The organism is Rhodococcus aetherivorans, from assembly GCF_025722975.1.
Classification (GTDB): domain Bacteria; phylum Actinomycetota; class Actinomycetes; order Mycobacteriales; family Mycobacteriaceae; genus Rhodococcus; species Rhodococcus aetherivorans.
On record NZ_CP106982.1, the window covers coordinates 910,898 to 967,676 of the forward strand.

57 protein-coding genes (2 of these 57 cut by a window edge) are annotated in these 56,779 nt (G+C 69.5%); 43 read left to right on the forward strand and 14 right to left on the reverse strand.

Annotated elements, in window-relative coordinates:
- Together OCS65_RS04295 and OCS65_RS04300 are read right to left on the reverse strand one after the other, a co-directional pair.
- Positions 1-35: the 5' portion of a YeiH family protein gene (locus tag OCS65_RS04295; protein WP_029546435.1), read on the reverse strand. Its footprint begins 1,009 nt before the window's first position; 35 of the gene's 1,044 nt are visible here — the first part of the coding sequence; it begins with the start codon at positions 33-35; its stop codon lies off the left edge, out of view.
- 56 nt (positions 36-91) lie between these two features.
- A complete protein-coding gene (locus tag OCS65_RS04300) occupies positions 92-1,129 on the reverse strand; it encodes an AraC family transcriptional regulator (protein WP_102800138.1) in 1,038 nt (345 codons plus the stop codon).
- Between the two features lie 389 nt (positions 1,130-1,518).
- Here OCS65_RS04300 and OCS65_RS04305 point away from each other — a divergent pair, with 389 nt between their 5' ends.
- The 4 genes from OCS65_RS04305 to OCS65_RS04320 are packed head-to-tail and all read left to right on the forward strand — an operon-like array spanning position 1,519 to position 3,938.
- Entirely contained in the window at positions 1,519-2,016 is a 498-nt protein-coding gene (locus tag OCS65_RS04305; RefSeq protein ID WP_006939898.1) for a methylated-DNA--[protein]-cysteine S-methyltransferase, read from the forward strand.
- Complete coding sequence (locus OCS65_RS04310) at positions 2,003-2,494, forward strand: RNA polymerase sigma factor (protein ID WP_006939896.1); 492 nt, start codon at positions 2,003-2,005, stop codon at positions 2,492-2,494. The genes OCS65_RS04305 and OCS65_RS04310 overlap by 14 nt, the downstream gene beginning before the upstream one ends.
- Positions 2,491-3,078 carry a methylated-DNA--[protein]-cysteine S-methyltransferase gene (locus OCS65_RS04315; RefSeq protein ID WP_263508947.1) on the forward strand — a complete coding sequence of 196 codons (588 nt, stop codon included), beginning with the start codon at positions 2,491-2,493 and terminating at the stop codon, positions 3,076-3,078. Before OCS65_RS04310 ends, OCS65_RS04315 begins: the two co-directional genes overlap by 4 nt.
- Positions 3,075-3,938 carry a DNA-3-methyladenine glycosylase family protein gene (locus OCS65_RS04320; RefSeq protein WP_029546431.1) on the forward strand — a complete coding sequence of 288 codons (864 nt, stop codon included), beginning with the start codon at positions 3,075-3,077 and terminating at the stop codon, positions 3,936-3,938. The genes OCS65_RS04315 and OCS65_RS04320 overlap by 4 nt, the downstream gene beginning before the upstream one ends.
- Here OCS65_RS04320 and OCS65_RS04325 read toward each other — a convergent pair.
- The 4 genes from OCS65_RS04325 to OCS65_RS04340 form a co-directional block, all read right to left on the reverse strand.
- The gene (locus OCS65_RS04325) at positions 3,917-5,464 is read right to left on the reverse strand and encodes a bifunctional 3'-5' exonuclease/DNA polymerase (protein WP_373566452.1); all 1,548 of its coding nucleotides are present in this window, start codon (positions 5,462-5,464) and stop codon (positions 3,917-3,919) included. The genes OCS65_RS04320 and OCS65_RS04325 overlap by 22 nt on opposite strands.
- 274 nt (positions 5,465-5,738) lie before the next feature.
- Entirely contained in the window at positions 5,739-6,605 is an 867-nt protein-coding gene (locus OCS65_RS04330; protein ID WP_102800134.1) for a 3-hydroxyacyl-CoA dehydrogenase, read from the reverse strand.
- Positions 6,602-7,267 carry a TetR/AcrR family transcriptional regulator gene (locus OCS65_RS04335; protein WP_065921991.1) on the reverse strand — a complete coding sequence of 222 codons (666 nt, stop codon included), beginning with the start codon at positions 7,265-7,267 and terminating at the stop codon, positions 6,602-6,604. The genes OCS65_RS04330 and OCS65_RS04335 overlap by 4 nt, the downstream gene beginning before the upstream one ends.
- Before the next feature lie 260 nt (positions 7,268-7,527).
- The gene (locus OCS65_RS04340; RefSeq protein WP_102800133.1) at positions 7,528-8,853 is read right to left on the reverse strand and encodes a YhgE/Pip domain-containing protein; all 1,326 of its coding nucleotides are present in this window, start codon (positions 8,851-8,853) and stop codon (positions 7,528-7,530) included.
- 211 nt (positions 8,854-9,064) lie between these two features.
- Here OCS65_RS04340 and OCS65_RS04345 point away from each other — a divergent pair, with 211 nt between their 5' ends.
- From OCS65_RS04345 to OCS65_RS04410, 14 genes are all read left to right on the forward strand, one after another.
- Positions 9,065-9,262 carry a hypothetical protein gene (locus OCS65_RS04345; RefSeq protein WP_263508950.1) on the forward strand — a complete coding sequence of 66 codons (198 nt, stop codon included), beginning with the start codon at positions 9,065-9,067 and terminating at the stop codon, positions 9,260-9,262.
- Between the two features lie 274 nt (positions 9,263-9,536).
- Complete coding sequence (locus OCS65_RS04350) at positions 9,537-11,024, forward strand: class I adenylate-forming enzyme family protein (protein ID WP_263508952.1); 1,488 nt, start codon at positions 9,537-9,539, stop codon at positions 11,022-11,024.
- 61 nt (positions 11,025-11,085) lie between these two features.
- A complete protein-coding gene (locus OCS65_RS04355; protein WP_006939879.1) occupies positions 11,086-12,156 on the forward strand; it encodes an NADP-dependent oxidoreductase in 1,071 nt (356 codons plus the stop codon).
- Between the two features lie 125 nt (positions 12,157-12,281).
- Complete coding sequence (locus tag OCS65_RS04360) at positions 12,282-13,046, forward strand: SDR family NAD(P)-dependent oxidoreductase (RefSeq protein WP_263508954.1); 765 nt, start codon at positions 12,282-12,284, stop codon at positions 13,044-13,046.
- Positions 13,047-13,140: 94 nt separating this feature from the next.
- A complete protein-coding gene (locus tag OCS65_RS04365) occupies positions 13,141-14,259 on the forward strand; it encodes an extracellular solute-binding protein (protein ID WP_263508956.1) in 1,119 nt (372 codons plus the stop codon).
- Between the two features lie 84 nt (positions 14,260-14,343).
- Positions 14,344-15,171 (forward strand): mycofactocin-coupled SDR family oxidoreductase, encoded by an 828-nt coding sequence (locus OCS65_RS04370; RefSeq protein WP_006939872.1) that lies wholly within the window; start codon positions 14,344-14,346, stop codon positions 15,169-15,171.
- A complete protein-coding gene (locus OCS65_RS04375; RefSeq protein ID WP_050036000.1) occupies positions 15,168-15,980 on the forward strand; it encodes an SDR family NAD(P)-dependent oxidoreductase in 813 nt (270 codons plus the stop codon). The genes OCS65_RS04370 and OCS65_RS04375 overlap by 4 nt, the downstream gene beginning before the upstream one ends.
- Positions 15,981-16,080: 100 nt before the next feature.
- Positions 16,081-17,268, forward strand: coding sequence for a thiolase C-terminal domain-containing protein (locus tag OCS65_RS04380; RefSeq protein ID WP_029546422.1), 1,188 nt, complete (start codon positions 16,081-16,083; stop codon positions 17,266-17,268).
- The gene (locus tag OCS65_RS04385; protein WP_029546421.1) at positions 17,265-17,753 is read left to right on the forward strand and encodes a Zn-ribbon domain-containing OB-fold protein; all 489 of its coding nucleotides are present in this window, start codon (positions 17,265-17,267) and stop codon (positions 17,751-17,753) included. The genes OCS65_RS04380 and OCS65_RS04385 overlap by 4 nt, the downstream gene beginning before the upstream one ends.
- Complete coding sequence (locus tag OCS65_RS04390; protein ID WP_168580205.1) at positions 17,750-18,187, forward strand: Zn-ribbon domain-containing OB-fold protein; 438 nt, start codon at positions 17,750-17,752, stop codon at positions 18,185-18,187. The genes OCS65_RS04385 and OCS65_RS04390 overlap by 4 nt, the downstream gene beginning before the upstream one ends.
- Positions 18,184-19,326: a thiolase family protein gene (locus OCS65_RS04395; RefSeq protein ID WP_263508959.1), complete on the forward strand. Its 1,143-nt coding sequence runs from the start codon at positions 18,184-18,186 to the stop codon at positions 19,324-19,326. Before OCS65_RS04390 ends, OCS65_RS04395 begins: the two co-directional genes overlap by 4 nt.
- A 43-nt stretch (positions 19,327-19,369) precedes the next feature.
- Complete coding sequence (locus OCS65_RS04400; RefSeq protein WP_263508961.1) at positions 19,370-20,659, forward strand: acyl-CoA dehydrogenase family protein; 1,290 nt, start codon at positions 19,370-19,372, stop codon at positions 20,657-20,659.
- Complete coding sequence (locus OCS65_RS04405; protein WP_263508963.1) at positions 20,659-21,780, forward strand: phosphotransferase family protein; 1,122 nt, start codon at positions 20,659-20,661, stop codon at positions 21,778-21,780. The genes OCS65_RS04400 and OCS65_RS04405 overlap by 1 nt, the downstream gene beginning before the upstream one ends.
- Positions 21,781-21,868: 88 nt before the next feature.
- Positions 21,869-22,747: a TIGR03619 family F420-dependent LLM class oxidoreductase gene (locus OCS65_RS04410; protein WP_029546416.1), complete on the forward strand. Its 879-nt coding sequence runs from the start codon at positions 21,869-21,871 to the stop codon at positions 22,745-22,747.
- A gap of 3 nt (positions 22,748-22,750) precedes the next feature.
- Here the strand turns inward: OCS65_RS04410 and OCS65_RS04415 are convergent, their stop codons facing one another.
- The 4 genes from OCS65_RS04415 to OCS65_RS04430 all read right to left on the reverse strand — a co-directional run bounded on the left by OCS65_RS04415 (position 22,751) and on the right by OCS65_RS04430 (position 26,763).
- Entirely contained in the window at positions 22,751-23,467 is a 717-nt protein-coding gene (locus OCS65_RS04415) for an SDR family NAD(P)-dependent oxidoreductase (protein ID WP_029546415.1), read from the reverse strand.
- A 51-nt stretch (positions 23,468-23,518) separates the two neighbouring features.
- Entirely contained in the window at positions 23,519-24,415 is an 897-nt protein-coding gene (locus tag OCS65_RS04420; protein WP_029546414.1) for an enoyl-CoA hydratase, read from the reverse strand.
- A gap of 141 nt (positions 24,416-24,556) precedes the next feature.
- Positions 24,557-25,672, reverse strand: a complete 1,116-nt coding sequence (locus OCS65_RS04425; protein ID WP_006939852.1) for an MFS transporter — start codon at positions 25,670-25,672, stop codon at positions 24,557-24,559.
- A 302-nt stretch (positions 25,673-25,974) separates the two neighbouring features.
- Positions 25,975-26,763: a FadR/GntR family transcriptional regulator gene (locus OCS65_RS04430; protein WP_006939847.1), complete on the reverse strand. Its 789-nt coding sequence runs from the start codon at positions 26,761-26,763 to the stop codon at positions 25,975-25,977.
- Between the two features lie 126 nt (positions 26,764-26,889).
- Here OCS65_RS04430 and OCS65_RS04435 point away from each other — a divergent pair, with 126 nt between their 5' ends.
- From OCS65_RS04435 to fahA, 14 genes are all read left to right on the forward strand, one after another.
- Complete coding sequence (locus OCS65_RS04435; protein WP_065921998.1) at positions 26,890-27,696, forward strand: SDR family NAD(P)-dependent oxidoreductase; 807 nt, start codon at positions 26,890-26,892, stop codon at positions 27,694-27,696.
- A gap of 257 nt (positions 27,697-27,953) precedes the next feature.
- Positions 27,954-29,171, forward strand: coding sequence for a CaiB/BaiF CoA transferase family protein (locus tag OCS65_RS04440; RefSeq protein WP_263508965.1), 1,218 nt, complete (start codon positions 27,954-27,956; stop codon positions 29,169-29,171).
- Positions 29,168-30,229 (forward strand): LLM class flavin-dependent oxidoreductase, encoded by a 1,062-nt coding sequence (locus OCS65_RS04445; protein WP_263508967.1) that lies wholly within the window; start codon positions 29,168-29,170, stop codon positions 30,227-30,229. Before OCS65_RS04440 ends, OCS65_RS04445 begins: the two co-directional genes overlap by 4 nt.
- A gap of 144 nt (positions 30,230-30,373) precedes the next feature.
- Complete coding sequence (locus OCS65_RS04450) at positions 30,374-31,549, forward strand: amidohydrolase family protein (protein WP_029546410.1); 1,176 nt, start codon at positions 30,374-30,376, stop codon at positions 31,547-31,549.
- 64 nt (positions 31,550-31,613) lie between these two features.
- Complete coding sequence (locus tag OCS65_RS04455; protein WP_263508969.1) at positions 31,614-32,858, forward strand: acyl-CoA dehydrogenase family protein; 1,245 nt, start codon at positions 31,614-31,616, stop codon at positions 32,856-32,858.
- 81 nt (positions 32,859-32,939) lie between these two features.
- A complete protein-coding gene (locus OCS65_RS04460; protein WP_043797983.1) occupies positions 32,940-34,001 on the forward strand; it encodes an ABC transporter substrate-binding protein in 1,062 nt (353 codons plus the stop codon).
- A 43-nt stretch (positions 34,002-34,044) separates the two neighbouring features.
- Complete coding sequence (locus tag OCS65_RS04465) at positions 34,045-34,326, forward strand: hypothetical protein (protein ID WP_006939834.1); 282 nt, start codon at positions 34,045-34,047, stop codon at positions 34,324-34,326.
- A 40-nt stretch (positions 34,327-34,366) separates the two neighbouring features.
- Positions 34,367-35,539, forward strand: coding sequence for an acyl-CoA dehydrogenase family protein (locus OCS65_RS04470; RefSeq protein WP_263508972.1), 1,173 nt, complete (start codon positions 34,367-34,369; stop codon positions 35,537-35,539).
- A 29-nt stretch (positions 35,540-35,568) separates the two neighbouring features.
- Positions 35,569-36,735, forward strand: a complete 1,167-nt coding sequence (locus tag OCS65_RS04475) for an ABC transporter ATP-binding protein (RefSeq protein ID WP_161994766.1) — start codon at positions 35,569-35,571, stop codon at positions 36,733-36,735.
- Positions 36,736-36,740: 5 nt separating this feature from the next.
- Complete coding sequence (locus OCS65_RS04480) at positions 36,741-38,474, forward strand: ABC transporter permease (protein WP_043798053.1); 1,734 nt, start codon at positions 36,741-36,743, stop codon at positions 38,472-38,474.
- A 160-nt stretch (positions 38,475-38,634) separates the two neighbouring features.
- On the forward strand, positions 38,635-39,168 hold the full coding sequence (locus OCS65_RS04485) for a MarR family winged helix-turn-helix transcriptional regulator (RefSeq protein WP_006939823.1): 534 nt from the start codon (positions 38,635-38,637) through the stop codon (positions 39,166-39,168).
- 114 nt (positions 39,169-39,282) lie between these two features.
- The gene (locus OCS65_RS04490; RefSeq protein WP_006939821.1) at positions 39,283-40,479 is read left to right on the forward strand and encodes a homogentisate 1,2-dioxygenase; all 1,197 of its coding nucleotides are present in this window, start codon (positions 39,283-39,285) and stop codon (positions 40,477-40,479) included.
- Positions 40,476-41,360, forward strand: a complete 885-nt coding sequence (locus OCS65_RS04495) for a hypothetical protein (protein WP_006939819.1) — start codon at positions 40,476-40,478, stop codon at positions 41,358-41,360. The genes OCS65_RS04490 and OCS65_RS04495 overlap by 4 nt, the downstream gene beginning before the upstream one ends.
- Complete coding sequence (gene fahA, locus OCS65_RS04500) at positions 41,357-42,544, forward strand: fumarylacetoacetase (RefSeq protein ID WP_231772391.1); 1,188 nt, start codon at positions 41,357-41,359, stop codon at positions 42,542-42,544. The genes OCS65_RS04495 and fahA overlap by 4 nt, the downstream gene beginning before the upstream one ends.
- An 86-nt stretch (positions 42,545-42,630) precedes the next feature.
- Here fahA and OCS65_RS04505 read toward each other — a convergent pair whose 3' ends face one another.
- Positions 42,631-43,356, reverse strand: a complete 726-nt coding sequence (locus tag OCS65_RS04505; protein ID WP_263508977.1) for an MOSC domain-containing protein — start codon at positions 43,354-43,356, stop codon at positions 42,631-42,633.
- Positions 43,357-43,440: 84 nt separating this feature from the next.
- Here OCS65_RS04505 and OCS65_RS04510 point away from each other — a divergent pair, with 84 nt between their 5' ends.
- The 5 genes from OCS65_RS04510 (at position 43,441) to OCS65_RS04530 (ending at position 49,118) form a co-directional block, all read left to right on the forward strand.
- Positions 43,441-44,415 (forward strand): LLM class F420-dependent oxidoreductase, encoded by a 975-nt coding sequence (locus OCS65_RS04510; RefSeq protein ID WP_006939812.1) that lies wholly within the window; start codon positions 43,441-43,443, stop codon positions 44,413-44,415.
- A gap of 201 nt (positions 44,416-44,616) precedes the next feature.
- Positions 44,617-45,504, forward strand: a complete 888-nt coding sequence (locus tag OCS65_RS04515) for an alpha/beta fold hydrolase (RefSeq protein WP_006939810.1) — start codon at positions 44,617-44,619, stop codon at positions 45,502-45,504.
- Positions 45,505-45,514: 10 nt separating this feature from the next.
- Positions 45,515-46,315 (forward strand): enoyl-CoA hydratase, encoded by an 801-nt coding sequence (locus OCS65_RS04520; protein ID WP_065922005.1) that lies wholly within the window; start codon positions 45,515-45,517, stop codon positions 46,313-46,315.
- 56 nt (positions 46,316-46,371) lie between these two features.
- Positions 46,372-47,889: an acyl-CoA synthetase gene (locus OCS65_RS04525; RefSeq protein ID WP_065922006.1), complete on the forward strand. Its 1,518-nt coding sequence runs from the start codon at positions 46,372-46,374 to the stop codon at positions 47,887-47,889.
- Positions 47,890-47,966: 77 nt separating this feature from the next.
- On the forward strand, positions 47,967-49,118 hold the full coding sequence (locus OCS65_RS04530) for an acyl-CoA dehydrogenase family protein (protein ID WP_006939807.1): 1,152 nt from the start codon (positions 47,967-47,969) through the stop codon (positions 49,116-49,118).
- A gap of 36 nt (positions 49,119-49,154) precedes the next feature.
- Here OCS65_RS04530 and OCS65_RS04535 read toward each other — a convergent pair whose 3' ends face one another.
- Both OCS65_RS04535 and OCS65_RS04540 read right to left on the reverse strand, forming a co-directional pair.
- A complete protein-coding gene (locus OCS65_RS04535; protein ID WP_006939806.1) occupies positions 49,155-49,619 on the reverse strand; it encodes a MarR family winged helix-turn-helix transcriptional regulator in 465 nt (154 codons plus the stop codon).
- Positions 49,620-49,744: 125 nt separating this feature from the next.
- Positions 49,745-50,683, reverse strand: a complete 939-nt coding sequence (locus tag OCS65_RS04540) for a DNA-3-methyladenine glycosylase family protein (protein ID WP_006939802.1) — start codon at positions 50,681-50,683, stop codon at positions 49,745-49,747.
- Between the two features lie 179 nt (positions 50,684-50,862).
- On the opposite strand from OCS65_RS04540, the gene OCS65_RS04545 reads away from it, so the two are divergent.
- Positions 50,863-51,435 carry a ribonuclease H family protein gene (locus OCS65_RS04545; RefSeq protein ID WP_065923376.1) on the forward strand — a complete coding sequence of 191 codons (573 nt, stop codon included), beginning with the start codon at positions 50,863-50,865 and terminating at the stop codon, positions 51,433-51,435.
- A gap of 7 nt (positions 51,436-51,442) precedes the next feature.
- Here OCS65_RS04545 and OCS65_RS04550 read toward each other — a convergent pair whose 3' ends face one another.
- Positions 51,443-52,447, reverse strand: a complete 1,005-nt coding sequence (locus OCS65_RS04550) for an acrylyl-CoA reductase family protein (RefSeq protein WP_006935722.1) — start codon at positions 52,445-52,447, stop codon at positions 51,443-51,445.
- 170 nt (positions 52,448-52,617) lie between these two features.
- On the opposite strand from OCS65_RS04550, the gene OCS65_RS04555 reads away from it, so the two are divergent.
- The 5 genes from OCS65_RS04555 to OCS65_RS04575 all read left to right on the forward strand — a co-directional run.
- Positions 52,618-53,586, forward strand: a complete 969-nt coding sequence (locus OCS65_RS04555; RefSeq protein ID WP_006935723.1) for a siderophore ABC transporter substrate-binding protein — start codon at positions 52,618-52,620, stop codon at positions 53,584-53,586.
- A 13-nt stretch (positions 53,587-53,599) separates the two neighbouring features.
- The gene (locus OCS65_RS04560; RefSeq protein WP_029546397.1) at positions 53,600-54,628 is read left to right on the forward strand and encodes an ABC transporter permease; all 1,029 of its coding nucleotides are present in this window, start codon (positions 53,600-53,602) and stop codon (positions 54,626-54,628) included.
- Complete coding sequence (locus OCS65_RS04565) at positions 54,625-55,611, forward strand: iron chelate uptake ABC transporter family permease subunit (protein WP_006935732.1); 987 nt, start codon at positions 54,625-54,627, stop codon at positions 55,609-55,611. The genes OCS65_RS04560 and OCS65_RS04565 overlap by 4 nt, the downstream gene beginning before the upstream one ends.
- Positions 55,608-56,363 (forward strand): iron ABC transporter ATP-binding protein, encoded by a 756-nt coding sequence (locus OCS65_RS04570; RefSeq protein ID WP_231772395.1) that lies wholly within the window; start codon positions 55,608-55,610, stop codon positions 56,361-56,363. The genes OCS65_RS04565 and OCS65_RS04570 overlap by 4 nt, the downstream gene beginning before the upstream one ends.
- 83 nt (positions 56,364-56,446) lie before the next feature.
- Positions 56,447-56,779, forward strand: the beginning of a protein-coding gene (locus OCS65_RS04575) for an amidohydrolase family protein (RefSeq protein ID WP_044475904.1). 543 nt of this gene lie beyond the right edge of the window; 333 of the gene's 876 nt are visible here — the first part of the coding sequence; it begins with the start codon at positions 56,447-56,449; the stop codon falls past the right edge of the window.

The following is a 56,779-nucleotide window of genomic DNA, read 5'->3' on the forward strand; positions in this document are numbered from 1 at the left end:
ACCGGCGGTGCGGGCGTGGTGGGGGATACGGCCATGGTGCCCAGCCTGACGGCTCCCGGGTCGGGCGGATAGACCGTGTTTCCGCATCACGTCATATCGATTCGATATGACGCACCCGGTGCTGATCCGACGACGATTCTCCGGCGCGCCACCGGCTGGGGGTGCACCCGAAGCGCTTCCGGAACCAGCGCGAGAAGCTGCTGGGCGAGGAGAATCCGAGCAGGTCGGAGACTTCGGTCAGGGAGTAGCGCCGGTTGCCGACCATGTGCCCGGCCAGTTCGGCGCGGACCGAATCCAGGAGCGACGAGAAGGTGTGGCCTTCCTCGGCGAGTCTGCGGTGCACCGTCCTGCGGTCCACCCCCAGGCTGCGAGCGACCTGCTCGATCGAGCAACGACCGGTGGGAAGCAGGAGTTCGATCAGTTCGCGGACACGATTGAGCGTCGTCGCCTCGCGTGTGGCGTGCATCGAGTCCAGGAGTTGTTGGGTGTACGGCCGCAACAGCGGATCGGACATCGTATTGGGGGCGTCGAGATCTTTGGCATAGAGGGTGATTCCGTCGAAGTCCTGCTCGAATTCGACGACGGGTCCGAAGAGTCGGAGGTGAGTGCGCATGCTGCGCGGAGCCGGATGGGCGAACGACACGGTGACGGGCTGCCAGGCCGGCCCGAGAAAGCCTTGCAGCAACCGGTGCAGAACTCCGACGGCGAGTTCGACAGACTGGCGGAAGGTCCCCGGCTGCCCCAGGTCGAGGGTGAGCCGGAGGGTTGCGACACCGCCGTGCTCGTTCAGGCGGATGCGCAGGGCTTCGTTGTACATGTGCTCGTGGCGCATGAGGACCTTCAGGGCGCTGCGGACGTCCGGTTCCTCCCGGATGACCAGGCTCAGCGGGCCGAGGTTGGAGAATCGCCGGCGCTCGGCGAGGGCGAGGCCGAAGTCGTCCCGGCCGGACTCGGCGGCGGAGCGTTCGAGCAACTCGGCGATCGCCGCCGCCGGCACCCAGCGGTCCTGCAGGCTCAGGCTGGCCGGGTCCAGGCCCGCGCTCCTGGCGAGAGAGGCGGGATTCAAGCCCAGCGAGTGGGCGAGCTCGACGTAGTTGTTCAGTGAGGCATAGCGTGCGAGAGGCTTCAACTGCCGCTTCCTGTCCCGAATCGATAAGCCACGCGACGAGTGATGACGACTATATCGGCGTCGACCGGGAGGCTCGACGCCGCGACCGCGGTTCGCCCGGCCCCGGGACGGGGCCACGCCCGCCGAGACGGGAAGAAAGAAAAAGGACCGGCACGTCCGGTCGCCTCACGGCGACAGGCGCAATGCAGCTCCAGCCGGACGGAACTCTGCAAAGGCAAAACAACTGAGCCCGGGGGACACGGAGCGTGCCGATCCGAACTCTTCAACACCGCCCCTGTCCCCGATATTCCATCCCCGCCCGGGTGAACTGCATCTCGGATCGCTGGTTTCTCACATTTCTCTCCGCCGATGCGTCTACCTCGTATACGCCGGATGGAAGGATCAACCCCGTGAACGCGACGCGAACCCACACGGTCGTCGACTCACCGATCGGACCGCTGACCCTGGTGCGGACGGACGGAGCACTCAGTGGCCTGTACCTCGCCGAACACCGGCACCGGCCCGGCCCGCGCACCTTCGGAGACGTCGCGGCGACCGGTTTCGAGGAGGTCACCGAGCAGCTCGCCGAGTACTTCGCCGGGCAGCGCACCGAGTTCACCGTGGCCCTGGCACTGCACGGCACCGCCTTCCAGCTCCGCGTCTGGCAGGCGCTGCGGACCGTCGCATACGGCACGGTGTGCACGTACACGGACCTGGCCGCCGCCGTCGGGCACCCCACGGCCGTGCGGGCGGTAGCCGCCGCGAACGGCCGCAACCCCGTCAGCATCGTCGTGCCGTGTCACCGCGTGATCGGCCGCGACGGCAGCCTCACCGGATATGCCGGGGGTCTCGCCCGCAAGCGCTACCTGCTCGACCGGGAGGCGCAGGTGACCCATGCCGTCCCCTGACCCGCTGCCGCCGTTCGAGCGGGTCGTCGCCGAGCACGGCGCCACCGTCCTGCGGGTGTGCCGCGCGCTGCTCGGTCCGGTCGACGCCGACGACGCGTGGTCCGAGACGTTCCTCGCCGCGCTGCGCGCCTACCCGGCGCTGCGTCCGGGCAGCAACGTCGAGGCGTGGCTCGTCACGATCGCGCACCGCAAGGCCGTCGACGTCCACCGTGCCCGGGCGCGGACCCCGGTGCCCGTCGCCGCCCTGCCGGAACGCCCCCTCGCCTCCGGGATGCCCGAGCCCGACGACGACCTGTGGTCGGCGGTGGCCGCGCTGCCGTTCACTCAGCGCGCCGCCGTCGTCTACCACCACGTCGTCGGCCTGCCCTACGCCGAGATAGCCGCGATCCTCGGCAACTCCACCGACGCCGCGCGCCGCGCCGCCGCCGACGGCCGGGCCGCGTTGCGCCGCCGCTACCCGACGGAGGAACCGTCATGACGCTCGAATCGTCGCCTGTCGATGCTGCCGGCCTGACGCGCCTGCACGCGCGGCTGATCCTCGACGCCGAGGCCGCCGACCTGCTCGACGTCGCCTACCGGATCGTCGACACCCCCGTGGGACCGCTGCTGCTCGCCGCCACCCCCGCCGGCCTCGTGCGTGTCGCCTACGCCGCCGAGGATCACGAGGCGGTCCTCGCCCGGCTCGCCGCCGACATCAGCCCGCGCATCCTCGCCGCGCCCGCCCGGCTCGACGACGCCGCCCGCCAGCTCGACGAGTACTTCCGCGGCGCCCGCACCGCGTTCGACCTGCCGCTCGACCTGCGCCTGGCCCGGGGCTTCCGCCGCCAGGTCATCACGCACCTGCCGCGCATCGGCTACGGCCGTACCGCCAGCTACGCCGAGGTGGCGGCCGTGGCCGGCAGCCCGCGTGCCGTCCGGGCGGTGGGTACGGCGTGCGCGCGGAATCCGTTACCCGTCGTCCTGCCGTGCCACCGGGTGGTGCGCAGCGACGGAGACCTCGGCAGGTACGTGGGCGGCGTGGACGCCAAGCGCGCCCTGTTGCGGCTCGAGGCCGCGGCGTGAGCGTCGCCCTGCGGTTGGCGGTGACGCCGCCGCTGGCCACCGCCCCGATGCTGGCGGCCCTGCGCAGCCACACCGTCGCCGGTCTCGAACGACACGACGCGGCCACCGGCACGCACGTGCGGTCGGTGCGGGGCCGGCACGGCCCGGCGGTGGTCGCGATCCGGCCCCGGCCGGCCGCCGAGCACGTGCCCATCCGGATCGACGCGGACCGCCGCGACCTGCCCGAGGTCGAGCAGTTGGTCCGGCGGTGGCTGGACCTCGACGCCGAGCCTGCCGTGATCGACGCGGCGCTCGGCGCCGATCCGCAGCTCGCCCGGATGGTGGCTGCCCGGCCGGGACTGCGCGTGCTCGGGACGACGGACTGGTTCGACACCGCCGTGCAGACCGTGCTGGGCCAGCAGGTCAGCGTCGCCGCCGCCGCCACGTTCGCCGGCCGGCTCGTCGCCCGCTACGGCGATCCGGGATCCGGTGCTATGCGCTGCTTTCCGGCCCCGGAGCGGCTCGCCGCCGCGGATGCCGACGAGATGCAGGGGGCGGTGGGGCTCACCCGGGCACGGGTGCGGACCGTGCTGGCGCTCGCTCGCGCCGCGGCCGACGGGCTCGATCCGGCCGAACCGGTGCGGTTCCGCACCGATCTGGCGGCACTGCCCGGCATCGGGCCGTGGAGCGTGGACTACCTCGCCGTCCGCGTCCTCGGGGACCGTGACGCGTATCCCGCCGGAGATCTGGTGCTGCGCAGGGCCCTCGGCGTGGGTTCTGCCCGCGAGGCGACGGCCCGGGCCCGGCAGTGGAGTCCGTGGCGGGCCTACGCCGCGTTCCACCTGTGGACGCACGCCGCCTACGGCTCGTCCTCGCCGTAACGGTCCCGTATCGAGACATGCATGGGGAAAAGAACTTTCGTGTCACCGAACAACAGCCGGGTCGCCGACTCCACCGCGGCGGACAGGTGCGCCGTCGCGGCCTCCGGGGTGCGGGTGTGGACCACGATCTCGTCGTGCTGGAAGAAGACGAGTTCGCCGGTGTCGTCGGCGGCCAGGCGCAGGCGCAGATCGGCCAGCACGCACAGCGCCCATTCGGCGGCCGTCGCCTGAACGACGAAGTTGCGGGTGAACCGCCCCCGCGCCCGCGCGTCGCCGTGCGCGAAGAAGTCGGCACCCGGCGGCGGGCACGCGCGGCCGAGCCACGAATGCACCACCTCACCGCGCTCGCCGGCACGTGCGGCGCGTTCCACGAACTCCACCGCCTCGGGAAAGCTCCTGCGCAGCAGGGTGAGCAGCGCACGTGACTCGCCGGCCGTCGCACCGTAGAGCACGCCGAGCACGGCCACCTTCGCCTTCGCCCGGTCACCGCCGAACGCGGCCGCAGCCACCGGTGCGTACAGGTCGTCGCCGCCCGCCGCCGCCGTCATCCGCGGGTCGCCGGACATCGCGGCCAGGATGCGCGGTTCGAGCTGGCCGGCGTCGGCGATCACGAAGACGTGCCCGGGCTCGGCGATCACGCTCGACCGCAGCGCCTTCGGGATCTGCAGGGCCCCGCCGCCGCGGCTCGCCCAGCGCCCGGACACCACGGCACCGGGCACATAGACCGGATGGAACCGCCCGCCGCGCACCCAGGTGTCGAGCCACTGCCACCCGTTGGTGCTGTGCAGCTTCGACAGATCCCGGTGCTGCAAGAGCAGCGGCACCGCCGGATGGTCGAGTTCGCGCAGCACCCATTTGCGGGTGGACGACAGGTCGATGCCTTCGCGTCGGAACGCCTCGAGAATTTCGGTGTGCGAGGCCGGATTCAGCGCACGGCCGAACACCTCGCCGATCCGTGCGTTCAGTTCGGTGATCCGGGGTGGCAGCCCGTCGTCGGCGGGACGCGGACCGAGGGTGCGCTCGAGCACGCGGCGGTGGGCGTCGGCGGAGAACGGCAACCCGTCGAAACCCATCTCCGCGGCGGCCAGCGTGCCCGCCGATTCGGCGGCGACGAGCAGTTCGAGCCGGGCATTGCCGGCGAGTTCGGTGCGCTGCCGCTCGAACTCGGCGAGCACGGTCTCGGGGTCGACGGTGGGGGCGACGTCGAACAGCCCGGGGCGCTCGTCGACCGGTTGTTGCTCCGGTGGTGCGGGAATCCCGGCGCGTACGTTCAGGATCGCGCGTGTGGACGCCAGATCGTGGCATCGGCGCACCCGGACCCCGGCGCGCAGCAGGGCGGGGTACACGGTCGCGGTGCCGGTCCAGATCCACCGCGGCGGGTCCGCCGCCTCGAGCGTCCGCGCGGCCGTCGCGAGGTCGTCGTGGTATTCGGCCGCGGCGAGCGGGCGTCCGTCGGCGCCGACCGGAACGGTCCATCCGCCGGGCGGCTGCCCGCCGGCGGTGTCGGGAACCAGTACGGTGCGCACCCGTCCAGTCTGCACCGCCGTGCCGACACCGCCGGCGGACGGTCCCGTCCACCGTCGCCTCCGGACCCGCACGGTTACTCGGAAAGCAGGCCGGACTCCTCGAGCAGGTCGCCGATCTCCGTCGTCTCCAGCTTTGCGATCAGATTCTCACGCAACAGTTTCGGACAGGGAGGCGAGCCCGGCCCCGACGAACCATGCTGTCCTCTCGTCCACCCCTGTGGGCTTGCGGGGCTGCTGTAGGACGTGAGGCGTCGCCCCTTCGCGGTATCTGCCGCTACTTGTCGTTGGGGTAGCGGTAGAACCCTTCGCCGGTCGCCACACCGAGCTTGCCGGCGTCGATGTAGTTCTCCTTCAACCATGCGGCGGTGGTCCGGTCCTTCTCGTCGCCGTGGGACAGGATGTTGTAAGGCGTGGTGAGTCCGATGACGTCGTAGATCTGGAAGGGACCCATGGGTGCGCCGGTGGCGATCCGCCACACCCTGTCGACGTCCTCGGGGTCGGCGTAGCCGCCCGCGGCGAGCTCACCGGCGGCGTTGAGGAACGGCACCAGCAGCGAGTTCAGGACGTAGCCGGCCTTCTCCTTGTGGATCGGGACCGGGACCATGCCGATGGCCGCGGCGAAGTCGACGACCTGGTCGAACACCGCGGGGTCGGTGTCGTCGGTGCCCATGATCTCGGCCGTGTTGAACTTCCACACCTGGTTGGCGAAGTGCAGCGCGAGGAACTTGTCGGGACGGCCGGTGAAGTCCTTCATGTCGCTCGGCAGGAGTGTGGAGGAGTTGGTGGCGAAGATCGTGTCCGCGGGTGCGACCTCGCCCAGCTTCGTGTAGGTGTCCCGCTTGATGTCGAGGACCTCGGGCACGGCCTCGACGACGAGGTCGGCGTCCCGGACGGCGTCTGCGAGGTCGGAGGACAGGCGGATGCCGGTCGCGGCCGCCTCCGCCTTCCCGTCGCCGGCACCGGGAACCTCACGCTGGTACGTCTCGGCGAGCCCGCCGAAGCGCTTCTGCGCGTTGGCGAGGGCGTCGTCGCTGATGTCGTAGGCGGTGACGGCGAATCCGCTGTAGGCGGACTGGAACGCGATCTGCGCGCCGAGGACTCCGGTCCCGAGGACGGTCACCTTGCTGATCCGGCTGGTCATGCTTCCTTCTTTCGTTGTGGGGAGGACGCGCCCGGTTCCGGCCCGCTGCGGGCCGGGCGGTCGTCGTCGAGTGCCGCGAAGAAACCCGTGACGATCTGGTCGATCTGGGCGTGCAGGTCGGCCTCGGGGTCGTCGTCGGGATGCGCACCGGTGAATGCGCGCGCAAGTATCAGGTGCAGGATCGCGAAGATGCTCCGGCCGGCGTGCCGGGCCTGGTCCTCCGCTCGTCTCTCGTCCAGCCCGCGGTTCCGCGCGGCCTCGACGAGCCGACGCGCGATCGTCTCCTCGAAGCGGGCGACGAGATCGAGTCCCTCGGAACGGTATTTCTCGCTTGCGGAGCCGAACAGCAGCTCACGTTGGTAGTTCACCGTGTTCTCGACGTTGCTGTCGGCGGCCTCGAGAATAGGTCGGACGACGGCCTGCACCGCGTCCACCGGGTCGCGCCGCGATCGTGACTCGCGGTCGCCGGCGCTCAGGGCCGACCGGAACTGCTGGTTGTAGACCATCATCAGCAGTTCGCCCTTGGACGTCGCGTAGCGGAACAACGTTCCAGCCGCGACGTCCGCACGTTCGGAGATCTGCTGTGTCGTGACTCCCGCGAAGCCCTTCTCGGCGAACAACGATGCGGCGGCGGCGAAGATGCGGGACTGCTTGTCACGCATGTTCCGGTCTCGACGACCCGGAGTTCCCGATGAGGTAACCATCCCGCGCCTCCCAAAATGAGTGTACTCATTAATGAGCGTACTCCGATACCGTCCTGCAGGCACCCGATGTGCCCGCCCGGCGTCGCCGTCGAGGACCCATTTCATCCCCCGTTTCACCCCGTCGCGGCTGGGCCGGGCGGAATCGGAACGCTACGTTCGAGACCTGGGACCCCGCTGCTCTGCCCTCGAGGAGCAGCGGGGTCCTGTCTTTCGCGTCGTTACGCTGCGGCGGACACAGGCTCCGCGTCGCTGCGGCGGTGGAATCCGCGCACGTCGTAGATCCGGGTCACCACCCCACCCAGCACGAGGCCGATGCCGAGTCCGAGGAGTGTCATCAGGGCGCCCCGGGTCAGACCCGCCGGCCCGCTGCCGTCGAAGTACAGGATGGCCCGGGTCGCGATGTACACCTGGTGCATCGGTTCGAACGTCGACAGCCACGAGTACAACGGCGGCATGGCCTCGAGTGGCACGGTGCCCCCCGACGACGGCAGGCCCAGGATGATGAAGATCAACAGGTTCACCAGCAGTCCGGCGGAACCGAACACGGCCATCACCGAGATCGAGGTGACACCCACGGCGGTGACCGCGAGGGCGCCGTACTCCCACAGCAGCAGGGCGCGGGTCACGGGCATGCCGAGCAGGGTGGCGATCCAGAGGTAGAGCGCGGAGACGATCAGTCCCAGGATCACCATGATCGCCCACTTCACGAGCAGGACCCGCAACCGCGACAGGTGCGCCGTCTTCCGGTCGACGTACCAGGGCCCGTACTCGGTGGGGACGAAGCCGAGGGCGCTGTCGACGAGCGAGTTGACGATGGTGGCGCCGGTGAAGCCCGCGAGGATGAGCAGCAGCGTGTAGTAGAACGCGGACAGGCCCAGCCCGGTGCCGTCGGGCAGGGGCTTGTGCTCGACGAAGCGGATGTCGATCGGATCCGCCAGCACCAAGCGGCTTCCGCCGGACAACTGCAGATCCGGGGCACTGGTGGCGAGGGTATCGGTGACCGTGGTGGTGAGTTGCTCCCCGACGGTCGTGTTCACGGTGGTCAGGGCGCGGTCGGCGATCGACTCGACGATGCCCTTGCCGAAGGTGCCGGTGCGCGGGTTGGTGTAGACGGTGATGATCGGCTTCTCGATGTCGCCGGGGATCACGCTGCCCTGCGCAAGAATCGACGTGCGTTTGGTGAAGTCGCTCGGAATCACGATCGCCCCGTAGAGCCGGCCCGAATCGAGTCCCGAGGTCGCCGCGGAGATCCCGACCTGTTGCAGATCGATCTCCTCCGGATCGACCCCGTCGGCGATGGCGGCGGTGATCTCGGCGCCGAGGTTGCGCTGCTGATCCGAACCGGGGAGCACGTCGCCGACATCCTGGTTCACGATCGCGACCGGGAACTTGTGCAGATTGTCGGCCGGATTGATCATGCTGCCGATGTAGAGGGCCGCCAGGGCCGCCATCACGGCGGTCACCACGACGACCGGCGCCAGCCAGAAGCGGGGGCTGCGCAGTGTGCCGGCGTGGGGGTCGGCGCTGATCTCCGTCGAACTCATTCCGGGCCTTCCATGGTGCGTGCAGTCGGGTAGTGCGGGTGGCCGGTCGGAACGGGCCGGCCACTCAATTGTGCACGCCCGTGAGCAGATAAGCGTCCTACTCGGCCCACTCGTGGCAGGAGACACGTCCCCGCCTCTCGCGCGAGATGGCTCACTCATGGGCACGCTGGGGGCCGAATGAGCGAATGTATCGTGCTGTCGGTCTGATCGAGTGAGCGATACATTCGCTGTTCATCCCGCAGGGCGCGCCGTCATCGGTAAGAACGCCACCGCCGACGACGTCACCATCGGCCTGTGTTTCCCGATCGGGTGCCGGCTCGTGGCAGGAGTGATGCTGGCGCTGGTGAAGCTGCCGCGGGTTGCGGCGCCGGGGGACACCACGAAACTGGTCAGGCCCACACACGTCTGAGCCCGAGGCTTGACGCAGCCCTTCGACCTCATGGTCGGAGGGCTGCGCGGCGTCAGGAGTGCCTCTTGCCGCCTCGACAGGTCGTCTTCCTGGGGTTATGCAGCACCGGGACGCAGAACTACTATTACCTTCACAAATATTGCCATAGTTGCTATGGTTCACATCGGGATGGAGAAGTGACGTGAAGCACTTCCCTGTTCCTTCGAGGAGGGCGTCGGCCGGAAGCGCAGATGAGGTCGTCGCATCGTGAGCGTGTTCTCAGATAGGTGGTGAAATGGGCATCGCAATGGTCCTGGACATGGCGTCGTCGGCCACACCCGATCGGCTCGCAATGGGCCGTCGGTCCGACGGGACGACCTACGGCCGGCTCGACGAACTTGCGGCCAGAGGAGCCACGCTCCTGGAGGAACTCGGCGCGGGTCACGTCGTCTTCGTGGGCGTGAACGGCCCCGTTCTGCCGGTCCTGATGTTCGCCTCGGCACGCGCCGGCATCCCGCTCGCGCCGCTGAACTACCGACTCGGCGCCGACCAGCTACGCGAACTGATCGAGCGGCTCGACCAGCCGATCGTCGTCGCCGACGACGTGTACGCCGACAAGCTCTCCGGGCTCTCGCACCGGATCGTCACGTCCTCGCAGTTCCTCGAGCTCGCACGCACGACGGAGCGGGCGACGGGGGATCGCTCGGCCGATGACGACACGGCGATCGTGCTGTTCACGTCGGGAACGACCTCGGCACCCAAGGGGGTGTTGCTCCGTCACCGGCATCTGCTGTCGTATCTGCTCAATACCGTCGAATTCGGTTCTGCGGGAGAAGAACAGGCGACGCTCGTCAGCACCCCGCCCTATCACATCGCGGGTCTGGGGGCGGTGCTCAGCAACATCTACGCCGGCCGTAGGATGGTGCATCTGCCCGACTTCTCGCCCCAGGCGTGGCTCGATCTCGTCCGAGAGGAGGAGGTATCGAGCGCGATGGTCGTGCCGACGATGCTCGCGCGCATCGTGGAACATCTCGACGGCGCACCCGCCGACACACCGTCTCTCGCGTCTCTCGCGTACGGCGGAGCCCGCATGCCACAGCCGGTACTCGAAAAGGCCCTGACGGCCTTCCCCGACACCGGTTTCGTGAATGCCTACGGTCTCACCGAGACCAGTTCGACGATCGCCGTGCTCGGTCCCGAGGATCATCGGGCAGCGCTCGCCGACCCTGCCCTCCGCGGCCGGCTTGCTTCTGCGGGACGCATCGTTCCCGGGATGCAGGCCCAGGTCCGGGACGACGACGACGTGACCGTCCTCGCCGAGGGGGAGACGGGGCTGCTCTGGGTTCGCGGCGCACAGGTCAGTGGCGAGTACATGGGCAAGGGTTCGGTGCTCGACGCGCACGGCTGGTTCCCCACCCGCGACCGCGCCCGGATCGAGGACGGCTTCCTCTACATCGGCGGCCGCGCCGACGACACCATCATTCGGGGCGGTGAGAACATCGCACCGGCCGAGATCGAGGACGTCCTTGTGCATCACGGCCAGGTCCGTGAGGCGGCCGTGATCGGTGTGCCGGACGACGAGTGGGGCGAGCGGATCTGCGCGGTGATCGTGCCGAACAGCGAGGTTCACGACGATGCACAGTCGTTCCGGGCCTGGTGCCGTGAGCGGCTGCGCGGCTCCCGCACACCGGACGACGTCGTGTTCGTCGACGAGCTGCCGCGGACGCCGACCGGCAAGCTCGTGCGGCGCGACCTCGTCGACCGGATCTGCGCCGTCGCCTGACCGCCACTTCCGGGTACCCCCCCCGGGCGCTCATCAGCTCTTTCACAGTTCCCGATCCGACATGGAGGACGAGACCGACGTGAACCTCACCGGCACAGCAGATCCGACTCAGCAGGCGTGGGTGCTGCGCGCCCGGCCGAGCGGCCGGCCACGCGACACCGACGTCGAACTCGTGGCGACGACGATCGGCGCTCCCGGGGCCGGCGAGGTCCGCGTCGCGAACCTGGTGATGTCGGTCGAGCCGTACATGCGGGGGCGCATGGGCGGCGAGGCCACCTACGCGGAGCCCTACGAGATCGGCGAGCCGATGCTCGCCCCGACCGTCGGGCGCGTCACCGAGTCCTCCGAGAGCGCCGTCCCCGTCGGTGCTCTCGTCCTGCACGACCACGGTTGGCGGGAGCATTCGCTGGTCCCGGCATCCGAGTGCCGTGTCCTGCGACACGACGACCTCCCGCCCGCCATGCATTTGGGACTGTTGGGGATTCCCGGCATGACGGCATGGGTCGGCGTCGAGCGGATCGCTCGCGTCGTGGCCGGCGATGTCGTGTTCGTGTCGTCGGCCGCCGGAGCGGTCGGCTCGACGGTTGTCCAGCTCGCGAAACTGCGCGGTGCCACGGTGATCGCGAGTGCCGGGTCGCCCGAGAAGGTTGCGCTCACGAGGAGCCTGGGAGCCGACGCCGCGTTCGACTACCACGACGGCCCGATCAAGGACCTTCTGCGCCGTGCAATGACCGAACTCGGTGTCACGGGCGTGGACGTGTACTTCGACAACGTCGGCGGAGAACATCTCGAGGCCGCAATCCGGGTGATCAACGATCACGCCCGCATCGCGCTGTGCGGAATGATCAGCATCTACAACGCGGCCGCGCCGCAACCCGGCCCGAGCAATCTCCTCAAGCTGATCTGGCGGCGCGCGCGCATGGAGGGTTTCCTGCTCGGCGACCACCTCGATGCCCGCGACGAATTCGAGTCGGAAATGGCCGGTCTCGTCCGCTCGGATCGAATTCGCTCGGTGCACACCGAGTTCACCGGTGGCGTCGCGGGCGCGTGGGACGCATTCCTCGGCATGCTCGACGGCACCGCCACCGGGAAGGCCGTGGTCCCGCTTGCCGCGGACACCGCCGGCGGCTGACCGAACCGAACCCGAAAGCACGCCTCGATCGGCACCGCTGCTGCGGTGCCGGCCCCGAACCTACCGAAAATCCGGCACAGCACCCGAAGCACACGGTGCGGCCCCATACCCGAAGGAGTCACACGATGACCGACCAGGCGCTGCCGTTGGAAGGAAAGGTCGCCCTCGTCACGGGCGGGAGCCGCGGCCTCGGCCGGGAGATGACCCTCGCGTTCGCCCGTGCCGGTGCTAAGACCGTGATTGTCAGCCGCAAGGTCGAAAGCTGCGAGAAACTGGCCGCGGAGGTCGCCGAGACCACCGGCCGCCGGGCCCTTCCGCTGGCCTTCCACGTCGGCGACTGGGACGCTCACCAACCGCTCGTCGAACGTGTCTACGAGGAATTCGGCCGCATCGACGTCCTCGTCAACAACGCGGGTATGGCCCCGCTGTACCCGAGCCTGGACCAGGTGTCGGAAGCCTTGTTCGACAAGGTCATCGACGTCAACCTCAAAGGCACCTTCCGCCTCACCGCACTGATCGCGCCGCGGATGGCCGCCGGTGCAGGCGGTTCGATCATCAACATCAGCTCGATCGCGGCCGAACGCCCGACGCCGAACGACCTGCCGTACGCCGCGGCAAAGGCGGGACTGAACGCCCTCACCAAGGGCTTCGCGCAGGCGTACGGGCCCACGGTGCGCGTCAACACGATCATGGCCGGTGCGTTTCTCACCGACATCAGCAAGGCATGGGACATGGACTACGCCAACGAGATCTTCGAGGCCCTGCCGCTGCAGCGAGCAGGGAATCCGGACGAGATCGTCGGTGCCGCCCTGTACCTGGCCGGCCCTGGGTCCACCTACACCACCGGCGCGATCATCCCGGTCGACGGTGGTCGGACGTCGACCGCCTGATCGGGCGAACCCGTGATCGCGAACCCGTGATCGCCGGAACGCGGTGATCCCCTTTACGTCGGCCGTGCCGACCGTTCGACAGGAGTCGTCCCACATGCGTATTCCCTCCCGGCGCTTGCACGCTGACCGCACCATCCGTCGCCGGTTCTCTCTCACCCGACCCACCGCCGTGATCGCCGTCGCCGTCGTGTCCACGCTGCTCGCCGCGTGCGGCGGGGGCGGTGACGATCGCATCACCTCCGAGGCCGTCGGAGCGACCGGACCCGCCGGGGACGAGTCGTGGCAGAAGATCGTCGGGGCCGCCGAGGCGGAAGGTGAGGTAACGATCTACTCCTCGAACGCGGCCGATGCCCTCGCCGAACTCGGCCGCCGCTTCGAGGCGGACTACGGGATCCGCGTGAACGTCGTCCGCGACGTCGATGCGAACATCCACCAGAAGGTCGGCGCGGAGGCGGACACCGGCAACCAGGTCGCCGACATCGTCACCCAGGCCACTTCACCCTGGGTCGTCGAGCTCGCGGCCGCCGGTGGGATCGCCGAGCCGATCGGTCCGGCCTTCACCGACCCGTCCTCCGAATACGACACCGACACGTTGCTGCGCGGGTCCGGCGACTTCGTCACCGGCGCCTCCGTGCTGACCTTCGGCTGGAACACCGACCGGTACCCCGCGGGACTGGAAAGCTATGAGGACCTGCTCGACCCGGCGCTTGCCGACGGCAAGATCGGTATCGTGCTGCCGACGTCGACCGCGCACGTCGACTTCTACGGCAGCTACCTCGAGCAGGTCGGTGGTGAGGGCTTCGTCGAAAGGCTCGCCGCGCAGAAGCCGCGGATCTACCCGGGCGCGCTGCCGGTCGCGCAGGCCCTCGCCTCCGGCGAGATCGCCGCGACGGTGTTCGCCCAGGACCAGACGGTGGAGAAAAAGAACGGCGCACCGGTCGACAGCGGGTTCGACAAGCTCGTGTGGGGGGCCCCGATGTACACGTCGATTCTGACGAAAGCTCCGCACCCCAACGCTGCTCAGCTCCTGGCCAACTACATGGTTACCCCGGCCGGGCAGGAGGCGCTCTCGTTCCGCAACGCGGCCGTGCTGCCGAACGTCTCGTCGGCCGTGACGACGATCGACACGGTGGCGCCGCAGGACCTGAGCGCGATGACGCCCGAGGCGCTGGAGGCCCTGAAGGTCCGGTTCGGCCAGCTGTTCAACCAGTGATCCCTGCCGGCAGTGACTTCCGGTCACCGAGCGCTCTCGAGCGGGTCTCGACAACCAGTGGTATTCCGAGAAGGAGACGGATTGATGGGAAGAGTTGAAGGCAAGGTTGCGCTCGTCACGGGCGCAGCCCGCGGACAGGGCCGGTCCCACGCGCTGCGGCTCGCTCAGGAGGGTGCTGACGTCGTCGTCCTCGACGCATGCACCGAGATCGACTCGGTGCCTTACCCGCTCCCGACCGAGGTGGAACTGAAGGAGACCGAGGCGCTGGTCGCCGCGACCGGGCGGCGCGTACTGGCACGCACCGCCGATGTGCGCAGCCAGGAGCAGCTCGACGCGGTCGTCGACGAGGCCCTCGCGGAGTTCGGCCACATCGATATCGTCGCCGCCAACGCCGGCATCGTCGGCTTCCGTCCCACGTGGGAGCTCAGCGACACCGAGTGGCAGGACATGCTCGACGTCAACCTCACCGGCGCCTTCCATACCGTCAAGGCGGTCGTGCCGGCGATGATCGAGGCCGGCCGGGGTGGTTCGATCGTCATCACGAGCTCGATCCAGGCCATGCTCGGCTCCGCCAACATCGCCCACTACAACGCTTCCAAGAGCGGCGTCATGGGCCTGATGCGCACGCTCGCCGCGGAACTCGGCCCGCACGGCATCCGGGTGAACACCGTCAACCCGAGCGCCGTCGAAACCCCGATGCTGCTGAACGAGGCCACCTTCCGCATCTTCGGCCCGGATCTGGAGAACCCGGGGCCGGACGACCTGTGGGAACGCTCCAAGAACCGCAATCCGATGGGCGTCGGGTGGGTTTCGGCGGCCCACCTGAGCAACGCGGTGCTGTTCCTGGCTTCCGACGAGGCCCAGTACATCACCGGGGTCGCGCTCCCCGTCGACATGGGGGTGCGGCTGTGACGATCACCGAGACCAGCGGAACGACGTCCGCGGACCTGACGCAGCGGCTCGCCGGGCGGCGGGTGTTCCTCACCGGTGGCGGCAGCGGAATCGGCGCGGCCGTCGCACACCGCCTCGCCGCCGAGGGCGCGGCCGTCGCGGTCACCGACGCCCGTGAGGACGCGGCCGTGGAGGTCGCCGACGCGGTGCGCGCGGCCGGCGGCACCGTGATCGGGTCGGTGTGCGACGTCGGCGACGAGGCTTCCGTCGCCGCGGCCGTGGAAGCGGCCGTCGCCGAGTTCGGTGGATTGGACGGGGTGGTCACGTGCGCGGGCATTTCCGGGACCGCGATGCTGCACGAGATGGACCTGGGCCACTGGGAGCGCATCCTGCGGGTGAACCTCACCGGCACATTTCTGCCGCTGCGCGCGACGATTCCGCACCTGCTCGACGCGGACGGGGGGTCGATCGTCACCGTCGGATCGGTCGCGTCGCTGGTGTCCACGAATCTGAACACCCCCGGCTACGACGCGTCGAAGGGGGGCGTCCTGCAGTTGACCCGCTCGGTTGCCATGGGATACGCCGCCCGGGGGATCCGGGCCAACTGCCTGTGCCCGGGTCTGGTGAGCACCGGACTGCGCGCGAATTCCGCCGCGCTGCAGGGCCCGGAGCCGGAGGCCACGCGCAGCCGGGTGGTCGAGAACACGGCGCTGGCGCGGTCCGCGGACCCCGGCGAGATGGCGTCGGTGGTCGCGTTCCTGCTCTCCGACGACGCCTCGTTCATGACCGGAGCCGCGATTGCCGCGGACGGCGGCTTGACCGCGAACTGACGAGACCGGTGGAATCCGGCCTCGACCTCGAGCATTCCGAAAACGACAGAACCCATCCGCCCGCCGCTTCCCGGCGAGCGCTACGCAGAGGTGACCGCCTATGTCCACCGACCCCACCTGGCGCAGGGATGCCTGCGCGATCGCCGGCATCGGCACGACGGAGTACTCCCGCGACTCCGGCGTGTCGGTTACGGCTCTGGCCGTCGAGGCCGCAGCGAACGCCCTCGCCGATGCCGGACTGACCCCGGCCGATGTCGACGGCATCGTCCGCAACGACATGGACCTGGTCTCCTGCGCGGCCCTGGCCGACGGACTGGGCGTTCCGAACCTGACCTACTGGGGCGAGGCCGGCCCGGGCGGCTCCGGCCCGGCCGCGATGGTCGCGCAGGCCGTCGCCGCGATCATGAGCGGGCAGGCCACTACCGTCGTGGTGTTCCGCTCCCTCAACGGCCGCTCAGGCCGTCGCTTCGGTCTGTCCCCGGTCGCCACCCCCGAGGTCGGCGGTAATGAGACGTTCGAGGAGTTCTTCGGCCCCTACGGCCTGCTGTCGTCGGGTCAGTACTTCGCCCTGGTCGCGCAGCGTTATATGACCGAAACGGGCTTGACCTCCGAGCAGCTCGCGCAGATCGCCCTGGTAACCCGCCGCCGCGCCAACTCCAATCCGGCCGCACAGATGTACGAGCGCACCATGACGCTCGACGACTACTTCGACTCGCGCATGCTGTCGTCGCCGCTGCGTCTGTACGACTACTGCCTCGAGACCGACGGTGCCGCCGCGGTCGTCGTCACCACCACCGAACGGGCCGAGGACCTGAGGCAGACACCGGCCCTGATCCGGTCGGTCGCGATGTCCACCTGTCCGCACCCGCAGCCGGGCCTCATGTACCCGACGCTCATGCGTGAGGACATCACCGCCCTGCCGTCGAGGGTGTGCCAGGAGACGCTGTACTCGCGGGCCGGTCTCGGCCCGGCCGACGTCGACGTCGCACAGATCTACGACTGCTATTCGATCACTGCGCTGATTCAGCTCGAGGACTACGGATTCTGCAAGCGCGGGGACACCGGCGATTTCCTTGCCGACGGGCAGATCGACCTCGGCGGGTCGATCCCGATCAATACGAGTGGAGGACACATGTCCGAGGGATACATCCACGGAATGAACCACGTCGTGGAGGGAGTGCGGCAGATCCGCGGCACCTCCACCAGCCAGGTCGAGGGAGCCCGGGTCTCCCTCGTCACCTCCGCGCCGCCGCCGGCGGCCAGCGCGCTGATCCTGGTGTCGGCATGAGCGCCCGCGGCACCGCCGTACCGGCGGACACCACGCGGGACCGGCTGCGCCCCCTCGTCACCGAGCGCGGCAGCAAGGGCTTCTTCGACGCCGCCGCGGACGGAGAGCTCGCGATCCTCACCTGTGAGGACTGCGGCCGCCGCATACACCTGCCCCGGCCGCGTTGTGTGTACTGCGCGAGCACGTCGGTGCGCTGGAAGCCGGTCGCCCGCACAGGCACCGTCTATGCCCACACGATCGTCGAGCATCAGGTCCATCCGCTGTTTCCGGTGCCGTACACGGTGATCGTCGTCGACGTCGACGGTGAGGCGGACGGGGTTCGGCTGATCGGCAACCTGCCCGGCCGCATCGACGTCGCGGCCGGTACCCCCGTGCGTAGTGCGTTCGAGGACCTCGGCACCGACGCGGCGGGCAACCCTGTGGTGCTGCCGGTGTGGGAGATCGACACCGAACGCACGGCCGCTACGGATGGAGCCGGCCGATGAGCGCCTCCACCGCAACGTGGCGCCCCATCGACCCGGAGTTGTTCGTCGGCGGCAACCCCGGGGCCGCACTGCGGGGTGCCCGCTGCCCGTCCTGCGGCACGGTCACCTTCCCGTACCAGAGCGGTTGCCCGCGGTGCGGCGGGAATGCGATGACGGATCTCGAACTGCCGCGCGAGGGCACCCTGTGGTCCTACACCGTGCAGTCCTTCCCGCCGAAACACCCGTTCGTGTGCGTCGAGCCGTTCGAACCGTTCGGCGTGGGCTATGTCGACCTCGGTGACGTGATCGTCGAGGCGCGGCTGACCATCGCCGATGCGGGTGCGTTGCGGATCGACATGCCGATGCGGCTGACCACGATCGTCAACCACGTGGACGAGGACGGCACCGAGATCGTCACGTTCGCGTTCGCCCCGAGCAGTGAGGAGCAGCGATGAAGGTCGCGATCGTGGGTGTCGGCATCCACAAGTTCGGCCGCACGGAGGGCGTGAGCGGGCTCGAGCAGGGCGCGTATGCGGCACGGCAGGCACTCGCCGACGCCGGAGTCGAGTTCAAGGACATCCAGTTCGCGTACGGTGGCAGCGATTCGGCCGGCAACGCCGACACGCTCGTCTCTGCCCTGGGCCTGACCGGGCTGCCGTTCGTCAACGTCAAGAACGGCTGCGCGACCGGTGGCAGCGCCCTGACCTCCGCGGTCAGCCGGATCCGTTCCGGCGAGTCCGATCTGGGCCTGGTCGTCGGGTTCGACAAACATCCGCGTGGCGCGTTCAATGCCCGCCCCGAGGACAACGGTATCGGCCGCTGGTACGGCGAGAGCGGCATGATGGTCACCACCCAGTTCTTCGCGATGAAGATCCAGCGCTACCTCGTCGAACACAACCTGCCCAGGTCGCTGCTCGCGACAGTCGCCGCCAAGGCCTTTCGCAACGGCGCGCTCGCCCCACACGCGTGGCGCCGCACACCGTTGACGGAGGAGCAGATCGCCGGCTCCACGATGGTCAACGACCCACTGACGCAGTACATGTTCTGTTCACCGGCCGAGGGCGGGGTGGCGCTCGTCCTCGCCCGTGCGGACCGGGCCCACGAATACACCGATGCCCCGGTGTTTCTCGAGTCCGCGGAACTGCGCTCCAGGGAGTTCGGCTCGTTCGAGGTGTTCAGTCCGTGGACGTCACCCGAGCGGGCCGACGGCCCGACCGTCACGGCCTCCCGCGCGGCGTTCGAGGCCGCCGGCATCGAACCCGGCGATGTCGACGTCGCACAGATCCAGGACACCGAGGCCGGAGCCGAGATCATGCACCTCGCCGAGACGGGGCTGTGCAAGCACGGCGAGCAGGAGTCCCTCATCCGGTCTGGTGCCACCGAGATCGGCGGTTCGATCCCGGTCAACACCGACGGCGGCTGCTTGGCCAACGGCGAGCCGATCGGCGCGACCGGCCTGCGCCAGGTCTACGAGAACGTCGTACAGCTCCGTGGCGTGGCAGGGGACCGGCAGGTCCCCGGGGAGCCGAAGGTCGGCTTCACCCACGTCTACGGCGCGCCGGGCATCAGCGCCTGCACCGTCCTCACGCGCTGAGCGGCACATCCCGACTTCACCTTCCGAGTAGGAGACCACCGATATGGCATGGGATTTCGAAACCGATCCGCAGTTCCAGGAGAAGCTGGACTGGGTGCAGCGATTCGTGGACGCGGAGGTCGCCCCGGTCGACCGCGTCGTCGAGCACGCATGGGACGTCACCGACCCCACCCGGAACAAGCTCATCCGGCCCCTGCAGGACGTCGTGCGCGGGCAGGGCCTGTGGGCGTGCCACCTCGGTCCCAAGCTCGGTGGCCCGGGCTACGGGCAGGTCAAGCTCGCATTGCTCAACGAGATCCTCGGCGCGACCCACAGCGGCCCCGTGGTGTTCGGCTGCCAGGCACCGGACTCCGGCAACGCCGAGATCCTCGCGCACTACGGCACACCCGAACTCAAGGAACGGTACCTTCGCCCGCTCATCGACGGCGACATCATGTCGTGCTACTCGATGACCGAACCGCAGGGCGGCTCGGATCCGACCAGCTTCGTCACCCGTGCCGTCCGGGACGGCGACCACTACGTCATCAACGGTGAGAAGTGGTTCTCCTCGCACGCCCGGTTCTCGTCGTTCCTGATCGTGATGGCCGTGACCGATCCCGCCGCCCCGCGGACGAAGCGCGCGTCGATGTTCGTCGTCCCCATGGACACCCCGGGCATCGAGATCATCCGCAACGTCGGGGTGTGGGGACACAACGAGGCGGAGGGCACCCACGCCTACATCCGTTACACCGATGTGCGCGTGCCCGCGGACCACCTGCTCGGCGAGGAGGGCGAGGGCTTCGCCGTCGCGCAGACCCGCCTGGGCGGCGGACGCATCCATCACGCGATGCGCACCGTCGGGTTGGTCCGCGCCTCGCTCGACATGATGCTCGAGCGCGCGGTGTCTCGTGAGACGCGCGGCCGGAGCCTCGCCGACATGCAGCTGGTGCAGGACATGATCGCCGAGTCGTGGGCCGAGCTCGAGCAGTTCCGCCTGCTCGTCCTGCAGACAGCCTGGAAGATCGACAAGCTCGACGACTACAAGAAGGTCATCGCCGACATCTCCGCCGTGAAGATGGTGATGCCGAAGGTGCTCAACAACGTCGTGTCCCGGGCGATCCAGCTGCACGGTTCCCTCGGCATCTCGAAGGAGATGCCGTTCGGCAAGTGGCTGCTCGAGAGCTACCACATGGGCCTGGCCGACGGCGCCACCGAGCTGCACAAGCAGCAGATCGCCAAGCAGCTGCTGAAGAACGCCACGCCGGCGTCGGGCCTGTTCCCGACGACGCACCTGCCGGCGCTCGACGCGGCCGCCGAACTCAAGTTCGGCCTGCCCGCGGTGGGAGCCCAGTGATGACGGGCTCGGTCGTGTCCGGCGAGCAGCCGTCGGCCTCGAACGTCGGGGAGCCGCGCACGGAGGTTGCGCCGGTCCGGACGGGGGAGGACCTCGACTGGGCCGCGCTCGAGACATACCTGCGGATGCACCTCGACGACGTCGACGGGGAGTTCTCCGTCCTGCAGTTCCCGCGCGGCTCGGCGAATCTCACCTACCGCGTGGGCTTCGGCGACCGTCTCCTCGTCGTGCGCCGCCCGCCCTTCGGCCAGCTCGCTCGGGGCGCCCACGACATGACCCGCGAATATCGGGTGCTGTCCCGGCTGCACCGCGAGTACGACCGCGCCCCCCGGGCGCTGCTGCACTGTGCGGACCAGAGTGTCGTCGGTGCCGAGTTCTTCGTCTCCGAGTACCGCGACGGCGTCGTGGTGTGGGATTCGGTGCCCGACTCGATGTCCGGCGTCGACGACGCCGGACGGCGGATCGGCTTCGCGGTGATCGACGCGCTCGCGGACCTGCATGCGGTCGACCCCGCCGCATGCGACCTGGCGGAACTCGGCCGGCCCGAGGGCTACCTCGAGCGCCAGGTGCAGGGCTGGTCGGCACGATGGGACGCCGTCGCCGAGTACGCCCCGGCCGAGACCGCGGCGCTCATGGCCGAGGCGACCCGGCGGATCCGCGCGGCGATTCCGGCAAGCCAGCGGGCCGGGATCGTCCACAACGACTACAAGGTCGACAACTGCCAATTTCCGCACGGCGACCCGGACCGGGTCAAGTCGGTGTTCGACTGGGACATGGCCACGACCGGGGACGTGCTGGTCGACCTGGGCACGCTGCTCAACTACTGGCCGGACCGGACCGTGGATCCGGCCTCGGACGCGGCGTTCATCGTCGTGCCCGGTATGCACGGCCTCGACCTGCCGTCGCGAGTGGAGGTGGTCGAGCGGTACGCGGCCGGCAGCGATCTGGACCTGTTGAACATCGACTGGTACGAGGCGTTCGGATGCTGGAAGACCGTGGTCATTCTGCAGCAGCTCTACGCACGGTTCGTGCGCGGCGAGACCACCGACGCGCGGATGGGTCAACGCGGCGAATTCGTCGCGCCCCTGGCCCGTCGCGCGCTCAGCCTGCTCCCCGCCTGACCCCGCCTCCGCACGCCCGTCCGCGCGGTGGCACCGGCCACCGCGCGGACGAGTCGTCTCACCATCGATCACACGAAAGGCGAACCCCATGGCCTCCATCGGACTGAGCGCATACGGAATGAATCCCACCGAACTCGTCGAACTGGCGGTCTGCGCCGACGACCTGGGATTCGACGCATTGTGGCTGGGGGAGCACGTGCTCCATCCGGTCGCATACTCCAGCAGCCACCCTTCGACGGGGACGGCGCAGCACCACACGGGACCCATCGTCGATGTGTCGACGGAGCTGACGGATCCGTGGGCGGTGCACGCGGCCGTGGCCGCGACCACGAACCGCATCAAACTGGGCACGGCCGTGTATGTCACTGCCCTGCGGCACCCACTGCACACTGCGCGCACCACCATCACCGTGCAGGAACTCAGCGGCGGTCGTCTGCTCTTCGGGGTCGGCGCCGGATGGCTCGAGGAGGAGTTCGCAGCGTTGGACGTGCCGTTCCGCAAACGTTTCTCGCGCACCGACGAGTGCGTGACGATCCTGCGGAAGGCGTGGTCGGGCAGGCCGTTCTCCCACGAGGGCGAGCACTACCGGTTCGATGAGGTACAACTGCATCCTCGCCCCGTGCACGTGCCCGTCATCCACGGCGGTAACGGCCCGAAGGCGCTTGCCCGCGCGGCGCGGCTGGGAGACGGATGGTTCTCCTCCGGCACCCCGAGCTTCGGGCAGGCGGTGGAGATGGTGAACGAGATTCGCAGGCTGCGGCGCGAATTCGGTCGGATCGGCGAGTTTCCGTGCTACGTGCGCGTCGACGCGGCGACTTCGGCGGACCTGCGCCGGTACCGCGACCACGGCATCGAGGACCTCGTGGTCTGGGCCGACTCGGTCTGGAAGGGCGACTCCGCCGAAGAGCGCCGCGCCTTCCTGACCGCGGCCGCCGATCGCCTGGGTGTGGGACCGTCGCGGGTGTAAGAGTCAGTCCGAGCCTGCGACGTTCACGACCGGGATCGACGCGCCGCTGACCGCGCGCGAGGAATCACCGAGCAGGAAACCGATGACCTCGGCGATGTCGGTGGGGCGGGCCCAGCTGGAGCGGTCGGCCTCGGGCATTGCGTCCCGGTTGGCGGGGGTGTCGACCATGGTAGGCAGCAGACCGTTGACGCGGATGTTGTCGCCGGCGTATTCGACTGCGAGCGCCTGGACCAGGGCGGAGACGGCGGCCTTGGAAGCGACGTAGGTGGCGGCGCCCGGGAAGGGCCGGACGGCGGCGGCGGAGCCGATGCACACCACGGACCCGCCGCCGTGGCGGATGAGTTCGGGTAGGGCGGCCTGGATGACGCGGTAGGCGATCGTGAGGTTGATCGACAACTGGGCTTCGAGGACCTCGATGGGCGTTTCGTGGACCCGGCGGCCGGCAGCGAATCCGCCGACGAGGTTGACCACGCCATACAGCGGCCGGGCCTCGTCCTTCGTCGCGCACTCCACGACCGCCTCGACGTCCTGCTCGTCGGACAGATCGGCGCGGATCGTCTCGAGGTTCGGGTGCGGAGCGACGCGGTCGAGTTCGGCCTCGACGTACCAGGGGACCACCAGCCGCCAGCCGGCGTCGAGGAGGTGGCGGGTGACCGCGGCGCCGAGGCCGCCGGTGCCGCCGGTGACGATCGCGGTGCGGGCGGGGGACGTCTCGTTCATGGGCAGAGCCTTTCGAGGTGCGAACGGGTGGTATCGGGATGGGAGGTGCGGTCAGGGCACGCGAGGGTCGGCGCGCCGGATCTCGGGGGCCGCGCGCCAGTCGTCCAGCCCGTGCTCGACCGTGCCGATGCAAGTTTCGCCACGGGTCAGCGCGGACCAGTGGGCGTGATTGAGTTGGTGAAGGGTGAAGCCCGCGTCGAGGGCGGACTGGAATCCGCCGGCGTCCTGGCTCTGGTTCACCGATTCCTTGATCAGCAGGGCTGCCATGGTGGGGATCCGGGCGATTCGACGCGCGAACGCGAGGGTCGAGTCGGCGAGTTCGTTCTCGGGGAAGATCTTCGAGACCATGCCGAGGGCATGGGCATCGGCCGCGTCGAGGCAGTCACCGGTCAGGAGCAGTTCCTTGGTCTTGCGGGGACCGAACTCCCACGGATGTGCGAAATACTCGACGCCGCACATCCCCAACCGGGTGCCGACGACGTCCGCGAACGTGGTGTTCTCGGCTGCGACGATCAGATCGCAGCTCCACATCAACATGAGCGCGGCGGAGTACACGGCTCCGTGCACTTGCGCGATGGTGATCTTGCGGAGGTTACGCCATCGGCGGGTGTTCTCGAAGTAGTAGTGCCACTCCTGGTGGTGCCGCATCTCTATCTCGGAGTAGGTGGCTCCGTTGCAGGCGTAGGAGACGTGCTGGCCCGAGCCCGGAGCGCGCTCGCGCACGTCGTCCGAGGACCCGAGATCGTGCCCGGCCGAGAAGGACGGTCCGTGGCCCCCCAGGATGACCACGCGCACCGTGTCGTCGGCCTCGGCGCGTGCGTAGGCCTTGCCGAGTTCGACGAGCAGGCCCCGGTTCTGGGCGTTCCGCTGCTTCGGGCGGTCGAGCATGATGCGGACGATGTGACCCGCGTCGAGGGACTCGTAGGTCAGGTACTGGTAGTCGGTCATCACGGTCCTCACGGAGTCCGGCGCCGGCCGACGGTGTGTCCGCGCGCCCGACTAAATATTGCAATATTTGGTGTGGTTATCGATATGTACCGTATCTTTTGCTGTGGCGCAAGTCACCGGGTCGCTGTAAGGCTTTGCGGTTCAACGCTGCCGACGGTGGTGAACGGGCAGTCGGCGCCGGCCGAGGGCCAGCACCCCCAACGCCAGCGCGACGGCGCCGGCAGCGGCGGCGAAAGGAACGTGAGGGTTGAAGATCTCGCCCATCCGGCTTGCGAGCCACGGGGCCACCGCGCCGCCGCCGAAGCGCACGAAGCTGTACGCCGCGGCTGCGGTGCTCCCGTCCACCGGCGCGGCGTCCATACCGATTTCGGTCACCAGGGTGTTGAGGACGCCCAGGAACAGGCCCGAGACGACGATGCACGTCACGACCGCCGGTCGGTTGCCGGTGAATACGGCCACGACTGCAAGGGTGAGGGCGAACAGGGCCAGGCCCAGGGCGGTCGCGCCGATCGCGCCGAGCGCGGTGCGCAACCGAGGCGCGACGGACACCGACGAGATCACCACGCACACGCCCCAGCCGCAGAAGACGAATCCGAGCCGAAGTGGATCGAGTTCGAGGACGAACGGCGCGTATGCGAACAGGGCGAAGAGGCCGAGGTGGTACAGCAGGGAGACGAGGGCGATCGACAGCAGGCCCGCGTGCCCGAGCGCCCGGAGCGGTGCGATGAGCGGGATCGGCCGGTCGGGCGTCGTGGCGGGCGGCAGCAGGACGACGAGCAGCGCGAAGGCCACGGCCATGAGTACGGAGGCGCCGAGGAAGGCGGCGCGCCAGGAGATCTGGCCGAGAAGCCCGCCGACGAGCGGGCCCGTCGCGATGCCGATGCCGACGGCCGACTCGTAGAACACGATCGCTTTCGGCGCACCGCCGGTCGCGGCGCCGACTATCGCGGCGAGCGAGGTCGCGACGAACAGCGCGTTACCCAGTCCCCATCCGGCGCGGAAGCCGATGATCTGGCCGAGCGTCCCCGACAGGCTCGCGCCCAGGGAGCATCCGGCGATGACGAACAGGCCCAGCAACAGGGTCTTGCGGGTGCCGATGCGGCTGGATATCGCGCCGGTGACCAGCATCGCGAGACCCATCACGGCCATGTAGCCGGTGAACAGCAACGACACCTGTGACGGCGTGCCGCCGAGCTGCTCGGCCAGCGGGCGCAGGATCGGGCTGACCACGCCGATACCCATGAACGCGACGATCACGGCGAACGTGATGGCCCATACCGCGCGCGGTTGCTTCGGCTGTCCCGGTGCCGCACCCGGGGGAGGCGCGGCAGCGGCTGTGGGCGGTTCTGCCGGACGCGCCGGGAGGGAAGTCTCGGCGGCGGGTATGGAGGGTCTGGTCGTCAAGGGGTCTCCGCTCTCGTTCGTCACCCGACGGGACACGCTCGACCGAGAACGCCGCGGAACTCCTCCGGATACGGTCATGCCGCATACGAACGGGCCGCACCTGCCGGGTGGACCCGGGGAGGCGGCGGCCGGAAGACGAAGGGCAGGCTAGTCGGTCAAAGCCACTCCACCCGCTCGTCGAGGATGCGCGGGTTCTGGCGGCTGATGCGGTCGATGACCTCGCGCATGTGTGCGCGGGTCAGAGTGCGGGCGAGTTCGGCGTTGCCGGCAGCGATGGCGTCGTGGATCTGGCGGTGCGGCTCGGTGAAGGCCTCCCGCTCCTTCTCGTTCCACTCCTCGGGGTGGGCGCCGAGCATCCGGTCGGTATACAGGTGGGCCAGGGCCGAACCGGTGAGGTCGAGGACGTAGTTGCCGGTCAGGTTCCGCAGCGCGCTGTGGAATCCGGTGGCGGTCTCGGTGACCTCTTCGTTCGACATGTCCGGTCTGAGATCGTGGGCGGCCAGGGGAGTGAGGTCGACGTCCTCTCCGGCGGCGATCCGATCGGCGAGCATTGCTGCGGCCAGCCCCTCCATCTCCAGGGCGGCCTCGGCGACTTCGCGGAACTGAATGCCGTTCGCCTGCAGATACATCGACAGCGTGTCGCCGAACTCGGAGCCCGAGGGCTCCGACACGATCGGGCCCCCGCCCAGGCCCTGCCGGACCGTCACCAGCCCCTGCGCCTCGAGCAGGCGCAGGCCCTCTCGCACCGACGCGCGGCCGACCCCGAACCGCTTGGCCATGTCGTTCTCGGACTCGAGCGCGGAACCCGGGCCGAGCCGGCGGTCGGCGATGTCCTTGGCGACCATGCGCGCGACCGTCCGCGAGACCTTCTCGTTCCGTGTCATCGCGATGGCGCGTCGGAGGGCGGCGGTTCCTGTGGGAGAACCCATGGTGTTGCGCGTCATTCGATGTCCTCGTCGGTTGTTCGGTCGGCGATCGGGGTGGTGATGAGTATAGGGACGCGGACCGTCCCGACCGGGCACTCCTCCTTAACCATGCCAATATTTCGTATCTAATGCTATACCAAAGCTATGACGCAGCACACAGTGGAACCCTATTCGACGCACTCCGGCTCGCGGCACCAGGCGCTGGTCGGGCAGAATGCCCTGGTCACCGGCGGTAGCGAAGGCATCGGTCGCGGTATCGCGGAGCGGTTGCTCGACGCCGGCGCGACGGTCGCGGTGGCGGCCCGCCGCCCCGAGATCCTCGACGAGGCCGTCGCATCGTTGCGCGCCCGGTGCGGCGACGAGTCGCGGGTCGCGGGCATCGTGGCCGACATCGCCGACGCCGATTCGGTAGCGGCGATGTTCGAACGGGTCGAGCGGGAGTTCGGTTCGCTCAACGTCCTGGTCGCGAACGCCGGCAGCGGCACCGTGGCGCCGTTCCTCGAACTCACCGAGGAGCAGTGGCAGGCCTGCATCGACCTCAATCTCACCGGCACGTTCCGGTGCGTGCAGGCCGCGGCCCGCGCGATGGTCCGCCGAGAGGGGACGAATCGCTCGATCGTCGTGGTCTCGTCGATCCGGGCGCTGGGAGTGCGGCCGAGCCTGGTGCCGTACGGCACCGCAAAGGCCGGTCTCAACCAGTTGGTACGAATGGCTGCCTACGAGCTCGCCCCCACGGGCATTCGGGTCAACGCACTGTCCCCCGGGATCACTGCGACGCCACTTACGCAGGAGCGCAATTCGCTGTTCGACGAGCGTGCCGCCACCGTGCCGATGGGGCGCGCCGGTACGCCGGCGGACATGGCGAGCGCGGCGCTGTACCTCGCGGGCCCGGACTCGGCGTTCGTCACCGGGACGAACCTCGTCGTCGACGGCGGGGAGTCCCTGTACTGACCTGTCACGCGGAAGCCGCGGGACCGGATCCCGTGCGTATCGAACAGGCCTTCACCGGTGATGTGATGTACAACTCATAAAACATTGCTATAGTTACGGTGTTTTTCACCCCGGCTCTGGAGGCCGCTCCGTCGAATCCGCGCCCGTGTGTCGCCGCGCCGGCCGACGGAACCACCACCACACGCAGCGTAGCTGCCGTGTGGCCCGAAAATCTTTGCAGTAGAACGTGACTGCGGTACGACGAAGGAGAACGCTCGATGACCAAGGTGATGAACGGAATCAAGGTCGTGGAGGTCGCGTTGTATGCGTTCGTCCCCTCGGCCGGCGCGATCCTGTCCGACTGGGGAGCCGACGTGATCAAGGTCGAGCACTCCGACTTCGGGGATCCGATGCGCACGACCGCGGCGTGGGGCGTGCCCGGCGACGTCGACGGCATGTCGGGTCTGTGGGAGATCAACAACCGTGGCAAGCGCGCCATCGCCCTCGACATCGCCACCCCGCAGGGTCGCGAGGTCCTCATGAAGCTGGTCGAGACGGCCGACGTCTTCTCCACCAACTTCCTGCCGGATGCGCGGACCAAGCTGGGTATCGACGTCGACGACATCATGGCGCGCAATCCGCGCATCGTCTACGCGCGCGGCACCGCCCAGGGGGTGGCCGGACCCGACTCCGAGAAGGGGGGATTCGACGGCATCACCTACTGGGCGCGCTCCGGTGCGGCGGGGTCGATCGCCCCCGGCGACCTCGAGTGGCCGGCCAACATGCCGGGCCCGGCCTTCGGCGATGTGCAGAGCGGCATGGCGCTCGCCGGCGGGATTGCGGCCGGACTGCTGCACCGCGAACGCACCGGGGAGGGCATCGTCGTCGACACGTCGCTGTTCGCGGTCGGCGCGTGGGCGATGCAGGCGACCATCGCCGGCGCCCAGCTCGTCGGGGCCGCGGAACTGCCCTATCCGGACCGGTCCGCGCCGGTGAACCCGGTCTCGAACATCTACCGCACCAGCGACGGCCGGTACATCCATCTGGCGTTGTTGCAGAGCCAGAAGTACTGGCCCGGGCTGTGCGAGGCGATCGGCCGACCCGACCTGATCGACGACCCGCGTTACGCGACGTTCGAGGACCGCGCCCGCAACACTCGCGAGTGCACCGCCGAGCTCACCGAGGTGTTCCGGACCCGCACCCTCGCGGAGTGGACGGACATCCTCGGCAAGCAGGAGGGACAGTGGGACGTCTTCCACAAGCCCCTCGACGTGCTGACGGACCCACAGGCGATCGCGAACGAGTACGTCCGCACCGTCGAGTACGAAGACGGGCGCACTCTGGATCTCATCACGGCGCCGATGCGGTTCGGAAACGAGGCGCCGGTGCTCACCCGTGCCCCCCAGCACGGTGAACACACCGAGGAGGTGCTGCTCGAGCACGGCCTCGACTGGGATCAGATCGTCCAGCTCAAGGTCGACGGCGCGATCAAGTGAGCCGGCTCCGGGACGCGACGGTGGGCCACCGACGCCGTCGCATCCGGGTCGGCCTGGGAGCGCTGACCGCCCAGACTGTCGGCGGGACCGCGGCGGAGTCGGGCCGGGCGTTGGACGCCCTCGTGCGGCATGCCGTGACCGCTGAGAAGTCCGGGTTCGACTCGGTCTGGCTCAGCGAGCACCACTTCGCAGAGGACGGCTATCTTCCCAGTCCCCTAGTGGTGATGGGTGCGCTCGCTCGCGAGACCACCGCTGTCGACCTCGCGACCAACGTCGCGATCGGGCCGCTGTACGATCCGCTGCGGCTGGCCGAGGATGTAGCGGTCGTCGACCAGCTCAGCGGCGGGCGCGTGATTCTGGGCCTCGGACTCGGTTATCGCCCGGAGGAATTCGCGGCCCTCGGCGTCGATCGTTCGCGGCGCGGACGAATTCTGGAGACGACCGTCTGCACACTGCGTGCGGCCTGGTCGGGCGAGGCGGTCGTGCCGCCCGGACGGAGCGGACAGGCCGTCCAGGTCCGTCCGCTCCCTGCCCGGATCGGGGGTCCGCCGATCCTTTTGGGCGCGTTCGCGAGTCGGGGTGTGCGCCGCGCTGCACGTATCGCCGACGGTTGGATCGCGCCCGAGCTCGCGTCCGTCGCGCAGCTGGCCCGCCGGATCGGGACGCTCGAACTCGCAGACCTGGACCGGCCCTTCCACATCGCCCTGACGATGTGCGCGTTCACCGCGGCTTCGGGGGCGTGGGAGACGGTGGCGGCCGGGCATTCCCTTGTCGGCGACCGGTACCGGCGCTGGATGGCGCAGGCCGGGGACGGCGCCGTCCCGGACGGGCCGGGCACGAACGTGCCCGTCTCGACGCGGCCGGACCATGTCGTGGCCGGCACGCCCGAAGAGTGTGTCGACCAACTGCGTCCGTGGTGGGAACTGCTGAGGGCGCTGCCGCAGACGGTGAGCGCGCACGTGACGGTGCGTGTGGTGTTCCCCGGAGTTGACGATGCAGCGACCCGCGAGTCGATCCGGCTGCTGGGAACGGACGTATTCCCGGCTCTGGCCGAGTGACTCGGCCCTCGTGACGCGGAACGCTTCCGGGTATGGACTGTGATCTAAATCTCCGTTAATATTCGCATGTTCCTAATAGTAAGGGCATGCAATCCGCCGAGCGGATCTTCCGTTCGAACTCCATCCGATTCTCAGGAGGATTACGTGTACGACCTTCGCGATATCAAGATCATCGACACCGACACCCATGTCGTCGAGCCCCCGGACCTGTGGACATCGCGGATGTCGACCAAGAAGTGGGGCGATCTGGTGCCGCACGTGCGCTGGGACGATCACCGCGGTGACCAGGCGTGGTTCGTTGCCGGCAAGCGCATGAGCGCGGTCGGTTCGCCGGCGATGGCCGGCTGGCACGAGTACCCGCCGAGCTGCCCGCCGCGATTCGAGGACACCGACCCGCGCTCGTGGGATCCGGCCAAGCGCCTGACGATCATGGACGACTACGGCATCCACGCGCAGATCCTCTACCCCAACGTCGCGGTGTTCAGCTCCAAGACGCTGCAGTCCAACGGTGACAACGAGTTGCAGATCGCGTGCATCAAGGCCTACAACGACTACCTGAGCGAGTGGGCGCAATTCGCTCCCGGGCGGTACATTCCGGTCGGCATTCTGCCCTTCTGGGACATGGAGGCCACGCTCGCCGAGGTCGAGCGCGTCGCCGCGGCGGGTCACAAGGGGCTCGTCTTCACGCAGAATCCGGCGGCATTCGGTCTGCCGATGCTCACCGACCCGTACTGGGACCGCCTGTGGGCTTCGGCGCAGGAGAAGAAGCTGCCGATCAACTTCCACATCGCGTCCGGCGAGGTCGACCTCAGCGGCTTCGGCCACGAGAGCAACGGCGTGCACGCCAACTACGCGATGATGGGCATCTCGTTCTTCATGGACAACGCCCGCACCATCTCTCAGCTCATCTGCGGCGGCATCTGCGATCGATTCCCCGACCTGAAGTTCGTCTCGGTCGAGTCGGGCATCGGCTGGATCCCGTTCGCGCTCGAGGGCCTGGACTGGCAGTGGAAGAACTCGGGTGTGCACAAGGAGCACCCGGAGTACGAACTGCTCCCCAGCGAGTACTTCAAGCGGCAGATCTACGGCTGCTTCTGGTTCGAGCAGGACTCGGCCCGCAGCGCGATCGAGCAGCTCGGCGCCGACAACGTCCTGTACGAAACCGATTACCCGCACCCGACGTCGATGTCGCCCGGTCCGGCCTCCGATGCGCTGGCTCCCGACGAGTACCTGCGTCGCAACTTCGCACACCTGTCCGAGGCGGACGCCCGGAAGATCCTGCACGACAACGCCGCCGCGCTGTACAACCTGGACTCCTGAGTCCGCAGCCCCGCCGCTACCCCGTCTGCCGCGCATTCGCACGGCCCAGCACTGTGGAGGAAAGATGTCCCTCTCGGAGTTCGAGTCCCGCGCCCGCGCGTGGGTCGTCGAGAACGTCGCCCGACTCGGGTTCGACCGGGTCGACGACCCTTACGACGTGGCCGTGTTCCACGATCTCGGATTCGACGAGGAGAAGGCACTACTCGATCAGCACCGCGTGTGGCAGAAGGTCAAGCTCGAAGCCGGCTACGGCGCTCTCGACTGGCCGGAGGAGTTCGGTGGCGCAGGTCTCGGCGCCGATGTCGCGGAGGCGTTCTCCCGTATCGAGAACGATCACTGTCCTTTGCGACCGCACGAATTATTCTCCGTGACAATGCATCTGATCGCTCCTACTATTCGGCTCCTCGGAACGGAGGGGCAGAAGCGCGAGTTCCTGCCTGCGATGCTGCGAGGCGACCTGCTTGCGTGCCAGCTCTTCTCCGAGCCCGATGCCGGATCCGATCTGGCGAACCTGGGTACCCGAGCCGTGCGCGACGGCGACGACTGGGTGATCACCGGACAGAAGGTGTGGACTTCGGGCGCACAGTTCGCCGACTGGGGTGAACTCATCGCGCGCACCGACCCGGACCAGCCCAAGCATGCGGGCATGACGGCGTTTCTGATTCCGCTGGACGCCCCGGGTGTCGAGATCCGCCCGATCCGGCAGATGTCCGGTGGCAGCAGCTTCAATGAGGTCTTCCTCGACCGGGTGCGCATCCCCGATTCGCTGCGCCTGGGTGGAATCGGCAAGGGCTGGTCCGTCGCGCTGACTACGCTGGCGTTCGAGCGGGAGGGCGGGTCCAACTCGGCGAACGTCGGCGGGCAGTTCGACCAGCTCCTCGCCACCGCCCGCACTCTCGGCCGCGACACCGATCCGCGGGTGCGCGAGCTACTCGCGCGGGTCTACCTGCGGCAGAAGCTCGCCCAGGTCGACATGCTGCGAGATCGTCAGGCCCGGGAGGCCGACGCCGCCCCGACGGCGGTCGGGTCGGTGCGCAAGATCCAGTGGGTCGACAAGCTCGCCGCGGTCTCCGAGGCTGCGCGCATCATCCTCGGACGTGATCTCGTCGCGGACACCGGCGTGCCGGGCACGTTCGGCTGGAACGCGCACGTGCTCGGCGCGCCCGGGTACAGCATCGCCGGTGGCTCCGACGAGATCCAGCGCAACATCGTTGCCGAGCGACTGCTCGGACTGCCGGCGGAAGTTCGAGTCGACCGCGGAGTGACCTGGCGGGAAGCGCGCGCCCGTGCCGCCGCCGCGACCGCCTGAGCCGACCCTCGACGCCACGATCCGAACATCACCCTTGTGTACTAGTCCTCGAGTACTGCTCTTCACGAAAGGCCGTGTTCCATGAGAATCTCGACGCTGCGCCGCACGATCACCGGACTGGGGGTCGCCGCGCTGACGTTCACCGCGGTCGCCTGCGGTTCCGGCACCACCACCGAGGTCGCCGCAGAGGACCTGGGCCCGCAGGGGGATGCCGCGTGGCAGGAGGTGATCGAGGCGGCCAAGCAGGAGGGCTCGGTGACGTACTACACCGGGCAGGCGACCGACAATCTCGAGAACCTCGCCAACCGCTTCGAGTCGGCGTACGGGATCACGGTCGACATCGTCCGCGACAACGACGCGAATCTGCAGACCAAACTGGCCGCGGAGGCCTCGACCGGCCGGCAGGTCGCCGATGTCGTCGCCTCGGCGGCCCGCCCGTGGGTCGACGAGCGTATCGCCGAGGGCTACTACGCCCCGGTCACCGGCCCGGCGTTCGACGCAGCCGAGTTCGACAGTGAGAAGTTCATGATCGGCGACACGATCTTCACCTCGTCGGCGGCCGTGCTCACCTACGGCTGGAACACCGACCGGGTCCCCGAGGGCATGGACAGCTACGAGGACCTGCTCGCCCCCGAGCTGGCCGGCGGCAAGATCGGCGTGATCCTGCCGGTATCCGCAGCGATCGTCGACTTCTACGACTACCTCGCCGACACTGTCTCACCCGACTTCGTCGCGAAACTCGCCGCGCAGCAACCACGCACCTATCCGGGTGCGCAGGCAATGGGTCAGGCCCTGGCCTCCGGGGAACTCGCCGCCACCGTCTACACCGTCCCGCTGACCGCCGAGAAGGCGGCCGGCGCTCCGGTCGAGTCGGCCATGCCGAAGCCGGTGTTCGGTGCGGCCTTCTACACGGGCGTCAGCGGCGCCGCTCCGCACCCCAACGCGGCGCAACTGTTCGCGAACTTCCTCGTGACCAAGGCCGGTCAGGAAGCGGTCGCCAACCGGGCCGGCGCGGTCCTGCCCGACATCGCGACGGCGGCGACTCCGGCCGAGAACATCTGGGTCAACTCGCGGACCGTCACCGCCGCCGATGTGGAGGCCTTCCGCGCCGAGTTCGAGCAGTTGTTCGGCGCTTCCCAATAAGCACACCGGGTTCGGTACGGACCTGACACGAGAGGAATTCCCGATGAACGTCGGTGAACGTTTGAAGAGCGCGGTGTGCACCGCGGAGGTCATCGTCGTCCGTATCGACGACGGCGCGACGGGGCCGCTGCTGTGCGGCGGCGAGCCGATGAGTGCGGATGCGGCGCCGGCCGCACCCGCGCAGGGCGGCGAGCTTCTCATGGGTAAGCGCTACTCCGGTGGCGGCGTCGAGGTCGTGGTCGTTCGCGGCGGCGCCGGGCCGCTCGCGGTCGGCGACGAGGTCCTCAGCCAGAAGCAGGCGAAGCCCCTCCCGTCCTCGGACTGACCGGGCACCCGGCGCTCCCTCATCCACGAAAGGCGACAGCATGATTCTCGGAAGCTCGGCCGCGGCAGAGGACACCGCGTTGCTCACCGACACCATCCGCTCGGTGATCCGTCGGACGGACCCGGTCGACGGACGCGCGGAGCGCGTATACCGCGACGGTCCGGTCGATCGTGACCTGTGGGCCGTGCTGGGCACCGAGATCGGCGTGGGTGCACTCGCCGTTCCGGAGGCCGCCGGTGGTCTCGGCGCGTCGTTCGCCGACGTCGCCGCCGTCCTCGAGCTGCTCGGTGGGGAACTGAGCAGGGTCCCGGTCCTCAGCGGCGTCGTTGCCGCCGCGGCGTTGTCGCGCTGCGACGGCGCGCCGCGTGCCGCGGAGCTGCTCGCCGGCATCGCGACGGGGGAGACCGTCGTCGCCACGGTCGTCACCGCACCGGGTACGGACCCCGGATTTCGGGCTGAACACGTGGGTGACGACGTGTTCGTGACGGGCCGAGCCGGTTTCGTCGTGGATGGCGACGTCGCCGACACCGTGCTGATGCCCGCCGCCGACGAATCCGGGAAGGTGGGCCTCTACGCCGTCGACGCAGCCGTGCTCACGACCGAGCGGATGGACACTACCGATGCGACCCGGATCCTGTCCCGGGTTCGTGCCGAGGCCGCCCCGGCGACCGTCCTCGCGGAGCGCGCTCCACTCGGGTGGATCCACGACAGGGCGGTCGTGGCCCTCGCGTGCGAGAGCCTGGGCGTCGCGCGTACCTGCCTGGCCAATGCCGTCGACTACGCCGGCCGGCGCGTCCAGTTCGGCCGCGTCATCGGCGGATTCCAGGCGATCAAGCACATGCTCGCCGAGGTCTCCGTGGCCGTCGAACTCGCCGAGTCCGCCGTTGCCCACGCCGTGTGGGCCGTCGTGGAGGGGAGCGACGACGATCTGGCCGAGGCCGCTGCGATCGCAGCCCTCGCCTGCGGGGACGCCGCACGCCTCGCCGTCGAGAAGAACGTCCAGGTGCACGGCGGCATCGGCTTCACCTGGGAACACACCGCACACCTGTACTACCGCCGTGCTCTGACTTCCGGCGTCCTGTGGGGGAGCGGTGACGATCATGCCCAGCGCCTCTATGCTCTGGCCGCGGCAGGCGCCGCGACAAGCAGCGAGGCATCCACCGATCCGAGGCAGGAGCCGGCATCCGCCGTGCTCTCCTCCACCGAGTCCTGAACCCCGCTCGTTCAGAAAGCGAGTACACCGTGTCCCACGTCTCCGTACGCCAGCTGCTCAAGAACTTCGACGGAAAACCACCCACCGTCGCCGTCGACCACCTCGACCTCGAGATCGAGGACGGCGAATTCCTCGTGCTGCTCGGCCCGTCGGGCTGCGGCAAGACCACGACGCTCCGCTGCCTCGCGGGCCTCGAACAGCCGGCCGGAGGCTCCATCACCCTCGGCGACCAGGTGGTGTTCGACCGGCAGCGCGGCATCAACCTCACCCCGGACAAGCGGTTCATCGGAATGGTGTTCCAGTCCTACGCTCTGTGGCCGCACATGACTGTGCGCAAGAACATCGCCTATCCGCTCAAGTCCCGCAAGCTCACCGACGCTCTCGCGAGCGGGCGCGTCGAGGAGACCGCGGCGCTGGTGGACTGCGAGCGGTTGCTCGACCGTCTCCCCGCCGAGCTGTCCGGCGGTCAGCAGCAGCGCGTGGCTCTGGCCCGCGGCCTGGTCTCCCACCCTGACCTGGTGCTGTTCGACGAGCCGCTGAGCAACCTCGACGCCCGCCTGCGCGACCAGGTGCGCGCGGAGCTCCACGACCTGCACCAGCGCAAGCCGTTCACCGCGGTGTTCGTCACGCACGACCAGAGCGAAGCCCTCGCTCTGGGAACCCGGATGGCGATCATGAGGTCGGGCAGCATCGTCCAGATGGGCCCGCCCCGCGAGGTCTTCGAGGAGCCGGTCGACGAGTACGTCGCGGGTTTCACCGGCATGTCGAACCGGGTCCCGTGCGAGTACGTCGACGGCCGCTGGTACGCGTTGGGCACCGAGATCCACGGCATGCAGCCGCGTGCGGCCGCGTCGGTCGGCTCGTTCGTGGTGCGCCTGCGCCCCGAAAAGGTACGCCTGGTCCCGGACGTGGCGGACCTGCAGCCCGGCGAGGCGGGCATGGTCGTCAACGTCGACGACGTCGAGTACGGTGGCCTGCACCTGGACGTCATGCTCTCGGTCGCGGTCGAGGGCTCCCCACGCCGCCAGTTGCACGCCCGCGTCGCGACGTTCGATTCGTTCCGCGCACCGCGGCTGATCGAACGCGACGCGCGGATGGTTCTCGCCTTCGACCCGATCGACGGGCGCACCTTCGACACCGACGGCAGGGCGCTGCCGATGGATCAGCAGGCGCTCGTCAGCGCCCTGGTGGGGTGAGGGCGATGGCGATTCTGACACTGCCACGGACCGAGGAGCACGAGTCCGTCACAACCGCCCCGAACGGCATGCGGAATACGGCGGTGCGCGCCGGGGCACGCCGAATGGGTGTCGTCGCGTTCACTGCGTTGCTCGCCTACCTGGTCGTCCTCCCGATCGTGCGCCTGCAACTGACCGCGTTCGAGGACGGCGCTGCCGGTTACTCGCGGGCATTCGGATTGTCGCGTATCGGTCAGATCCTCTGGTACACACTCGGATTGGCGATCGGATCACTGGCCATCGCGATGGTGCTGGGAACCGCTCTGGCGTGGGCGGCCAGCCGCCTGCCCCGCCGATTCGCGTTCCTCGAAGTCCTGCCGATTCTGCCCATCGTCATTCCGGCTGTCGCCTCGATCGTCGGCTGGGCGTTTCTGCTGTCGCCGCGGCCCGGCTACCTCAACGCCATGCTGCGGAATCTGCCGTGGTGGTCGCACCTCGAGGAAGGCCCGGTCGACATCTACTCGATCGAGTGGATCGTCATCATCACCGGCTTCTCGCTGAGTTCGTTCGTCTTCATGTTCGTCCGCTCCGGATTCGAGAACATCAACTCCGAGATGATCGAGGCCGCACAGGTTTCCGGCATGCCGGAATGGAAGGTCTTTTTCAGGATCACCCTTCCGCTGCTGCGCCCGACCCTCATCTACGGCTCCGGTGTCGCGCTGCTGCTCGGTCTCGGCCAGTTCACCGGACCACTGCTTCTGGGCACCAACTCCGGCGTCAGCGTGCTCACGACCGAGATGTACTTCCAGATCAGTGACAGTCCCGCGCAGTTCGCGACCGCCGCAGCGCTCGGCTCACCGCTGCTCGTCGTCGGTGTCGTCGTGGTGTTCGCGCAGAAGGCGATGCTCGGCAATCAGCGTCGGTTCGTCACGCACGGCGGCAAGGCGTTCAAATCACAGGGTCGGCCCTCCAAGGCCGGCGTCGCGGTGATCCTGGTGTTCTCGCTGCTGTCGACGATCCTGCCGCTGCTCGCCCTGGTGTTCGTCGCGCTGTCCCGATACTGGCGCGGCACCATCGACTTCTCGACCCTGACGTTCGACAACTTCCGCACGATCTTCTCCGGCACGGCCGTGCCGGCCGCGGTCGGCAACAGCTTGATGTTCTCGTTCGCGGCCATGGCGATCGTGCTGCCGCTCGGCTTCGTCGCGGCCGGCCTGATCGTGCGCGGCCAGCGCTACCCGGCCCTTCGCCTCCTCGTCGACGTTCTGGTATCGATGCCGCTCGGAGTTCCAGCCGTGATCTTCGGCGCAGCGTTCCTGCTGACCTACACCACCGGTCCGATCATCCTGTACGGCACGCCGTGGGTCGTGATTCTGGTGTACGTCACGCTCATGCTGCCGTTCGCGACCCGCATGCAGCTGTCGTCCATGCTCGCGCTCGGCGACAGCTACCTCGAGGCGTCCCGCGTCAGCGGCGCGGGCTTCGTCGCCACGAACGTGAAGATCCTGCTGCCGCTCATGCGCGGCAGCTTGGGCGGCACCGCGGCACTGCTGTTCGTGCTGCTCACCCACGAGTTCACGGCGTCGCTGCTCGTGCGCGCGTCCCGGACCCAGGTCATGGGCACCATCCTGTTCGAGTACTGGTCCAACGGCGGGTACCCGCTGGTGGCCGCCGTGGCCCTCGTGATGACGGGCGTGACCGCCGTGGGTGTCACTGCGGCGATGCTCGCCGGCGGCGCGGACGCGATGAGCAAGATGTGACATGTTCCCGGACCGCCCGGCCGACCACGTGTCGGCCGGGCGGTCGTGCGTTCTGCCCGATTGTGCGGTGCCGACACACAACGGCGGACAGCCCGGGTTTCCGTATCGGAATTGATTAACACATATACTAACGCGGCCGTCCTCGGATAAGGTGGCGCCCATGACCGAAGCGGACGCCCGCGACCTCGACTACTGGTCCTTCGTCGAACTCGCGAACCGGCGCCTGAGCAGCCGATACGGCGATTACCACGAGCAGGCCACCGAGGTGCTGCTGACCCTCAACCGGGCCTCCGACATCGTCACGTACGACCTGGAGGCGGCCGTGCACCGCCCGAGGGGGCGGTCGTGGTCGGCGTACCGCCTGATGTTCGTCACCTGGCTTGCCGGCCCCATCGAGCCGAAGGTGGCCGCCAAGCTCACCGGCATGAGCCGCGCCGCTGTCTCCAATCTCGCGAAACCGCTGGTCGAGGCCGGTCTGCTGGCTCGCACCCCGGATCCGGAGGACGGCCGGTCGGTCCGCTTGTCGCTCACCGAGGCCGGCGAGCGGGAGATCGTGGAGACGTTCCGCGCCCAGAACGAGCGCGAGGCCGCCTGGGTCGATGTGCTGACCGAGGCGGAGCAGCAGATCCTCGTCATGCTGCTCAACAAGCTCATCACCAAGCGCAGCCGGTTCGATATGCGCGACCGCAACTGACAACCGATCTTCCCGATGTGGTTGCGCTCACGTCCGAAAACTAGTTAAGGTGTTTACTAACACCGCGGGGGATCTCCGCGGATCAGCCACCCAGAGCCCGAGGAGCGGAATCCCATGGCGTTCTATCGACAGCTCGGCGTCATCCCGCCGAAGCGGCACACGCAGCACCGCAACGAGGACGGCGGGCTGTTCTACGAGGAGCTGATGGGCGAGGAGGGCTTCTCCTCGGACTCGGCGCTGCTCTACCACCGCCACATCCCGTCGGCCATCGTCGACGCGACCGAGTGGAAGCTGCCCGAGCAGGCCACCACCCCGAACCACCCCCTCAAGCCGCGCCACCTGAAGCTGCACGATCTGTTCCCGGAGACCGTCTGGGCCGAGACCGACGTCGTCACCGGCCGCCGGCTGATCCTCGGCAACGCGGACGTGCGCCTCTCCTACGTCGTCTCGACGAAGGAGTCGCCGCTCTACCGCAACGTCGTCGGCGACGAGATGGTCTACGTCGAGTCCGGCACCGCCCGCGTCGAGACCGTTTTCGGTGTGCTCGACGCGAAGGCCGGCGACTACGTGCTGCTGCCGATGGCCACCACGCACCGCTGGATCCCCACCGGCGACGAGCCGCTGCGCGCCTATGTCATCGAGGCCAACAGCCACATCGTCCCGCCGAAGCGCTTCCTGTCGCGGTTCGGCCAGTTCCTCGAGCACGCGCCGTTCTGCGAGCGCGACCTGCACGGCCCGACCGAGCTGATCCAGGTGGAGGACACCAACGTCGAGGTCCTGGTCAAGCACCGCACCTCGCACGGCATCGTCGGCACCCGCTACCTCGTGCCCAACCACCCGTTCGACGTCGTCGGCTGGGACGGCTGCCTGTACCCGTACACCTTCAGCATCCACGACTACGAGCCCATCACCGGCCGAGTCCACCAGCCGCCGCCGGCGCACCAGGCGTTCGAGGGCAACAACTTCGTCATCTGCAACTTCGTGCCCCGCAAGGTGGACTACCACCCGCTGGCGATCCCGGTGCCGTACTACCACTCCAACGTCGACTCCGACGAGATCATGTTCTACTGCGGCGGCGACTACGAGGCCCGCAAGGGCTCCGGCATCGGTCAGGGTTCGATCTCCGTCCATCCCGGCGGCCACGCCCACGGTCCGCAGCCCGGTGCCTACGAGCGGAGCATCGGCGTCGACTTCTTCGACGAGCTCGCCGTCATGGTGGACACGTTCCGGCCGCTCGAACTCGGTGAGGGTGCGCTCGCGTGCGAGGATGCGGCCTACGCCGGAAGCTGGAACCGGGGGCTGCAGAAGTGAGCACTCTCGGAGCCCTGCTGACGGAACTGTGCGACGACGCCGCGCTGTTCCCGCCCGGCAACGCCCCGCTCGATCGCGCCCTGCCGGCCCACGCCGCGCACCGCGTCGCCGACCATGCCGGGCTGGTGGGCACGTTCGTGTTCCCGGCGCCGCGGATCCCGGAGTTGCTCGAGGCACTCGGACAGCGCCCGTTCGGGGGCGACCTCACCCTGAGCCTGACCGTTCCGGGCGGGCCGTCCGCGGTCGTTCCCGCGATGGAGAGCCTGCGCGACGTGGACGGCGTCACCGTGGCCGCCCTCGAGATCGCCGTGCCCGCCGGGGAGAGCCCCGCCGGTGTGCTCGTCGCCCTCGACCTGATCGCCGCCGAGTACCCCGGAGTCGCACTGTTCGTGGAGGTCCCGCGCGACGAGCGCCGCGCCGAGATCCTCCAGGGACTCGTGGGGTCGCGTTACGCGGCGAAGTTCCGCACGGGCGGGGTCGTCGCGGAGGCGTACCCCGACGAACGGGAACTCGCCGACGCCCTCTCGACCGTGGTCCGCACGAAGGTCCCGTTCAAGGCCACGGCGGGCCTGCACCACGCGGTCCGCAACACCGACCCGCACACCGGATTCGAACAGCACGGATTCCTCAACGTGCTCGCCGCCGTCGACGCCGTGCTCGACGGTGCGGACACCGCGGCCGTCGCGGCGGTGCTCGCCGACCGGGACGGCGCCGGCCTCGCCGCCCGACTGCGCGACCTGTCGCCTGCTCGAATCGAAGAGCTGCGCAACAGCTTCCGCTCGTTCGGCACCTGCAGCATTGCGGAGCCGCTCGCCGATCTCGTCGAGGTCGGCCTGGCCCCGTCGACGATGTCCCCGATCACCGAAGGATCCCTTGCATGACCGTCATCGACATTCCGGAAGGTTCGCTCTTCGGCGCGAACAACCTGCCCTACGGTGTGTTCTCCACGGCCGGAACGGAGCCCCGCGTCGGTGTGCGCGTCGGTGACTCCGTCCTCGACCTCTCCGTCGTGTTCGACGACCCCGCCTTCGCCGAGCCCACCCTCAACGCCTTCATGGCGCAGGGCCGCGCCCGCTGGGACGAGGTGCGCGCCGCGCTGCAGAGCCTGGTCACCGAGGCCGTGCCCGCCGAGGCCGTGCACGCCGTCGCGGACGTCGAACTGCACCTGCCGATCGAGGTCGCCGACTACGTCGATTTCTACGCGTCGGAGAACCACGCGTCGAACCTCGGACGGCTGTTCCGGCCCGACAACCCGTCGCCGCTGATGCCGAACTGGAAGCACCTGCCGGTCGGCTACCACGGCCGGTCGAGCACCGTCGTCGTTTCCGGCGTGGACATCGTGCGCCCGTGTGGCCAGCGCAAGGGCCCCAACGACCCGGCGCCCGTCTTCGGTCCGTCGATCCGTCTCGACATCGAGGCCGAGATGGGCTTCGTCGTCGGTGTCGGCTCGCCGATGGGATCGTCGATCACCCCGGACGAGTTCGCCGACCACTGCTTCGGGGCCGTCATCCTCAACGACTGGTCGGCCCGTGACATCCAGGCGTGGGAGTACGTTCCGCTCGGCCCGAACCTCGGCAAGTCCTTCGCGACCTCCATCTCGCCGTGGGTCGTGCCGCTGGCCGCGCTCGAGGCCGCCCGCGTCGACACCCCGGTGCAGGACCCGGAGCCGCTGCCGTACCTGAAGGGCACCGAGAAGTGGGGCCTGGACATCGATCTCGAGGTCGAATGGAACGGCCACGTCGTCTCGCGTCCGCCGTACGCCCAGATGTACTGGTCGCCGGCGCAGATGCTCGCGCACACGTCCGTCAACGGTGCCGCCACCCGCACCGGCGATCTGTTCGGTTCCGGCACCATCTCCGGGCCGGAGAAGGACCAGCGCGGCGCGTTCATCGAACTCACCTGGGGCGGTAAGGAACCGGTTCAGGTCGGCGACGAGACCCGCACCTTCCTCGAGGACGGCGACGAGATCGCGATCTCCGCGACCGCGCCGGGTCCGGACGGCACCCGAATCGGCTTCGGCGAGGTCCGCACCCGCATCCTGCCCGCGAAGGACGCCGGCCGCTGAGCCGACTCTCCCCGGATCCGCGCGCCGGTTCGACAGCGGCGCGGTGCATTCCGCGCGTCGACGTCCGGTCGGCGCGCGGATCCGTTTCAGCGGACGATCAGCGAATCACCCACGGCCAGAACGCCGTCCGATGCCACGTCGGCGTAGACGCCGATGCAGGGGGCGGGCTTGCCGCCCGCCCGGTTCGGGACGCGGTTGCGGTCGGTGACGGTGCGCAGCATGTCGCGCCGGGCCGGCACCTCCTGGTGCGGCAGCGTCACCATCACACACCGCGCCGTGCGCTGCGTCGGCACGAGCGCGACGGAACCGGCCTCGACACGCCGGCCCAGCCAGTCGTCCTCGACGAATCCGGTGTCGCCGGTCGAGACCACGAGGTTGGGCCGGAAGCGGCGCAGCGCGACACCGGCCGTGTCGCCCGTGCCGAGCGCCTCCACGGCGGCCGTCGTGAGCAGGTGCAACGGCGCCTCGTCGTAGGTGCGGGGGCGGGCCTCCAGGGTCAACGCACGCCCGGTCAGCTCGGACAGCAGCCCGGGGGTGCGCGGGTCGTCGCCGCGGGTGCACCGGCCGTCGGGCAGCGTGATCTCGAGGACGGACGGATCCGACGGGTCGGCGTCGTCGAGCAGGCGGGCACGGCACTCGAGCAGCCGCGACCAGGCCCGCACCTTCTTCGCTGACGCGACGGTGCCGGTCTCGGCGTCGATCACCGCCCACATGTGGTCGCCGCGCAGCCCGTCGGACTCGATCGCCGCCGACTGCAGTTGCTCGCCGCCGAACGACTTGACCGGGTAACGCCAGAGCTGAGAGACCTGCACAACGGCCCAGCATACGGACCGGTGTGTCCTTCGGGCGGTCGTGGCAGCCCGAAGGACGCACCGGCGCAGCCTAAGGTGTGGCGTATGAGCGATGATGCGACGCCGCGCCGTTGGGGCCTGACGATCCCCCTCGACGGCATTTCCCTGCCGGATCAGCGAAACCTGATCGCCGAACTGCCCGACCTCGGCTACACCGACGTGTGGTCGTCCGAGAGCAGCGTGGCTGACGCCTTCACGCCCCTGGCGCTGGCGAGCGTGTGGGCACCGACGCTGCGCCTGGGCACCGCGATCGTCCCGGTGTTCACGCGCGGCCCGGCCACCCTGGCGATCTCCGCGGCCACCCTCGCCGCCGCCGCCCCGGGCCGCTTCGTCCTCGGCGTCGGCACCTCGTCCAACGTGATCGTCGAGAAGTGGAACAGCACCCCGTTCGAGGAGCCGTTCAAGCGGGCCCGCGACACGCTGCAGTTCCTGCGCGCCGCGCTCGCCGGTGAGAAGGTCACCCACAAGTACGACACGTTCGAGGTCAGCGGGTTCCGGGCCGGCCTCGTCCCCGATCCCGCCCCGCCCCTGCTGCTCGCCGCCCTGCGGCCCGGCATGCTGCGCCTCGCCGGACGCGAGGCCGACGGTGCGATCGTCAACTGGCTCTCGGCCGACGACGTGCGCACCGTCGCGCCGTACGTGCACGAGGGTGGAGCGGGCAAGGAGATCGTCGCCCGCATCTTCGTGCTGCCCGGCTTCGACGCCGAGACCGCCCGCAGCATCGGCCGTCGCATGATCGCCGCCTACATGAACGTCCCCGTCTACCGCGCCTTCCACGAATTCCTGGGCCGCAGCGAGGATTTCGAGGGCATGTGGCGGTTGTGGGGGGAGGGGGAGCGATCGGCGGCCCTCGCCGCGATCCCGGATCACGTGGTGGACCAGCTGGTCGTGCACGGGCCGCCGGAGGCGTGCCGGGAGCACATCGAACGGTACGTCGAGGCGGGTGTGACCACCCCCGTGATCGCGATGACCACCGCGGGCGATCCTACGGAGATGATCCGGGCCCTCGCCCCACGCTGAGTGCCGGATCCACGCCGGGCGGTCGACCGCGAATCGAGCGCGCCACTGTCCGGGAACCGTGCGGCAGTTCCGTGCCGATCGGTTCGGCGCCGAGCATCGTCACGATTCGGTCGCGGCGGTAACGTCCCCGTCGGGCACCGACGACATTCCGGGCAGATCGACCGCTGGGAGGCCGCGATGCCTGGACCGGATCTGCGTCGGGTGACCGTCGCCGCCGACGACGGCCTGCCCCTGTCGGTGCGGGTGCACGGACCCGCCGACGCGCCCGTCACGGTCGTGCTGGTGCATGGGCACTGCCTGCGCACCGACAGCTGGTCGGCGGTGCGCGAGCGCCTTGCCGGGCAGGCCGGCGCGGCGGTCCGCATCGTCGCCTACGACCAGCGCGGTCACGGCCGGTCGGGGGTCGGCGCGCCCGAGACGTACACCATCGAGCAGCTCGCCCACGACCTCGACGCCGTGCTGCGCACCGTCGTGCCCCGCGGGCCCGTGGTGCTGGCGGGGCACTCGATGGGCGGGATGGTGGCGATGGCCTACGCGCGGCTGTACCCGGAGGCGATCGGCAGCCGCGTCGTCGCCGCCGCGCTCGTCGCGACCGCGGCGAGCGGCCTGGCCGACCTGGGGCTCGGCCGCTACCTGCGGCACCCGGCGGTGTCCGTGCTGCACCGCGCGGTGCGACGGGCGCCGCGGGTGATGCAGGGATCGATGCGCGTCGGCGGGCGGATGTGCGCGCCGGTGGTCCGTCGCGGCACCACGGACTCGTGGGCGCGTTCGCTGGCGACGACCCTGACGAACGAGACGTCGATCGTGACGCTCTCGCGTTTCCTGGCGGCGTTCGCGGTGCTGGACGAGTCGGCCGCGCTGGCCGTGCTCGCGGCGATCCCGGTCCTGGTGGTCGGCGGGTCGGCCGACGAGCTGACCCCGTTCGCGCATTCGCGGGCCATCGCCGCGCGGCTGCCGGCCGCCGAACTGGTGCGGGTCGACGGCGCGGGGCACTCGCTCATCGTCGAGCGCGCCGACGAGGTGGCGGCCGCGCTGCTGCGACTGCTCACCCACGTTCGGGGGGTGGCCACCCCCGTCGGGGTCGTGTAGGCAGGAGCACATGACCGACACGCGCACCGACCAGCCCGCCGCCGTTCTCATCGCCGTCGACGAGGCCTCCGGCATCGGCCTGCTCACCCTGAACCGTCCCGATCAGCGAAACCCGTTGTCCGCGGCGGCGATGCGCGAGGTCACGATGGGACTGCGCGCGCTGTCCGCGGAGTCCGCGACCCGGGTGATCGTGATCCGCGCCGAGGGGCCGGTGTTCTCCGCCGGTCACGACCTGCGCGAGATGATCGGCCGCACCCTCGAGGGCGAGCGGGTCATCTTCGACACCTGCACCGAGATGATGCAGACCGTGCAGTCGGTGCCGCAGCCGGTGATCGCGTCGGTGCAGGGTGCGGCCGTCGCGGCCGGGTGCCAGCTGGTGGCGTCGTGCGACCTGGCGGTCGCGTCGTCGGACGCGGTGTTCGGCACCCCGGGGGTGAAGATCGGCCTGTTCTGCTCCACGCCGATGGTCGCGCTCAGCCGCGCGGTGGGGCGCAAGCGGGCCATGCAGATGCTGCTCACGGGCGAAACCATCGATGCGGAGACGGCCGCGGACTGGGGGCTGGTCAACTTCGTCGTCGACCCGGCGGCGCTGGAAACCGAGACCGCCGCGCTGGCCGCGAAGATCGTCTCGGCGTCGCCGGCGACGGTGCGGATCGGCAAGGAGGCCTTCTACCGGCAGATCGAGCTGCCGCAGGAACAGGCCTACGAGGCGATGGCCGAGACCATGGCGACCAACGCGATGATCTGCGATGCGCAGGAGGGCATGACCGCGTTCGTGGAGAAGCGCCGTCCCGTATGGCAGGGCCGCTAGGCTTATCGAGCGTTAAGTCTGGACCATTGGTTGGACGTCCTATAACGTGTCCGATCATGAGCTCAGACCCGCGCGCGAACACCGTCGACGGCGTGCTGCACCGCAGCGCCGCCCGCTTCCCCCACCGCACCGCCCTGCGGTTCGGCGACCGCACCCTCACCTACCGTGAACTCGACGACGCGGTCACCCGGGCGGCCGCCCGGCTGCGCGCGCTGGGCCTGGACCAGGGCGATCGCGTCGCCGCGTACGGCACCAACTCCGACGCCTACGTCGTCGGGTACCTCGCCGTTGCCCGGGCCGGCCTGGTACATGTGCCGATCAACTACGCGCTGCGCGGCGAGGAGCTGAGCTACCTGCTCGGCCAGTCCGGGGCGCGTGCCGTCCTCGTCGACCCCGCCCTGGCCGGCAACCTCGAGCAGGTGCTCGCCGACGTCCCGGCCGAACACGTCCTGCCGCTACGCGACGCCGACGACTCGCTGCTCACCGCCGCGTGCGCGGGCGAGGTTCCGGAACTCGACGTGACCGTCTCCGACGCCGACCTCGTGCAGTTGCTCTACACCTCCGGCACCACGTCGAAGCCCAAGGGCGCCATGATGCCCCACCGGGCGCTGGTGCACGAGTACACCTCGTCGATCGTCGCGCTGGACCTGGCTGCGGACGACAACCCGCTGGTCTGCATGCCGCTCTACCACTCGGCCGGCATGCACGTGTTCATGATGCCGTACCTGGCCGTCGGTGCCACGATCACGCTGCTGCCCGCCCCCGACATCCCGGAGATCCTCCGGCTCGTCGAGTCCGAGCGCATCGGCTCGCTGTTCCTCGCCCCCACGGTGTGGGTGCCGCTGGCGAACCACCCCGACCTCGAGACCCGCGATCTGTCGTCGTTGCGCAAGGCCCAGTACGGCGCGTCGATCATGCCCGTCACCGTGCTGAACCGGCTCCGCGGGCGCTACCCCGACCTGGGGTTCTACAACTGCTTCGGTCAATCCGAGATCGGTCCGCTGGCAACGGTTCTGCGCCCGGAGGAGCACGAGGACCGGCCGTCGTCGTGCGGGAGGGCGGTGCTGTTCGTCGAGACCCGCGTCGTCGACGCCGACGGCAACGACGTGCCCGACGGTGAGTCCGGCGAGGTGCTGTACCGGTCGCCGCAGCTGTGCCTGGGTTACTGGGAGAACCCGGAGGCCACCGCGGAAGCGTTCCGCGACGGCTGGTTCCACTCCGGCGACCTCGTCACGCGCGACGCCGAGGGCTACATCACCGTCGTCGACCGCATCAAGGACGTCATCAACACCGGCGGCATCCTCGTCGCCTCCCGGGAGGTGGAGGACGCGCTCTACACCCACGAGGCCGTCGCCGAGGTGGCGGTCATCGGCACGCCCGACGAGAAGTGGATCGAGGCCGTCACCGCCGTCGTCGTGCTGCGCGACGGCGCGGATGTCGACGAGCGCGACCTGATCGACCACGTCAAGCAGCGGCTCGCGCCGTTCAAGGTGCCGAAGCTCGTCCGGTTCGTGGACACGTTGCCGCGCAACCAGAGTGGCAAGCTGCTCAAGCGCGAGCTGCGCACCACGTGACCGAATGTCACATGAGTTCGATCGAAGTGGAGCGGTGTGACATTCGGTCACACGCGACGGAAGGCTGAAGGACACCGATGGTCAAGAAGCACGTGCCGTCCTGGCACGACGACGAGGTACAGGCGGTCTCCGAACTCGCCCGTGACTTCTTCGAGCGCGAGGTGATGGCCCGCGCCGAGAAGTGGGACGCGCAGCGGCGCATCGATCGCGACGTGTGGCTCGCCGCAGGCAAGCTCGGGCTGCTGCTGTGCTCGGTGCCGGAGGAGTACGGCGGCGGTGGGGGCACCTTCGCCCACGATCTGGCCGTCTTCGAGGCGCAGGGCTACTCGGGTGACCTCGCACTGGGCATCTCGGTGCACAGCGGCATCGTCGCCCACTACATCCTCGAGTACGGCAGCGAGGAGCAGAAGCGGACCTGGTTGCCCGGCATGGCCACCGGTGAGATCCTCGGCGCGATCGGCATGACCGAGCCGGGCGCCGGCTCGGACCTCAAGGCCATCAAGACCACCGCGATCCGCGACGGCGACACATACGTGGTCAACGGCTCGAAGACCTTCATCACCAACGGCTCGTCGGCCGACGTCATCGTGCTCGCCGTCAAGACCGACCCCAAGGCCGGTGCCAAGGGCGTGTCCCTGCTCATCGTCGACCTGCGCGACTGCCCCGGCTTCGCGGTCGGGCGGGTGCTGGACAAGGTTGGCCAGCACGGCGCCGACACCTCCGAGCTGTCGTTCACCGACGTGCGGGTGCCGGTGGCGAACCTGCTCGGCGGGAGCGAGGGGCAGGGCTTCGCGCAGCTGATGGCGCAGCTGGTGCAGGAGCGGCTGATCATCGGCGCGCAGGCGGCCGGCGCGATGGAGCGGGCGGTCGAGGAGACCGTCCGCTACACGAAGGAGCGGCAGGCGTTCGGGCACAGCCTGTTCGAGTTCCAGAACACCGCGTTCGAGCTGGCGGAGTGCCGGACCATCGCCCGGACGTGCCAGGTATTCCTGGATCACTGCATCGAGCAGCACCTGAAGGGCGAGCTCGACGACGCGGACGCCGCGATGGTCAAGTACTGGCTGACCGACAGGCAGTGCGAGGTGATCGACCGCTGCGTGCAGCTGCACGGCGGCTACGGCTACATGCGCGAGTACCTGATCGCGCGGATGTACGAGGACGCCCGCGTGCAGCGGATCTACGCAGGCGCCAACGAGGTGATGAAGCAGATCATCGCCCGCTCCCTCTGAGCCCGCCCCGGGTGGAGGGTTCCCGCGAGGAACCCTTCACCTGCCGGCCTGCCGGGTGTGGTGGGCCAGCACCTTCGCGAGCAGGACGGCGAGCTGGTCGCGCTCGGTCGGGTCGAGCGGCGCGAACGCCTCGTCCTGCGCCGCGACGAGCACGTCGTCGAGGGTGCGCAGGTGCTGCCGCCCGCGGCGGGTGACGCTGATGATGTTGCGGCGCCGATCGGTGGGATCGGGGCTGCGGTCGACGAGCCGCCGGTCGGCCAGCTCGTTGACGGTGGCGACGATGTCGCTGCGGTCCATCCCCGCGCGACGGCCGAGATCCGTCTGACACAGCGAGCCGTACTCCTCGAGTGCCGCGAGCGCGCGGTAGTGGTAGCCGCGGGCGTCGGCCTGGCCGAGCCGGTCGACCACCACCCGGTGCACGTGGCGGGCGGATTGGGTCAGCAGCCAGCTCGGGAGCCGCTCGAGCCTCGTGGGCGCGGTCGAAATGTCTGGGTCGGACATGCCACCAGGGTACGGTTCGACGGCCGGAATTCCGACGGTCAGCCGTCGGCGCCGCGGCAGCGCAGCCCCGCGGTACCGGGCCGACGATTCCGGCCCCGGCGGCGCGACCGGCGCGGGGGAACTGCTCAGCGCCCGCGGTGATCGGTGATCGGCGTGCGGGGTCCCCGTCGCGGGACCCGCCCCGCCCCGCCGGTCGCCATGATCAGTCGCACCGCTCGATAACGGTGCGGCCGAAGCGGTTCCAGGTACTTCACCATGCCGGCGTCGTCGAGTGGTGCGCCCAGCAGCGACCAGCCGACGATCGTCGCGAGGTGGTAGTCGCCCACCGACAGCGCGTCCGCGTCGCCGAAGGCGCGCTGCGCGACCTCGGCGGCGGTCCATACGCCCACGCCCGGGATCGAGCGCAGCTTCCGCTGCGCCTCGGCCGGCGCGAGGTCGACGAGCCGCTCGAGGCGGTCGGCCAGCCGGGCGCAGCTCACGACGGTCCGGGCCCGGCCGGGGTCGACGTTGGCGCGGTGGAACTCCCACGACGGGACGCGGCGCCACGTCTCGGCGGCCGGGGGCACCCGCATCCCCTCCGGTGCCGGACCGGGCGCGACGTCGCCGAACCACGTGACGAGCCGCCGCCACGACGCGAACGCGGCGACGCTGTGCACCCGCTGTTCGAGGATCGCCGGGACCAGGGCCTCGAGGACGCGGCCGGTGCGCGGGATCCGCAGGGCCGGCAGGCGGCGATGGGCCTCGGCCAGGCTCGGATGCTCGGGCCGGAACCCGGTCGGGTCGTCCTCGGCACCGAGAAGGGTGGGAAGGTGTGCCGACAGTTCCTCGGCCCCGGCACCCCACGCGTGGCAGCGCACGCCGCGCGGACCGTCCTGCACGAGCCGGTAGGTGACCGGCCCCGACGCCAACCGGGACGTGCGCCACACGGCCTGCCCGTCGCGGCGATGGCAAGGGTCGTAGGGCCCGCGCTGCAGGGGTTGCAGCGTCAGCGCGACGTCCACCGGCCGGGGCAGCTCGGCGCGGACGACGAGCGCGCCGGTGCTGGGTGGAGCAGGGGAGGGCACCGGTCCACCGTACTGTGCGACGAGGTGACCGTGCGACGAGGTGCGGATCGAAGGCGGCGACCCGCCGAGCGTGCGCTTCTCGCGCCGACACGCCGATGGGTGCCGCGATTTCTGCGCAGCCGCGGCGCGTCGGCGCCTCGGGCGCGACGTCGCCCCTGCCACGGGATATGGTCTGGCACATGATCATCGTGAGCACCGACGGTTCCTGCCTTCGCAATCCGGGCGGCGCCATCGGATGGGCGTGGGTCAATCACGAGGGACCGAGCCGCTCGGGCGGGGAGCACTCGGGCACCAATCAGATCGCCGAGCTGCGGGCGCTGCTCGAGGCGCTGAAGGCCCATCCCGGTCCGGAACCGATGATCATCGAATCCGACTCGCAGTACGCCATCAAGTGCGCCTCGGAATGGTTGCCGGGCTGGAAGCGCAAGGGCTGGAAGACGGCGACCGGCGCGCCGGTGAAGAACCTCGATCTGGTCCAGGCCATCGACCGCGTCCTCGCCGACCGGTCCGGGCCGGTGCGGTTCCGGTGGGTGCGCGGACACGTCGGCAACCACTTCAACGAACTCGCCGACACCCTCGCGGGCGAGGCGGCGCGCGCGCAGGCGGCGGCCCCGCCCGTCTCCGAACCGGCCGGGCCCGAGCCGACCGCCGCGGCTGCGCGGCCCGAGCCGACCGCCGCACCCGCGCGGGCGAAGAAGGTGGTGCGCCGGACGGTGAAGGTGGTCGAGGAGGTCGAGCTCACCCTCTTCTGACGAGCCCTCAGAATCCGCCGGCAACCTCGATCACCGCGCGCCCGGTGAACTTGCCGGCCCGCACGAGGTCGAGCGCGGGCACCAGCTCTCGCGCGGGGATGTGGCGGGTGATGTCGGCCAGGTGCCGGGGCCGCAGGTCGCCCGCGAGGCGCTCCCACAGCGCCCGGCGCGGGCCGATGGGCAGCTGCACCGAGTCGATGCCCAGCAGGGCGACGCTGCGCAGGATGAAGGGCATCACCGTGGTCTGCAGGGCGGCGCCGCCGGTGAGTCCGCTGGCGGCGACCGCGCCGCCCCACTGGACGGTGCTGAGGACGTGGGCGAGTGTGGCGCCGCCGACGCAATCCACGGCCCCGGCCCAGATCGCCTTGCCGAGCGGTCGCGGCTTCGCGTCGGGGTCCTCGGGCAGCCGCCCGATCACCGAGGCGGCGCCCAGTTCGGTGAGCAGGTCGTGGGCTTCCGGCTTGCCGGTCGAGGCGACCACCTCGAATCCGGCGGCGGCGAGCAGGTCGACGCTGACGGTGCCCACGCCGCCGGAGGCGCCGGTGACGACGACGGGCCCGTCGTCCGGGGTCAGGCCGTGCCGCAGCAGGGCCTGCACGCTCAGCGCCGCGGTGAATCCGGCGGTGCCGATGGCGGCGGCGTCGGCTGTGGAGAGTTCGCCGAGCCGGACGAGCTGGTCGGCGGGGACGCGGGCGTACTCGGCGTAGCCGCCGTGGCGGCCGGTGCCGATCTCGTAGCCGTGCGCAAGGACCCGGTCCCCGGGCGCGAAGTCGGGGTGATCGGAGGTGACGACCTCACCGGCAAGGTCGATGCCGGGAATGATCGGGTAGTTGCGGACCACGCCGCCGCGCGGGACGACGGCGAGGGCGTCCTTGTAGTTGATGCTCGAATGCAGGACGCGGACGGTGATGCCGTCGTCGGGCAGCATCGTCTCGTCGACGGTCTCGGGGGCGAAGTCGATCGCGTCGTCGTGCTCGCGCGCGACCCAGGCGGAGAACGTGGTGGAGGTCATGGGTCCGACCGTAGTGGGCGGCGCGCTCGTCCGTGGGGCGACACGACCCTTGCCAACGGTAAGTAAAGGCATGCTAAGTTAGGCAACGCTTGGCTGAGTTCGAGGCGGTGGGTGGGGCTGCGCGGGTGGCTCCGTCTACCTCGGAAGTTCAATTTTCAAGGAGATTGCCCATGCGTATCCGGTTGTCCGCCGCCGTCGCGTTAGTCGCGGCCGCCTCGCTCGGGCTTTCCGCCTGCTCCTCCGACACCTCCTCCGACACCGCGGCGGAGACCGGCGAGACCGTCGTCATCAGTCACGCCCAGGGCGATACCGAGGTGCCCGTCGATCCCGAACGGGTCGTGGTCTTCGACCAGAGCGTGCTGCAGTCCATGATCGACCTCGACCTGCCCGACGCCGTCGGCGTCCCCGCGCTCACGAATTGGCCCGAATCGTTCGCGCGTTACCGGGGCGACGACGTCGCCAAGGTCGGCTCGCTGTTCGAGCCCGACTTCGAGGCCGTCAACGCCCTCGAGCCCGACCTCATCATCGTCGCCGCCCGGTCGGCCACCAGCTACGACGCGCTCAGCGAGATCGCCCCGACCGTCGACCTCTCCGTCGACGCCAAGGACTTCCTCGCCAGCGTCGCGAAGCAGAACCGCAACCTCGCCACCATCTTCGGCGCCGAGGGCGCGTTCGAGGAGAAGTTCGCCGGCATCGAGGCGTCGTTCGACGCGGTGTCCGCTGCCGCCGCACAGGCGAACCTGCGGGGACTCATCACGCGCGTCGAGGCCGCCGAGGTCACCGCGTACGGACCCGGCTCCCGGTACGGGATCATCCACGACCTCGGCGTCAAGCCCGTGTCGGAGACCTTCGCCGACGACGTCGCCCACGGTGACGCCGTGTCCTTCGAGTACATCGCCCAGGCCGACCCCGACCTGATGTTCGTTCAGGACCGCGAGGCACCCCTCGGCGACACCACCGGCCCCAACGCGTCCCGAGTCCTCGACAACCCGCTCGTCGGCGGCACCACCGCCGCGAAGGAAGGCCGGATCACCTACCTCGACCTGTACACCTGGTACATGGCGCCGAGCGCGCTGAGCTCCGTCCAGTCGCAGATCGACGTCGTCGGGCAGGCCGTCGGCAAGGCCGCGGCGGCATGACCGCCTCCCGCCCGTGAGCTCCCCGGTAACGACCGGCAGGGCCGGCGACCGCACCCCGCGTGCGGCCGCCGGCCCCGCCGCGCGTCTGCGTCCCGTCCTGATCGGCGCGGCGCTGCTCGCCGTCGCCGCCTTCGCGTCCCTGTTCGTCGGCGTCGCCGACGTCACCCCCGCCGACCTGCTGCGCGGCGACACCGCGACCCTCGAGGTGTTCTTCGTCTCGCGCGTGCCCCGCCTGATCGCGATCCTGCTCGCCGGCGCCGCCCTGAGCGTGTCCGGCCTGATCATGCAGCACCTGACCCGCAACCGGTTCGTGGCGCCGGACACCGCCGGCACCGTCGAATGGGCCCTGCTCGGCATCCTCGTCGCCACCCTGTTCCTCGGCGGACAGTCCGTGCTCGGCAAGATGCTCGTCGCCGTCGCCTTCTCCCTCGTCGGCACCTTCCTGTTCCTGCGGCTCCTGCGCCGCGTCCGGTTCACCGACATGATCGTCGTACCGCTCGTCGGCCTCATGTTCGGCGGCGTCGTCATGGCCGTCACCACGTTCTTCGCCTACCGGCTCGAACTGATGCAGGCCCTGAACACCTGGACCAGCGGTGACTTCTCCGGCATCCTGCGCGGCCGCTACGAGATCATCTGGGTCGTCGTCGCCGTCATGGCCGTCGCCTATCTGTACGCCGACCGCTTCACCGTGGCCGGCCTCGGTGAGGGCTTCGCGAAGAACCTCGGCGTCCCGTACCAGCTGGTGATCAACATCGGGATGGTCGTCGTCGCCGTCACCACCGCCGTCGTCACCGTCGTCGTCGGCGCCATCCCGTTCCTCGGTCTCGTCGTGCCCAACCTCGTCACCCTGGCGCTCGGCGACAACCTGCGCCGCGTCCTGCCGATCACCGCGCTCGCCGGCGCCGGATTCGTGCTCGCGTGCGACGTCGTCGGCCGCGTCCTCCGCTACCCGTACGAGATCCCGGTCGGCACCGTCGCGAGCGTCGTCGGCGCCGTCGTGTTCATCGCGCTGATCCTGCGCACCCGGCGAGGACCGCGATGAGCCCGGCCGTCGCCGCACCCGCCGCGACCCGTCGCCGGAACCCTGCCCGCGTGCTCGTCGTGCTCGCCGTCGTCGCCGCACTGGCGGTGTGCGCCTACCTGTTCCTCTTCGTCACCGGCTCGTGGGACTTCGCCATGAAGATCCGCGGCCGGCAGGTGCTGTCGATGGTGCTCGTCGGCTACGCCACCGCCTTCGCCGCGGTGATCTTCCAGACCGTCACCAACAACCGCATCCTCACCCCGGGCGTGATGGGTTTCGACAGCCTGTTCATGCTGCTGCAGACCCTCGTGGTGTTCCTGTTCGGCGCGAGCGCCCTCGCGACACTGGATCCGCGCCTGAAGTTCGGGGTCGAGGTGCTCGCCATGGTCGGCTTCGCGCTCGTGCTGTTCCGATGGCTCTTCGACCGCGGATCCCGCGACCTGTACGTGCTGGTGCTCGTCGGCATCGTGCTCGGCGCGCTGTTCGGTGGGCTGTCGTCGCTGGTGTCGCGGCTGATCGACCCCAACGACTTCATGACCCTGCAGGACGTGCTGTTCGCCAGCTTCAACAACGTGCAGGTCGACCTGCTCGTCGTGTCGGCCCTGCTCGTCGTCGCGGCGACGGCGTTCTCGGTGCCGCTGCTGCGTCAGCTCGACGTCGTCGCACTGGGCCGCGAGCACGCGATCGGCCTCGGCGTCGACCACCGGCGCGTCGTCACCCGCGCGCTGATCGTCGTCGCGGTGCTGGTCTCGGTGTCCACTGCGCTCGTCGGGCCCATCACGTTCCTCGGGCTGCTGGTGGCCAACCTGGCCCGGGAACTCGTCGGCACGTTCCGGCACCGCTGGACGGTGCCCGCCGCGACGCTTGTCGCGATCGTCGCCCTGGTCGGCGGGCAGTTCGTCCTCGCCCGGCTGCTCGACTACAACTCGAGCCTCATCGTCGTCGTCAACTTCGTCGGCGGCATCTACTTCATCTCCCTGCTCGTGAGGGGTGCGCGCCTGTGATCACCGTTCGGGACCTCGCCAAGAACTACGCCGGCACCACCGTGCTCGGGCCCGTCGACCTCGACGTCCCGCGCGGCGGCCTCACGTCGATCATCGGTGCCAACGGCGCCGGCAAGTCGACACTGCTGACCATCGTCGCGCGGCTGCTCGACACCGACGCCGGATCGGTCAGCATCGACGGGCTCGACCTGCGGGCCACCCCCTCGGACGCGCTGGCGAAGAAACTGTCGGTGCTGCGCCAGGACAACACCACGGCGGTGCGATTGTCGGTGCGCGAACTCGTCGAGTTCGGGCGCTTCCCGCATTCGAAAGGCCGGCTCTCGGCGGCCTGCCACGACGCGGTCGACCGTGCCCTCGAGTACACCGGCCTGGGCGGGTTCGAGCACCGCTTCCTCGACCAGCTCTCCGGCGGACAGCGGCAGCGCGCGTTCGTCGCGATGGTGCTCGCGCAGGACACCGACTACGTGCTGCTCGACGAACCGCTCAACAACCTGGACATGAAGCACTCGCAACACATGATGCAGCTGCTGCGACGCATGGCCCACGAGATGGGCAAGACCGTGATCCTGGTGATCCACGACATCAACTTCGCGTCGTGCCACTCGGATCGCATCGTCGCGATGCGCGACGGCGCCGTCGTCGCGGACGGGGGCGTCGACGAGATCCTGCAGCCCGAGGTGCTGCGCAAGGTGTACGACATGGACATCGCCGTGCACGAGATCGACGGCCGTCGCATCGCCGTGTACTTCTGAGGCGCCTCCGGCGCCGGTGTGTCCTTCGGGCGGCTGGGGCAGCCCAAAAGACGCACCGGCGACGGGGTCGCTACCTTCGGGTGATGGACGAAGCGCAGCAGGTGGCCGACTTCCGGGCCCGGCACGGCCTCAACGGCCTTATCGACGTGCACACCCACTTCATGCCGTCGAACGTGATGGACAAGGTGTGGAGCTACTTCGACTCCGCCGGGCCGCTGGTGGGCCGGGCGTGGCCCATCACCTACCGGCACGCCGAGGAGGAGCGCGTCGAGCGGCTGCGGGGTTTCAGGGTCCGCCGGTTCACGGCGATGCTCTATCCGCACAAGCCCGCGATGGCCGCGTGGCTGAACGCGTGGGCGGTGGACTTCGCGGCCCGCACCCCCGATTGCCTGCACACCGCGACGTTCTATCCCGAG

Coding starts and splice junctions, on each gene's coding strand:
- OCS65_RS04310 (WP_006939896.1), top strand. CDS start 2,003: ATGCCGTCCCCTGACCCGCTGCCGCCGTTCGAGCGGGTCGTCGCCGAG.
- OCS65_RS04315 (WP_263508947.1), top strand. CDS start 2,491: ATGACGCTCGAATCGTCGCCTGTCGATGCTGCCGGCCTGACGCGCCTG.
- OCS65_RS04330 (WP_102800134.1), bottom strand. CDS start 6,605: ATGACCAGCCGGATCAGCAAGGTGACCGTCCTCGGGACCGGAGTCCTC.
- OCS65_RS04335 (WP_065921991.1), bottom strand. CDS start 7,267: ATGCGTGACAAGCAGTCCCGCATCTTCGCCGCCGCCGCATCGTTGTTC.
- OCS65_RS04340 (WP_102800133.1), bottom strand. CDS start 8,853: ATGAGTTCGACGGAGATCAGCGCCGACCCCCACGCCGGCACACTGCGC.
- OCS65_RS04350 (WP_263508952.1), top strand. CDS start 9,537: ATGGGCATCGCAATGGTCCTGGACATGGCGTCGTCGGCCACACCCGAT.
- OCS65_RS04355 (WP_006939879.1), top strand. CDS start 11,086: ATGGAGGACGAGACCGACGTGAACCTCACCGGCACAGCAGATCCGACT.
- OCS65_RS04360 (WP_263508954.1), top strand. CDS start 12,282: ATGACCGACCAGGCGCTGCCGTTGGAAGGAAAGGTCGCCCTCGTCACG.
- OCS65_RS04365 (WP_263508956.1), top strand. CDS start 13,141: ATGCGTATTCCCTCCCGGCGCTTGCACGCTGACCGCACCATCCGTCGC.
- OCS65_RS04370 (WP_006939872.1), top strand. CDS start 14,344: ATGGGAAGAGTTGAAGGCAAGGTTGCGCTCGTCACGGGCGCAGCCCGC.
- OCS65_RS04380 (WP_029546422.1), top strand. CDS start 16,081: ATGTCCACCGACCCCACCTGGCGCAGGGATGCCTGCGCGATCGCCGGC.
- OCS65_RS04385 (WP_029546421.1), top strand. CDS start 17,265: ATGAGCGCCCGCGGCACCGCCGTACCGGCGGACACCACGCGGGACCGG.
- OCS65_RS04390 (WP_168580205.1), top strand. CDS start 17,750: ATGAGCGCCTCCACCGCAACGTGGCGCCCCATCGACCCGGAGTTGTTC.
- OCS65_RS04395 (WP_263508959.1), top strand. CDS start 18,184: ATGAAGGTCGCGATCGTGGGTGTCGGCATCCACAAGTTCGGCCGCACG.
- OCS65_RS04400 (WP_263508961.1), top strand. CDS start 19,370: ATGGCATGGGATTTCGAAACCGATCCGCAGTTCCAGGAGAAGCTGGAC.
- OCS65_RS04405 (WP_263508963.1), top strand. CDS start 20,659: ATGACGGGCTCGGTCGTGTCCGGCGAGCAGCCGTCGGCCTCGAACGTC.
- OCS65_RS04410 (WP_029546416.1), top strand. CDS start 21,869: ATGGCCTCCATCGGACTGAGCGCATACGGAATGAATCCCACCGAACTC.
- OCS65_RS04415 (WP_029546415.1), bottom strand. CDS start 23,467: ATGAACGAGACGTCCCCCGCCCGCACCGCGATCGTCACCGGCGGCACC.
- OCS65_RS04420 (WP_029546414.1), bottom strand. CDS start 24,415: ATGACCGACTACCAGTACCTGACCTACGAGTCCCTCGACGCGGGTCAC.
- OCS65_RS04430 (WP_006939847.1), bottom strand. CDS start 26,763: ATGACGCGCAACACCATGGGTTCTCCCACAGGAACCGCCGCCCTCCGA.
- OCS65_RS04435 (WP_065921998.1), top strand. CDS start 26,890: ATGACGCAGCACACAGTGGAACCCTATTCGACGCACTCCGGCTCGCGG.
- OCS65_RS04440 (WP_263508965.1), top strand. CDS start 27,954: ATGACCAAGGTGATGAACGGAATCAAGGTCGTGGAGGTCGCGTTGTAT.
- OCS65_RS04455 (WP_263508969.1), top strand. CDS start 31,614: ATGTCCCTCTCGGAGTTCGAGTCCCGCGCCCGCGCGTGGGTCGTCGAG.
- OCS65_RS04460 (WP_043797983.1), top strand. CDS start 32,940: ATGAGAATCTCGACGCTGCGCCGCACGATCACCGGACTGGGGGTCGCC.
- OCS65_RS04465 (WP_006939834.1), top strand. CDS start 34,045: ATGAACGTCGGTGAACGTTTGAAGAGCGCGGTGTGCACCGCGGAGGTC.
- OCS65_RS04470 (WP_263508972.1), top strand. CDS start 34,367: ATGATTCTCGGAAGCTCGGCCGCGGCAGAGGACACCGCGTTGCTCACC.
- OCS65_RS04480 (WP_043798053.1), top strand. CDS start 36,741: ATGGCGATTCTGACACTGCCACGGACCGAGGAGCACGAGTCCGTCACA.
- OCS65_RS04485 (WP_006939823.1), top strand. CDS start 38,635: ATGACCGAAGCGGACGCCCGCGACCTCGACTACTGGTCCTTCGTCGAA.
- OCS65_RS04490 (WP_006939821.1), top strand. CDS start 39,283: ATGGCGTTCTATCGACAGCTCGGCGTCATCCCGCCGAAGCGGCACACG.
- fahA (WP_231772391.1), top strand. CDS start 41,357: ATGACCGTCATCGACATTCCGGAAGGTTCGCTCTTCGGCGCGAACAAC.
- OCS65_RS04510 (WP_006939812.1), top strand. CDS start 43,441: ATGAGCGATGATGCGACGCCGCGCCGTTGGGGCCTGACGATCCCCCTC.
- OCS65_RS04520 (WP_065922005.1), top strand. CDS start 45,515: ATGACCGACACGCGCACCGACCAGCCCGCCGCCGTTCTCATCGCCGTC.
- OCS65_RS04525 (WP_065922006.1), top strand. CDS start 46,372: ATGAGCTCAGACCCGCGCGCGAACACCGTCGACGGCGTGCTGCACCGC.
- OCS65_RS04530 (WP_006939807.1), top strand. CDS start 47,967: ATGGTCAAGAAGCACGTGCCGTCCTGGCACGACGACGAGGTACAGGCG.
- OCS65_RS04535 (WP_006939806.1), bottom strand. CDS start 49,619: ATGTCCGACCCAGACATTTCGACCGCGCCCACGAGGCTCGAGCGGCTC.
- OCS65_RS04545 (WP_065923376.1), top strand. CDS start 50,863: ATGATCATCGTGAGCACCGACGGTTCCTGCCTTCGCAATCCGGGCGGC.
- OCS65_RS04550 (WP_006935722.1), bottom strand. CDS start 52,447: ATGACCTCCACCACGTTCTCCGCCTGGGTCGCGCGCGAGCACGACGAC.
- OCS65_RS04555 (WP_006935723.1), top strand. CDS start 52,618: ATGCGTATCCGGTTGTCCGCCGCCGTCGCGTTAGTCGCGGCCGCCTCG.
- OCS65_RS04565 (WP_006935732.1), top strand. CDS start 54,625: ATGAGCCCGGCCGTCGCCGCACCCGCCGCGACCCGTCGCCGGAACCCT.